The organism is Flavobacterium fluviale, from assembly GCF_003312915.1.
GTDB lineage: Bacteria > Bacteroidota > Bacteroidia > Flavobacteriales > Flavobacteriaceae > Flavobacterium > Flavobacterium fluviale.
The window spans coordinates 4,671,391-4,729,061 of record NZ_CP030261.1; the positions used below are offsets into that span (position 1 = coordinate 4,671,391).

Genomic DNA, 57,671 nt, shown 5'->3' on the forward strand with positions numbered 1-57,671 from the left:
AACTTTTGTAAGAAGTCCAAAATATGGAGAAAAATTAAAAGCAAATCAGGTTGACTGGTGGGGAATTATTTTGTTGAGTACCTTTATTGGTTCTTTACAATTCGTACTAGAACACGGTCAGCAGGACGACTGGTTTAACGATTCACTTATTGTAACTTTAAGTGTTGTGTCTGTTTTAGGATTGGTCCTCTTTATTTGGAGAGAGCTGACTTACAAATATCCAATCGTAAACTTAAGTGTTTTAAAAGATGGAAATTTACGAATCGGAACTATTATGTGTTTCATACTTGGTTTCGGTTTATATGGCTCGACATTAATTATCCCAATTTATACGCAGTCCATTTTAGGATGGACCGCAACTGATGCAGGATTATTATTAATTCCAGGATCTATCACAACGGCGATCATGATGCCATTTGTTGGAAATATGATTCAAAAAGGTGTCCCTCAAGGGTATATGGTTGGAGTAGGATTTTTAGTTTTCTTCTTCTTTACCTTTATGATGTACAGTCGTATGACACCAGATACTGGAGTTGAACATATGTACTGGCCTTTAATCCTAAGAGGAATTGGTTTAGGATTGCTTTTCGTTCCTATTACTACGCTTTCTCTTTCTACTTTAAAAGGAAAACAAATTGGTGAAGGTGCAGCTTTTACAGGAATGATGCGCCAGTTAGGAGGATCATTTGGTATTGCGATTATTACCACTTTCATCACACGTTTCAGCCAGTCACACAGAGTAGATTTAATTAACAATCTTGATCCTGCCAAATTTGAAGTGCAGCAGCGAATTGCAGGAATGCAGCACGCATTTATGGCAAAAGGATATAGTGCAGATGTTGCTTTGAAAAAAGCATATCAGGCAATAGAAGGTTCAGTCATGAAACAAAGTACAGTAATGGCTTACATGGATATTTTCATGTATTTAGGAATTATGTTCTTATGCTGTATACCGATTATTCTCTTTATCAAAAAAGGGAAGAATAAAATTAATCCCGCAGATGCGATGCATTAATGTTAATAATTATTTATAATACGAAAAAGCCGAGTTCACTTTCCTGTAACTCGGCTTTTTATTTTAATATTATTTTCTAAGAGGATAATTTTATTAAATTTTTTAAATAATTCTTTTAAAAACCAAGAACCTCAGCTACTTAGAACCTTAGCACCTTAAAAATTATCTTGTAAAAACCAAATGATTTCCCTTCGAAAGATTGGCATCAAACTGATATCCATCATAATTAAATCCTTTTAAATCATCTACCGTTTCTGCATTGGTATCGATGATATAGCGAACCATCATTCCTCTCGCCTTTTTCGCAAAAAAACTAATCATTTTTAATTTTCCGTCTTTATAATCTTTAAAGTCTGGAGTAATTACAGGAACTTTTAAAGCTTTTACATCAACCGCAGAAAAATATTCGTTACTCGCTAAATTCACAAATAACTCATCTTTTTTCAATTCCTTATTTAATGCTTTTGTAACCGTTGGTTTCCAAAATTCGTGCAGGTTTTTGTATTCCCCAACCGGCATTTTAGTTCCCATTTCTAAACGATATGCCTGCATTAAATCTAATGGTTTTAAAAGACCATACAATCCAGATAAAATTCTCAATTTGTCTTGAAGTGCTCCTAATTTGTCTAACGGAATAGTATAAGCATCTAAACCTGTATAAACATCTCCATCAAAAGTATAAATTGCAGGGCGTGCATTTTCAGGTGTAAATGGTGTTTTCCAATCTTGATTTCGTTTCCAGTTTAAGTCGGCTAGTTTATCTGAGATTGACATTAATTCAGAAAGTTCAGATGGCTTTTTTTGTTTAACCACTTTATGAACCACTCGCGCTTCTTTTAAAAATGAAGGTTCTGTATGTTTTGTAGTTGGTAATTCTTTTTCGAAATTCAATGATTTCGCTGGAGATATAACAATTTTCATGTGTGCTTTTTTCTATGACTCAAAAATACAAATTGCATTTTTAAAAATTATCGTTTGAAATTGATTTGTTCTATTGGTGTATATTTTTTTTTCGCCACGAATTCACGAATTATTTTTTATAATCTTTGAGTTAAATTTCGAATAAATTCGGGTAATTCATTACTCTAGTTTATTCGAAATGATTAAAATTAATTCGTGAATTCGTGGCGGAAAATTTAGACCATAACAAAATTCACGAATTCACTTTTAAAACCTTTGAGCATAATTTCGAATAAATTCGGGTAATTCATTACTCTAATTTTTCCAAATGATTAAAATTAATTCGTGAATTCGTGGCGGAAAATTTAGACCATGACAACATTCAGTAATTCATTTTTAAAACCTTTGACTATAATTTCGAATAAATCCAGGTAATTCACTATCACATTTTTTTTAAATTAATTAAAACAATTCGTGAATTCGTGGCGGAAAATTTGCAATAACTCATATAGTTCGTCACCACTGTTTTTTATTTTACTAAAATTCAATTGAAAAATTGTGAATTTATTCAAAAAAGTGAACGATAGATTATAAAAGGCATTTTCTATATTGTAAATTTGCAACCATAAAATTCCAAAAACATTTTCAATGCAAAAATTGAAAGTTGTATTCTAAATAATAGCCACGAATTCTCGAATTAACTTTTTAAAATTAATTAGAAAAATTTGTGAATTCGTGGCGGAAAAATTTAGATCATGACAAAAATATTGTATCAGCAGGAAAGCTATCAGATAATGGGAATTTTATTTGATGTTCATAGAAATTTAGGTGGGGGTTTTTCTGAAATCGTATATAAAGATGCTTTAGAATATGAGTTCAAGAAAGCCAATATTCCATTTGAAAGAGAAAAAGAATATTTGGTAAATTATAAAGACATAATATTGGATCACAAATTTTATGCTGATTTTGTTTTGTTTGATCAAATTATCCTTGAAATAAAATCAAGTGATTATTTACATCCAAAATACATTTCACAATGCCTTAATTATCTAAAAGTTTCCAAAAATAAATTAGCTATTCTGGCAAACTTTAATTCTTCCTCGCTTGAACATAAACGTATTATTTTATAAAAATTAGTGAATTCGTGGCTATACAGACAAATTATAAAACTGCTTTACAAAACAAAATTTTCGATATTATTTCGAAAGCATCAAAAGAACTTAATGTTGACAGTTACGTTATTGGCGGATTTGTTCGCGATTTGCTTTTAAATCGAGGTTCTAAAAAAGATATCGACGTTGTAGCAGTTGGAAGCGGTATTGAACTGGCTTTGAAAGTTTCTGAATTACTTCCTAAAAACCCAAAAGTTCAGGTTTTTAAAACTTACGGAACAGCAATGCTTCGTTTTGAAGATACGGATATTGAATTTGTTGGAGCGAGGAAAGAGTCTTACAATTTTGACAGCCGAAATCCGATTGTAGAAAACGGAACACTTCAAGACGATCAAAACCGTCGTGATTTTACCATAAATGCTTTGGCTCTATCTTTAAATGAAAATAATTTTGGAGATCTTTTAGATCCATTTGGCGGATTAATAGATCTGGAAAACAAAACAATAAAGACACCTTTGGATCCAGACATTACCTATTCTGATGATCCTTTGCGAATGCTGCGCGCGATTCGTTTTGCGACACAATTAAATTTTGAGATTGAAGAAAACTCGCTAAATGCCATCACCAAAAATGCTGAACGCATTAAAATAATTTCTGGCGAAAGAATAGTAGATGAATTAAATAAAATTCTTTCTACAGATAAGCCTTCAATCGGATTTTTACTTTTATATAAAACTGGACTTTTGGATATTATTTTACCTGAATTAACAGCGTTGAATCAGGTAGAAGAAATTGAAGGTCATACGCATAAAAACAACTTTTACCACACACTCGAAGTTGTCGATAATATTTGTCCAAATACTGATGATGTTTGGTTACGCTGGTCGGCTTTATTGCATGATATTGGAAAAGCACCAACAAAACGTTTCACTAAAAAACAAGGATGGACTTTTCATGGCCATGAATTTCTAGGCGGTAAAATGGCTAAGAAAATATTCGAACGTTTACACATGCCTTTGAACCACAAAATGAAATTTGTGCAAAAAATGGTTATTATGAGTTCGCGCCCTATTGTTTTGGCGCAGGATATTGTGACCGATAGCGCAGTTCGTCGTTTGGTTTTTGATGCTGGCGAAGATGTAGAGAATTTAATGACTTTATGCGAGGCAGATATTACAACCAAAAATCCATCGAAATTTAAAAAATATCACAAGAATTTCGAAATCGTCCGTAAGAAAATTGTTGAAGTAGAAGAACGTGATCATGTTCGTAATTTTCAACCGCCAATTTCCGGCGAAGAAATTATGGAAATGTTTGATTTAAAACCGTCAAGAGAAATCGGAATTTTAAAGGAAGCGGTAAAGGAAGCCATTTTAGAAGGCGACATTCCGAATGAATATCAGGCAGCTTATGATTTTGTGATTAAAAGGGCAGCTAAATTGGGATTAAAAAAAGTAGAGAAATAAGTACTATTAATAAAATGAAAAAAGAGAATAAATCAGTAATCATTTGGTTACTATCGGGCTGTGTTTTATTGTTTTTAATGGTTGTCGTGGGCGGAATCACGCGTTTAACCAATTCAGGTTTATCAATGACCGACTGGCATTTGGTAACAGATACTTTCCCGCCATTGTCAGAAGCAAAATGGAATGAAGCTTTTGAACAATACAAGAAATTTCCGGAGTATCAAAAAATCAATATTCACAACGATTTTCAATTAGCCGATTATAAATTTATTTATTTCTGGGAATGGTTTCACCGTTTTATTGGCCGAATCATTGGTTTGGTATTCTTTGTCCCGTTTGTTTATTTCTTAATCAGAAAAAAACTGGATCGCGCAACCATCAAAAAATGTGTTATTCTTTTGGCGATGGGAGGTTTCCAAGGATTTTTAGGATGGTTTATGGTGAGAAGCGGTTTGATTGATAATCCAGATGTGAGTCACTTTAGACTTTCATTACACTTAACTTTTGCTTTCATTACATTTGCTTATACGCTTTGGGTAGCTTTAGATTTAATCTATCCTGAAAAAAACAGCAGAATCAATATTCCGTTACGAAACATCGGGCGATTTGCTTTAGTGGCTTTACTAATCCAAATTATTTACGGTGGATTCGTAGCTGGATTAAATGCTGGATTAATTCACAATCACTGGCCATTAATGAGCGACGGGCAATTTATTCATGATTCGGTTTACATTGAACAGCCAACATTAATTAAAAATCTTATTGAAGGAAAAAGCGGTGTTCAGTTTGTGCACAGAACTTTTGCTTATGTAGTAGTAGCTTTTATTCTATTTTTATATTACAAAAGCACCAAAATTTCGCTGACAAATACACAATCTAACGGAATTAAAACTCTTGTTGTTTTTGTTTTTATCCAATTTTTATTGGGAGTTTTTACATTATTGTACAGCGTTCCATTGGCTTTAGGATTAATTCACCAGATTATGGCTTTTTTCCTTTTAAGCGCCATGACTTTTACATTGCATAGATTGAGTAAATAATGTATCTTCCATTAAAAAACGGAAGATGAAAAAAGTATATTTTTTATTTTATATTCTATATGCTTGTTTTATATATGGTCAAAACGCATCTAATCCTCTGGTTATTTTTAATGGCAAAAATATAGGTTACAAGAATCCAGAAGATGTTTTGAAAACAATAAAAAAGCAAGACTTAGCTACCCTTGGAATTTTTAAGGGAGATACTGAAGACGCTCTAAAAAAATATGGTTCAAATTCTGGTGTAGTTGTAATTACAACCAAAAAATTTATTTTAGATGCATTTTACAAAAATAATATCGAAAATTCCCCTTTAAAAAAGGAAATTCCAACGACCGATATTTTATCGAAAATTGGTATTATAGGAAGTAAGGCTGAAAATAAAAATCAGCCTTATGAAGAACTTTCGAAATATATAAATATTGATCTTTCTGTAGATAGCGCCCTTAAAATCGCATCAATTACTTTTATAAAACCTGTTGATGCGGTTAAAATGAACAGTGAATGGAAATTTGGAGCTATAGAGATTATGTCAACTCTTGATAGATAACCTATCCAAGCCAAGATTTAAAATCCTGCACTTTTTCTCGGCTTACAATAACCTCATCCTCTCTATAAGTTGGCAGAATAACTTTTAAACGAGAATTGGTATACACCTGAATTTCTTTAATTGCTTTTAACGGCACAATAAATTTTCTGCTTACGCGAAAGAAATCCTTTTTGTCTATTTCCTGCTCCAGAATTTCTAAAGTTGAATCGATCAAGTAATCCCGATTTTCGTAAGTGTGAATGTAAGTTCCCTTATTTTCGCTGAAAAAACATTCTATTTCTTCTGTGGTAATGACTTTTAAATGCTGTCCAATTTTAACTGTAAACCTCTTTTTATAGGTTTTCTCAAAAGGATTGGAAAGCATTTGGCGTATCTGCTCAAAGTCTAATTGCAGGTTTGAAGTTTCTGCTGCTTTTGGCATGCGAGTTTTAAATTTAGAAACAGCAGTTTCTAGATCATCTTCATCAATTGGTTTTAAAAGATAATCGATACTGTTCAATTTAAAAGCCTTAAGTGCATATTCATCATAAGCGGTGGTAAAAATAATAGCACTTTTTATATCTATTTTCTCAAAAATTTCAAATGACAAACCATCTGATAATTGGATATCCAGAAAAATTAAATCGGGATGCGGATTATTCTCAAACCATTTAATAGATTCTTCAACCGAATGAAGCATTGTTTCTACCGTTACATCTAACTTTTCAAGTTTTCTCTGCAATAATCTTGCAGCTGGTTTTTCGTCTTCTATAATTAATGTGATCATTTACTATAATGTCAAATTTGAAAAAATATTAATTCAAAGTTACTCCCATTTATTTTTATTTTCGGATTGTTTATCCATATATTTTTGAATTTTCTTTTCTTCCCAATCTGCACCAAAAAACCAATCTGAACTAAAAACTGATAATGCGTGCACCGCTATTCCTATTCCCCAAAAAAATGCGGTTGAATACGTGTGCCATTCTGAAAGACTGCTGAAATCAAAACCGCCAATTACACTGTTTCTTGTTACACCAGATATTATAATAATTGCATTTACAATAAGATAAGCCTTTAAATGCGAATAAAATCCTTTTATCTTTTTTACTTTTTTGTATGCTTTATTGTAATTCTCTTCTGAACTAAATTCTTTTGAATATTCTGCCGCATATGCTTCGTACATATCTCTTCTAAAACGTCCCATAATCTTTTTATTTTAAATTATTTCCACTTGTTTTTGTTCTGTTTTTCCTTTTCCATAAATTCCTTGATTTTTCTTTCTTCCCATTCTTTTCCTAAAGTTGGGAAAACTTCAAAAACCTTCAATCCATGAAAAACGACTCCTACACCCCACCACAATAAAGGCCAGAAAAACCATAAATATTGGGGTGATGTATATAAATTGATAAAAATCAAAATTGCATTTACTAATACGTAGGCAACAAGGTTTCCATAAAATCCTTTTAAATTTTCAACCTTTTTTCTTGCTTGAATGTATCTTTCTTCTTCGTTATAATTCATTTCCATGACTACTCCCATTTTTGTTTTTTATTTCTTTTTTCTAAAATGCTTTTTACTTTACGTACTTCCCAATCTTCATCAAAAATCTTAAAAGAAGCAAACACATCTATCGCTGAGCCAATGACAACCGCTGCCCATAAAATCATTATTACACCATTTAACAAATTAATAGGGAATACATTTAGCGGCAATTGTGAGTATTCTTTTAAGAGATAAAGTATTAGAACGATTGTGTAAATAAATAACTGTTTGTAAAAGGATTTAAGTTTAATAACTTTCCGACTTGCTAACTTCTGTAATTCAGATTGTTCTTTATCGAAATCATATTTTGTTTCCATATTTACTCCCAGGTTTTTCTAATTTTTTCTTTCTCTAGAATTTCTCTAATTTTTCTTTCTTCCCATTTTTTATTGAAAAAAGGCGGCAGGCTGAAAACTCTCAATCCGTGCAGAATAAGAGCCATTCCCCATCCCATCAAACACCATAAAAACCACATATACCCTGGAGAAGTCATCAGATTTACTACAATCACAATTGGATTAGTTAGAAGATAAACGGTCAAATGTTCGTAAAACTCCTTTATTTCTTTTACTCTTTTCTGAGCATCATAATAACGTTCTGCTTCTGTAAAATCTTTTTCCATGATTATTTCCAGGTTTTTTGTTTGTTTTCTCTTTCTAGAATCTCTCTAATTTTTCTTTCCTCCCAATCTGAACTATAGCCAAACACCTTAAAAGCGTGCATTGTAATTCCAAATCCCCAGCCTAAAGCAGAAAACCAAAACCATTGAAATCCAGGTGAAAATCTTAGATTGATAAAAACTAAAAGCGGAATTACACAACAGTATGAAATTATATTTGCATAAAATCCCTTTAATTCTTCAACTCTTTTTTTGGCTCTATAATAAGCTTTCGCTTCATCGTTATAATCTGCATTTGTATCCATAACACTAACTTGTTTTGTTAAAATTGGAATTTTAACCGTGAAATTTTTCTCGTCCTGCTCCACTTTCACTCTTCTATCGGTTATAATTCCGTATCGATTGACAATATTCTGCAGTCCAACGCCTTGTCTGTCCTGCAGTACTTCTTTTTTCTGAAGATCATTTTGAATGGCTAAATAATCTTTATCAATAAATATTCTAATATGCAGCGGTTTTTGTTCACTTACCACATTATGTTTTACAGTGTTTTCAAGCAAAAGCTGTAAAGACAGCGGCACTACTTTGGCATCTGGATTTATGTTTTCTGCCGGCAGTTCGTAAAACAAACTGTTTTCGAAACGCATTTTTAGCAGATTCATATAGGTTTTTGCAAATGACAATTCATCTTCAACCGAAACCAATTCTTTATCTTTTTGTTCTAAAACATATCTGTAGATTTTAGATAAAGAAGTTGTAAAACGTTGTGCATTATCTGGATTTTCTTCTATCAATGAACTTAAAACATTTAAGCTGTTAAAAAGAAAATGAGGATCGATTTGATTTTTTAAGCTTTCAAATTTCGCATTTGCTGTACCTGCAATAATTTTCTGCTGCGTAATTTCAAATTTTGAAGCCCTTTTCCATTTTACCATAAAACTTCTAGCCTGCATAAAGGTCGAAACTCCTAAAGATAAAATGATGTAAAAAAGGTGCACCCATAACATTCTTGCTCCAAAAAACACCTCTAAGGTCACATTTTGCAAGACTACGAAAATAAAGTAGTTTATCCCTAAGACTACCGGAACAGTATATAAGACGGTTACTAAGATTCCGTAATAAACTCTAAGATTGGTTTGTTCCAGCCAGTCCCATTTTTTATCCAGAAATACATTGATAAATCCGTTGCCGAAACCTAATCCAAAAGAATAGAGACAGCTTATAAAAAAGGTTAAAAGAACGTTTTTAACATTTAGATCATCTCCTAAACAAGCTGAAAATATTATTGCAAATACCATTGCAATCTTGAAACATGCTATAGTTCCATTTTTTAAATCAGAAAATGTAGTTCCATCATCTTTCATATAATCAGCTTAGTTTATTTTTATTATTTACAAGTTTTTTGAACTTCCAAAGCTCTTTCAATTCCCCATTTTGGAGCAAAAGCCGTTTCTGGTTTAAAAGTACCAAAAAGTTCAATAGCTTTATCAACTTGCGCGCATAAAGGTTTTGTATCAACTCCTGTCCATTTGGCACCACCTAATTGAAAGTCTGCTTCACCAAAAACGGCTCTTGGATTGTTTGGATTAAGCGCTTTTGCTTTCGCGTAAGCTTCCATCACTTTTCCGGAATATTTCATTCCGTTTGTCATTGGGTCTGCTACAACATATCCTGTATAAATTAAAGCCTGTAAAACATACAATTCCGAATTGCTTTGATCTTTAATCATTTCAATATCCAGTGCATCCTGCGCTTTCGTTAATAACAAATCTATTTTTGTTCTATCTTTTTCTGTAAAAACAGACAAAGTGTTTACCAGACCTACATAATAATTAGGCAGATAACTGTTTTTTTCTGCGCCTGCGATTCTTTCAAACATTGCAGAAGCTTCTGCATTTTTTCCTTCTTTCCAAAGCCCAAAAGCTTTAGTCATTCCTTGTTCAAATTGTGTTTGTGCAGATAATAAACTGCAGATAAATAATGTAATAATGGTGATAATTTTGGTCATGATTTCTTTGTTTTAATGGTTTAAATGTTTTGATTTACTAGGTTTCTAAGTTTTTTGTACTGATGATTAAAACTCTTTTTTTTAAGGTTCAAAGGTTCACAGCTGCAAAGGGACAAAGGTTTGGTTTTGATATTGTTACTATTCTTAAACTTTGAACCTTTGTCACTTTGCTTCTTTGTTCCTTTCTAATTTATACTTCAAAAGTATTACGGATTTTACTCTTTTAAAATTAAATGATACTGAGTTGTTGATTTTTGATGATGAATTGTTTTTTTTGAGGTTCTGAGGTTCTGAGTGGCTAAGGCTCTAAGTTTTTCTTAGCGACTTAGAACCTCAGAACCTTTTTATCTTTTAAAGATTCTTTAACTGATTCTCATTTTTATTCTGACTAATCGTCCAGAAGAAACCTACGAAGAAAAATCGGTCTGCGGTTGGCAAAACTGCTTGTCTTTGATAAACACCGGCTGCATCTGGGTTTCTGGCGTAATCGTATCCGAAAACATTTTGTGTTCCTAAAATATTCGAAACAGAGAAGTAAAGGATCTTTTGTGTGGTCAATAAGTAAGCCCAGTTAAAACTTAAACTATTGTACGATTTTGTTTTTCCGCTCATAAATTGTGTCTGGTTCGGATCGTTGTACGGGCGCCCTGAACTGTAACTATTGGTAAAACCCACCTGCGATTTCCAGTCTGTAATAAAATATTTGGTTACAACAGACAAACTATGATTGGCAATAAAACTTGGAGTTGCCATGTTTGGAAAGTTTTTATATTGTCTTTCTGAATCGATATAAGAATATGAAATCCAATACTCTAAATTTTTGTACAAATTGCTGTCTCTCCAAAGTAAATCAAATCCTTTTGCGTAACCTGATCCGTTATTATTGAAAACCGAATTGTACTGAATATCTCTTGTATCGTATTGAACTAAATTGTTATAATCTTTATAATACAATTCTGTTCTAAGTAGCTGGCCTGGTTTTGTAAAGGTGTAATTCAAAATAAAATGTCTTGCTTTTTCACTTTCAAACTGATGGAATTTTGAATATTTAATATAATCAACAACAGGAGTCTGCGAAAAATCTCCATAAGCAAATGAAAACTGGCTGCTTTTTGAAACTTTATAACCCAATGAGGCTCTTGGAGCAATGTTGTTTTCGTTTAACAAACTGTTATTTGAATATCTCAAACCTACTTTTAAGGCTAAATTTTTAGAGAAAGAAAGATCTCCTTCAGCGTAAGCTGCAAAAATATTAGAGTCGTAACCATTAGCACCATTAATAGAGACATTATCATCAAAATTTTCGTTGTATTTGGTAATGAAATAATCTGTACCGAAAGACAATCTAAACTGATTTGAAACTTTTTTTGCAAGTTTTAATTTTAACTGTGCAGCATTTTCGTTGCTGTCAATATCGGTAATATCGTATTTTAATTTGTTTTTACTGTAACCGTAACTAATCCCAGAAGTCAACTGCCATCCCGTACCAATAGTTCCTTTGTATGAAGAATTCAAATAAAAATTATTGTTATTCATATCGGTTCTGATTGGATTTTCGAAATTGATATTTTTTTGATTCAAATCGAATTTTTCTGAGTCGAAAGAAGCGTATAATTTAAAAATTCCGTTTGTGAATTTATGGCGATAAACTGTCTCACCACCAAGTGATTGATACGGATTATTCCAATCTACATTTTGTGGAATTACGGCCTGATAAGGCGCCAAATTAATATAAGCCATGTTGACACTTAAAGAACTTTTTTCCCATTTTTGAGTATTTCCTACACTCAAACCAACTGTCATTAATCCGATATCTGTTTTTTCGTGGTCTTCTTCGTCATTAGTATTTAAAAGTAAAACACTTGACAGAGCTTCGCCGTACTCAGCAGAATAACCTCCAGTAGAAAAAGCGATTCCGCTAAACAAGAAAGGAGAAAATCTGCTTCGAGTTGGTAAGTTATTAGTTGTTGCTCCGTAAGGCTGTGCTACTCTAATTCCGTCAATAAAAGTCTGTGTTTCATTGGCTTCACCTCCACGAACAAACAAACGCCCGTCTTCAGCAACAGTTTGTGTTCCTGGCAAAGTTTGTAAAGCTGCCACAATATTTCCGGCAGAACCTGCGGTTGTTACAATATCTAAAGGTTTTAAAACAGAAACCCTTGCCTTGTCTCCAGATTCTAATGTTCCCGCAGTAATTACAACAGCGTCTAGCGAATTAACATTTTCTCTTAATTTTACCGTTTGATTTTTATAGTTGGCAACATCAATTTCAGTTTTAAAAGTTTCAAAAAGTAAAAAACTCACCACTAAAAATTTATTTCCTGTTTCGGTAGTTTCAAAAGAAAATTCTCCCGTCTCAGAGCTTGTTGCTCCGTCGTAAGTTCCGTCAATATAAATATTTGCCCCTGCAACTGGTTTTCCTTTTTGGTCTACTACTTTCCCAGAAATTGTGTTCTGAGCAAAAGAAAAAGCAGTCAGTAATAATAAAATAAAAGTAATTCTGGTTTTCATGGTATTGGTTTTTGATGAAGCAAATGTATTTTAACAATTTCTGTTAAAAAATATATAATAACCCAATTGTAGAATTTCGAGGATGAGTTGTAAATTACTAATTTGTATATTAGCTTTTGTTTCCTTTATTAATAAAAAAGCCAATGAATATTGCAATAGCACAAATAAAACCAGTTAAAGGAGATATTCCAGCTAACATCCAAAAACATATTCTGGTAATTCAACAGGCATCTTTACTAAAAGCTTCTTCCATATTTTTTCCAGAACTTTCTTTAACGGGTTATGAACCGGAATTGGCTAAAGAACTGGCTGTAAATATAAATGATAATCAATTTGATGTTTTTCAAGAAATTAGTGACTTAAAAAAGATTACTATTGGTGTTGGAATTCCAACATTGAGCAATAATGAAATTCTCATCAGTATGTTGATTTTTCAGCCAGATCAATCTCGAATTGTGTATTCAAAACAACAACTTCATGAAGATGAATTCCCTTACTTTAAAAACGGAAACGAACAGATTTTACTTAACGTTGAAAATGAAAGAATTGCACCAGCAATTTGTTACGAAAGTTTACAAATGGACCATGCGGATAAAGCAGTTAAACTTGGAGCACAAATTTATATTGCCAGTGTCGCCAAGTCGAAAAACGGAATCGATAAAGCGTACGCACATTACCCAGATGTTGCTAAAAATTATAAAATTCCCGTTTTAATGTCTAATTGTATTGGAGAATGCGACAATTTTGTTAGTGCGGGTTTTAGCTCTGTTTGGAATAAAGAAGGAAAATTAATGGCTCAATTTGATGATCAACAAGAAGGTGTAATTATTTTTAACACAGAAACGGAAAAAGTTACAACACAAATTATTTAACGACTTTTATTTTTTTTATATCTTTAAGAATCAAACAATTAAAACAAGCATTATAATGTCAGAAAGTAAAAGAATCTCAAATCTATATCAATCCATTTATAATGGAAATCCTTGGCTGGAAGTTAATTTAGCCAGTACCTTAAAAAATGTAACGGCAGAACAGGCTTACAGAAAAGCAAATCCGAATCTTAACACGATTTGGGAAATTGTGAATCATTTGATACAATGGAGAAGAAACATTTTAGAACGCATGCAGGGCGAAGTAATCATAACTCCTGATCATAATTATTTTGTTCCTGTTTTAGATCCTTCAGAAGCAGCTTGGGAACAATCACTACAAACACTGGCCAAATCACAAGATTCTTGGAGTGCTTTTTTTGAAGATTTTAATGATGATGACTTAGCCAAAATATATGTAAATAATGGTCATACTTATTACGAACATATTCACGGAATTATTCAGCATGATGTGTATCATTTGGGTCAGATTGTTATTTTGAAGAAAATATTAAACTCATAGAAAATTGATTGTAACTGATCAAAAAAGAATAGTAAAAATCTAGATTTCACACATAGTTTTATGTGAATATTATGAAAACAGAAAAAGAAAAAATGATCTCTGGCGAATACTACAATGCCTTTGATCCAGAATTATTAAAAGGCCGTCGAACTGCCAAAAATCTTTTGCACACGCTTAACGTAAAAGAATACAGAGTAACTAAAAAAGCAAAAGAAATTTTAAAAGAGCTTATTCCAAATACTGGAGAGGGTTTATATATCGAACCTCCTTTTCACTGTGATTACGGCTATAATATTTTTTGCGGCGACAATGTTTATTTTAATGTGAATTGTGTTGTTTTAGATTGTGCGCCAGTAAATATTGGTTCAAATGTATTTATTGCGCCAAACGTTCAGATTTATACTGCATCTCATCCGCTTGACGCTGAATTGAGAAAAACGCTTGAAAATGCATACCCTGTCACCATTGGAGACGATTGCTGGATTGGCGGTAATTCGGTAATCTGCCCTGGAGTAACTATCGGAAAAGGCTGCGTAATTGGCGCCGGATCGGTTGTTACAAAAGATATTCCAGACAATTCGTTAGCTGTTGGAAACCCCGCGAAAGTGATTAGAAAATTAAACCAAGAAACTGAAACTAAAAAATAATGCTAACCCTTAATAAAATTCATCATATTGCCATTTTGTGCTCTGATTATCAAAAATCTAAAACTTTTTATACTGAAATTTTAGGTTTAACAATTATAAGAGAAATTTACCGCGAAGAACGCCAGTCCTATAAATTAGATTTGGCTTTGAATGGTTCTTATGTTGTGGAACTTTTTTCGTTTCCGAATCCTCCCCAAAGACCTTCAAGACCCGAAGCCGTTGGTTTAAGACATCTGGCTTTTGAAGTAATTAATTTAGAAGAAACCGTTGCTTTTTTAACTTCAAAAAATATAGAATCAGAGCCAATTAGAATAGATGAAACAACTGATAAACGTTTTACTTTTATTGCAGATCCAGATTTATTGCCAATTGAGTTTTATGAGAGATAGATAATGAGAGGTTCAAAGGCTCAAAGCTGCAAGGTTCATAGGTTTCATTTTTTCATTTAATGAATAACAGTTCAATCTGTCATTTCGACGAAGGAGAAATCTCACGCGAAATCCCGCAAGGTATATTACCAATCTTTGTCGATTAACTAGTGTGATTTCTCCTTCGTCGAAGTGACAGAAATGAGAAAAATTTGCCCCTTTGCAACCTTGAACCTTTGAGCCTGATTAAGAGCTAATCAAACAAAAACAGATTGAAAGATTTTTCTTGTTTATACCTATTTTAACATACTAAAATGAATATTTCTTAGAAAAAACCGAATTTGATGCTTAATTTTGTAATCCGCATAAAAAAAGTGCGATTTCAAATTTACTTCTGATGAACAAAACGGCGCAAATCAAAAAAAATCATCAATTCATTAAGTTCCGAAAATTAGTAATTGTTTCTATTTTAATTGGCTTTCTTTCTGCCTTCCTCGGAATTTCACTAAAAAAAATAACGGAATACTACGAAGAAATCTTCTTTCATCAAGTATCGGTTCACCCTTTATTTTACATTGTATTTCCAGTTTTTGGACTTTCAGTAATTTATTTTTTGAGGCAGTATCTTTTTAAGAAAAAAGAAAACAAAGGAATCAAAGAAGTTTTTGAAAGTACAGGTAAAAACTCAAAAAATCTTCCTTCTTACAAAATCCCATCGCATTTCATAAATGGATTATTAACTGTTATTTTTGGAGGTTCAACCGGAATCGAAGTTTCTACGGTAGTTGCCACAGCGACAATTGGTTCTGTTGCGCACGAAAAAGAAAATGTTTTCCGCCAGTATAAAACAGAGTTAATCTGCGCAGGAGTTGCTGCAGGTGTTACAGCACTTTTCAGCAGTCCGATTGCTGGAATCTTATTTGCTTTTGAAGTAATTTCACGAAAAGTCACACGCGCATTTATCATTTCAAATGTAATTGCTGTTTCGATAGCATTTGGTTTACTTACTATTTTAAAAGAAGAACCTTTATTCGCTGTATCTATTACAACCTGGCATTTAAAAGCAATTCCGTATTTTATTCTTTTAGGAATTTTAGCGGGAATGAATTCGGTTTATTTAACCAAATGTGTATTATTTTTCAAATCTCAATTCGGAAAAATAGAGACCCATTATTATAAAATCATTATTGGATCTGCCGTTTTAAGTATATCCCTTTTTATTTTCCCTCAATTGTATGGAGAAGGTTATCATGCTATAAAAGGTATTTTTGGGAATTCAAGCCAGCTTCCATTAACCATAACTCTGGCATTTACTTTTATCGGGTTACTGATTTTAAAACCAATTGTAACTTCAGTTACTCTTGCTTCTGGTGGTGACGGAGGTGTATTTGCTCCAAGTCTTTTTATTGGTGCTTTTTTAGGTTTATTATTAGCCTCAATTTTGAACAGTTTCTTTCACGTAAATGTAATTCCAGTAAATTTCATGATTATCGGAATGGCGGCTGTTTTAAGCGCCAGTATTCATGCTCCGTTTACAGCAATATTCTTAGTATGCGGATTAACAAATGATTATACGCTTTTTTTACCGATTCTTGTAGTGTGTTTAATTTCAAAGTACACTGCAAAAACTATTTACCCGTATACTGTTTATTCTTACACTCCAAGTTTAACGAAATAAATTATTTAGCTACAGATTTCAAAGATTAAAATGATTAAAAAATCTGTTTATCATTGATGATGTGGCAAAAAAAGATTAAAGTTTTACAATAAATACCACATAAATGCCCACTCCGAAAATTAGAAGAAGCTACAGAAAAACACGTTACATTCTTTACAAAGAAACTTTAATTGATTATAAAGAGCATTTTTGGTCCTTTTTAGGTTCATTTGTCGGAATTGGAATTCTGGCTTACGTACAGTCGATGCATTTTTCTGGAAGTGATGCCGTATACTTAATTGGTTCGTTTGGAGCTTCGAGTGTTTTGGTCTATGGAATTATTCAAAGTCCGTTTTCTCAGCCTCGAAATTTAGTCGGAGGTCATGTAATTTCTGCTATTGTGGGCGTAACTGTACACAAACTGGTTCCAGATATTATGTATATCGCAGCTCCATTGGCTGTTTCTTTTGCTATTATTTTAATGCAGATTACCAAAACTCTTCACCCGCCTGGAGGTGCAACAGCTTTAATTGCAGTTATTGGTACAGAAAAAGTAAAAGCTTTAGGCTATATGTATGTGCTTTCTCCTGTTTTCACTGGAGTGCTTATTTTACTTCTCACCGCATTGATTTTTAACAACATGACTTCAAGCAGAAGTTATCCAAGTCATAGTACTTATCACAGACATTATCATAAAATTCGAAAAAGATTGACTGGAAAGTAATTTGCTTTATCTTCTGTTTGTCATCCTGAGCGAAGCCGAAGGCTTTCCTATTGGATTTAGGCTTTGACTTCGCTCAGCCTGACAATCGAGATTAATTAATCAGAAAACCGAAAAAAATCTTTTCAACAAATCGTAATTCGAGATTCGTATTTCATTTTTTATATTTTACCTTTGACCTCTCAATAAAAACAAATGTTATGGTTTATAAATTTAGAGTAATTCTAGACGCCGAAGAAGATATTTTTAGAGACATTGCAATTCTTGAAGACGATACTCTTGAGGATTTACATAATGCAATCTTCAACGCTTTTGGCTTTGACGGATCAGAAGTCGCTTCATTTTATACTTGTGATGAAACTTGGAATCAAGAAGATGAAATTCCGCTTTTTGATACTGGAGATGTTCCTGGCGAAATAAGAACCATGAATGATTATCCTTTGTCTAGTATCTTAGACCGCGAAAACACTAAAATTATCTACGTTTACGATTTCATCAGCATGTGGACTTTCTTAGTTGAGTTAGCCGCAATCGAAGAGGAAGCCGTTGGAGCTGTTTATCCTGAAACTTTGTTCTCTCACGGTGAAATGCCGGACGAGGCTGTAGAAAAAAACTTTGAAGCTGATATGCACGATGATATCTACGGAGAATTTGAAGACGACCTAGACGAAGACGATCTTGACATGTTCGAAGGCGACGACAGCTTCGAAGATTACGGATTTGAGGAGAATTGGAATTAATTTTTTTTCAGGTTCAAAGGTTCATAGTTACAAAGGTTCATAGGTTTCTTTAAAATCTAAAAATTTTAAAATGTAATATTTTTCTTTATTTTTATGTTTTAATTCTTAAAATATAAAATGAAAACTTTTCGTGACCTTTTGATCTGGCAAAAATCTATGTCCCTGGTAACTGAAATTTACCAATTAACAAATTCATTCCCAAAAGAAGAAATTTATGGACTATCTTCACAAATTAGAAGATGTTCCATTTCAATACCGAGTAATATTGCTGAAGGATATGGCAGAGATGGAAATAGTGATTATTTGAGATTTTTAAATGTTTCAATTTCATCATTATTTGAATTACAGACTCAGCTTGAAATTTCATTCAATCTAAAATATATAACCGAGTATCAATTCAATAAAATAAATGGAGAAAGCAGAGAAATAGAACGAATGTTAAGTTCTTTTATTAGAAAAATAAAAGATAGAAAATAACCTTTGTTCCTTTGAACCTCCGCATCTTTGTACCTAAACAAAAAAAATGATCAACCTATTCAACACCCACATCGAGACGCTTGCGATTCACCGCGTAGGAAACAAAAGTCGTAACGAAGCTATTTTTTTATCAGAGCAGCCATTTAATTTAAATGATGAAATTGTGCCTCTTATAAAAGAATTCTTTTTTAAGCCTTTTAGAGAAAAAGAAGAAAACTATTATCAGTTTGCACACGAAGTGGACTTGGACTACAACGATATGTTTAAATATGCAACTGAGATTTTTGCTAATCCGGCAAATGTGCATGAGGTTTCTAAAAACATCACGAAGCATTTGTATGAGCAGTCAAATCATCCGCATATTAAAAACGGAGAGGTTTATGTAACGTATTTGACCAACTTAAGTATCGATAATAATGTTGTTGATGCAATCGGGATTTTTAAAAGCGAATTGCAGGCAGACTTTTTACAGTTTGAAGAAAAAAACAGCAATCTTGAAATGATTTTACAGCAGGGAATCAACTTGAATAAATTGGATAAAGGCTGTTTAATTTTCAATTATAAAAAAGAAGAAGGTTATAAAATCCTAACTGTAGACAGTAACCGTTATGATGCACGTTACTGGTTAGAGCACTTTTTATCGGTTGATGCTTTTGAAGATGAAAATTTCATCACTAAAAAATATTTAAAATTCTGTCAGAACTTCGCAAAAGATGTGGTTTTGCCAGCAGAAGACAAGAAAGAGGAAGTAATGTTTATGAACCGATCTGTGAATTATTTCGCTAAAAATGATCAGTTTGAAGAGCAGAATTTCTTGAATGAAGTATTAGACAATCCAGACTTAATTCCTGAATTCAAAAATTATAAAGTTGATAAGGGAGAAAAATACAGCATCGAAGATGTAACCTCATTCCCAATTGCCAACGCAGCAGTTTCTGACGCGAGAAAATCGATTAAAAACGTTATTAATTTGGATACTCACATTCAGATTAAAATGGATTTTATTAATCCAGAAAGCGCAGAAAAATTCGTTGAAAAAGGCTGGGATGAAGAAAAACAAATGTATTACTACTTAGTTTACTTCAACAAAGAAGAAAAAAGCTAAGAAGTTTTCATTTTCTATTACTTACTGATAAAAAACCTCAAAGCTTTGGCTTTGAGGTTTTTTTGCTTTAAAAATAAATTATACTTCTATAGACGAAACAAATGATAAAATGTCGATCATTCTTAATTTATCATTAATTTTGCATTAAAAATAAACTAAGATGGATATTCAATTTTTTAAAGAAAGTCCCTTCACTACCATTATATCATTTCATAAGCTGATTGAATCTTTTGAAGAAATTGCTTTGTCAAATGTTGATTACAGATCGAATTACGCAAAAGCCATTTTAAAACAAATCGAATCTATCCCAGAATTACGAACTGGAATTCAAGATTATTCGGTTATTAAAGAAAATGAAGCTTTAATCAAAAACATTTTAGCCGATCTATTTCCTACAGCATTAACCCATAACGAGATAAAGGCGGTTACTATTCCATTTCAAAATATCTCCTTTAATTACTCAGAGCGTTTTAAGAAAATTCTAAAAAATGCAGGAGACGAATTTTATATGGAAATTCGTGATTTCGACGAGCATCAATTTTACATTAATAACTGCTGCTTAATTTTGAGCAGTTATTACAAACAGCATATCGATTTCAACAAACCATTTTTTTATGATATTCCAGACGAAAGCGGTGTCGAAAAACATTACCGAATTTTGTACAATGCAGATTTCATGGAAATTATTCCGACTGAAAATGCTGTCTCGCTAACTCAGGAAGATATCGATCAGTTGATTGATAATTATAATGATATTAATTTGTGGAAATCTAAATTCCCAAAAGGAAGCTGGATTTTAAGAGGTTTCGGAATTGTTTCTTTATTTGATGCGACGACAGAAAGCGCTATTTCTACATTGAAAAGTAACCTACTGAAACCTGGAGCCAAAACAGTTACAACAGATCAAGAAATTTCTAATATTTTCCAGTCCATTTTTAATCTTCCCAAATTAAAAGTTGGCTTTATTATTTACAATCCCGAAGAAGAAAAATTTATTAGACCGGCAAAATACGAAAACCAATTAAAAAGTTTTTTACTTTCTGCCGATCAGGAAGTGGATTGTAAAAATGCTTTTTTTGGATGTTCTTTCGAAAATTTATTAGATAAAAAAGAACCTTTCGTTATTTCTAATGTTACTAAATTTACAGAAGAATCAACCAATAAAAGACTTGGAGAGCATCTTTTATCGCAAAATATTCACAGCTGTATTTTTGCTCCTGTTATTAGAAACGGACATTTATTAGGTGTTGTAGAATTGGTTTCCGAAAATCCACGAGATTTAAATAGTGTGAATGCTACAAAACTAGAATTGGTACTTCCTTATTTGACAGACACAATAGATCGCTACAATACAGACATGCAGCATCAAGTTGAAGCGATTATTCAACGTGAGTATACTACGATTCACCCGAGTGTTTACTGGAAATTCAAAAAGGAATCGCAGAACTATTTTCAAAATCTAAATCATACGAAAGATTATATTTTTAAAGAAATTGTTTTTAAAAATGTATTTCCGCTTTATGGGCAAATTGATATAAAAAGTTCTTCAGAACATCGAAATGAAACTGTAAAAACTGATTTAAAAAGCCAGCTTACCGCTCTTTTGGAAATTTTCGATAATCAGGATCCGAATTCTAACTTAGTTCTTTTGGAACAAAGAAAATTTGAATTAGAATCGCTTCGAAATGAATTGGATTTCCCTTTAAAAGCTGATACGGAACAGCACATTCAACGCTATATTGAAGAAGAAATTCACCCGATTCTTAAAAACACAAAAAGTAACGCTAAAAACGAAAAATTAGAAAAACTATACTTTGAAAGTCTGGACGAAAAAACAGGAATGTTTTATCAGGAAAGAAAGAAATTTGACAACGCAATGTCAATCATTAATAAAAGACTGGCAACGGTTTTAGATAAAAAACAAGTTGAAGCACAGCAAATTTATCCGCATTATTACGAGCGTTTTAAAACGGATGGTGTAGAGCATAATTTGTATATCGGTGCTTCAATTTCGCCAACCAAACCATTCGATATCATGTATCTGCACAATCTTCGTTTGTGGCAGTTACAGACTTTGTGCGAAATGGAATTGGAACATCACGAACTTAAGGAATCACTTCCTTATGAATTGGATGTTACGTCTTTGATTTTGGTTTTCAGTTCGCCTCTTTCAATTCGTTTTAGAATGGATGAAAAACGTTTTGATGTGGACGGAACTTATAATGCCAGATATGAAGTCGTTAAAAAACGAATTGACAAATCGAACATTAAAGGAACAAACGAAAGAATTACAGAGAAAGAAAAGATTACAATTGTTTATTCTCAAAACAGCGAAGAAGCAGAGTATTTAAAATATATTAAATACTTACAGCACAAGAAAATTCTTGAACCTTCGATAGAACAATTTGAAGTTGAAGATCTTCAAGGTGTTTCTGGTTTGAGAGCTATTCGTGTAAAAGTGATCAATAACAATTCAAAACCAGGAGTAAAAAAGATTACTTATCAAGATTTATTAGATGAGCTCAACTAAAAGTTGAGCTTTTTTTATGGGACACAAATGAACTTACCCGCTATCGCGAAGATGCAGATGGATGCAGATTGATTTTTTAGTTTAAATTAAAAATCAGTTTACAAGCGTCTTCACAATAGCGAATCCGTAAAATCAGCGTCAAATACTTTTGAATTTTAAATAGATTTAAAAGCAATTACAAACGAGATTACCGTGATAATTAATCCGAACATGAAAAAGTTGTAGGCAATTCGTAGTAAATTATATTTTCGTTGTAAAACCAACCCGAGATAATACAAATCTTTGATCATTGTAGAATACAAGTAATCACGGTCCTTCATCATTTCGTTCATTGCCCAATCGTAATCTTCGAGGGGCATTTTATAGAAATTTCCGAAGAACATTAAATTTACTTTTTTGGCTTCTACGTCACTGCGTGTAAAAAAGCCAGAAGTTACTTTTGGACGTGTTGAAAGAATTGCAAAAATAATTGTAATAACACTAGACATCAGCATTATAAAAGTCGGAATAACCAAATGTGCATTTTTCGGACTATCTAATTTTGGAATTATAGACGATAATGCAATTGAAATTATAATAGCATTTACAGACAATAAAATATTGGCTTTACTATCGGCAATGCCGCTTAAGCGGGTGTGATTTCCAAGTGTAACACGAAATAATGTATCGATGCCACGATCTGGTTTTTCCAGTTTTTCTTTCTTTTTATTTTCTTCCTCAATCGCAGCTGCGGCTTTCAATTCCTGTTTATTTATTTTTTTCTGAATAAGAAGCAGGTTTTTTTCCTTTAAAGGCTGCCATTTTCTCAATGCATAATCAGTGTAAAAACGATGTCTGTTTAATAGAAATTTTAAATTTTCCCGTGTCCATTCAGCGCTGGAAAAGTTTACAACTCCAGTATTTTTAAGTTCTAAGCGCAATAATTCGCAGGTTGTAGCATACTCTTCATCTCTTAAGTGAGCATAATCTGCGTCTTTAATAATTTTTTCTAAATGCGTTTTAGGCTCATAATCTTTGGCTGTAGCCAAAATCAAACTGGTAATAAGTGCTATAAAATCTTCAGACTTTCCTTTTTCTCTTAAAAAATCGGTCGCTATTTTGGCGCTTGCCTTTTCATGGTTTTCATATCCCTCAATATATCCTGTGTCATGAAACCAAGCCGCAACCAAAAGTGCCTCTTTTTCATCACCTTCTACATCTTCTTTTTTGCAAAGTTCTTTTACCGCATTAACCACTGTGAAAGTATGGTTAAAATTATGATAAGAATATAGATTAGAAAGTTTATCTTTGAGTAAATTACTGACGAAATCTTCGGATTGTTCTATTAGATTCATAAAGAATATTTTTATACCACTAAATTATGAAATTGTTTTTGGATAATCATTTTATTGCCAAAATTAAAACTGGAACAGCTGCATTAATAGTGCTTTTCCTAGTTTATTCTTGCGCCACTCACAAACCTCAATACGGAAAAAATGTAAGCGCGAACGAAAATGAAAACGCGACTGATTCTATAAAAATTGCTCACACTTTTTTTCTTGTTGGAGATGCTGGAAATGCCGATGAAGCGCCGGCTCAGCAGACACTTGAGCTATTACATCAAAAATTAAAAAAGGCGAATAAAAAATCTACTTTACTGTTTTTAGGAGATAATATTTATCCTAAAGGTTTTCCGAGTGATAAAAACGCCGCAGACATTGCTTTGGCAGAAACAAAGCTTAACAATCAATTAAAACTGGCTAAAGGTTTTAAAGGAAAAACTGTTTTTATCCCTGGTAACCACGATTGGTACAATGGTATAAAGGGCTTAGAGCTGCAAGCAGATTTTGTAACGAAACAGCTTAACAATAAAAAAGCTTTTTTACCTAGAAATTCCTGTGCGATTGAAGATGTCAAAATTGATAGTACTACTACGTTAGTAACTATTGATAGTGAGTGGTTTCTGGAAGATTGGGACGACCACCCCACTATTAATGACAATTGCGAAATTAAGACTCGAGAAGATTTCTTTGACGAACTGGAAAATATCTTAAATAAAAACCAAGAAAAAACGGTTGTCTTAGCGATTCATCATCCTTTATTAAGCAACGGAACTCACGGAGGCCAATTTTCTTTGGAAAAACAATTATTTCCACTGGAGAAAAAGATTCCACTTCCAATAATCGGATCTTTTATTAATTTACTGCGAAAGACATCTGGAGTGAGTCCGCAGGATATTCAGAATAAACAATATACGATTTATGCCAAAAGAATTAAAACACTTTTGCAAAAGCAGAAAAATGTAATTGTGGTTTCTGGCCATGATCATAATCTGCAATTCATCAGTAAAGAAAATATCCAGCAGATTATCAGCGGTGCGGGTTCAAAATCTGAAGCAGCAAGAGCTGTCAACGAAAATGATTTTTCGTATGGAGGACATGGTTATGCAACCTTAACTTTATTTAAAAGCGGTGACGCAAAAGTTTCTTATTATGGAAATGAAAACAATAAAGAAAAACTACTTTTTGAACGTGAAATTATAAAAGCTAAAGAAATCAACTGGGCAACGGATATTCCGAATAGTTTTCCATCAAAAATTACAACTTCCATCTATTCTCAAAAAATGACTAATAAAAGTTTATTCCATAAATTTTTATTTGGGCAGCATTACAGAAAATATTACAGTATGCCAATTGAGGCTAAAGTAGCGACTATAGATACGATAATGGGTGGTTTGAAACCTATTCGCGAAGGCGGAGGACATCAATCTGTTTCTTTGAGAATGTCTGATCCAAAAGGACGTGAATATGTAATGCGCGGCATGAAAAAAAGTGCTACTGTATTTTTACAATCTGTAGCTTTTAAAGATCAATATGTTGTGAATGAATTTGAAGACACTTATGCCGAAAATTTCTTGTTTGATTTCTACACGACTTCTCATCCCTATGCTCCATTTGTAATTGGAAGCATGTCAGATAAAATAGGTTTGGCACATACCAATCCAGTTTTATATTATATTCCGAGACAAAAAGGTTTAGGGGAATTTAATGCCGGTTTTGGCGACCAATTGTATATGGTTGAAGAAAGACCGGCTGATAATCATTTAGATGGTAAAAATTTTGGAAATCCAACTAATATTATCGGAACAGTTGATATGATGCTGAATCTTCATAAAGACGAAAAATATTCTGTTGATGAAAAAGAATATATTAAAGCCCGCTTGTTTGACATGCTGATTGGCGATTGGGACAGACATAGTGACCAATGGCGCTGGGCAGAATACAAAAAAGATGGAAAGGTTATTTATAAACCAATTCCGAGAGATAGAGATCAGGCTTTTGCAAAATATGATGGGACTTTGCTTTCCATTTTAATGAACATTCCTGCACTTCGCCATATGCGTACATTTAAATACAAAATAGACAACGTAAAATGGTTAAGCAGAGAACCTTACCCAATGGATTTGGCTTTTTTAAGAACTTCAGGCGAAAAAGAATGGATTGAGCAGGCAAAATTCATCCAAGAAAATTTATCTGACAAGGATATTGAAAACGCTTTCAAAAACATGCCAAAAGAAGTTCAGGATGGTACAGTCGAAGAAATTATTGCCAAACTAAAAAACAGAAAAAGAGAGCTTCAAAAATATGCATCCAAATATTCTGATGTGCTGAACAAAACGGTTATGATTGCCGGTACAGATAAAAAAGACAAGTTTGTATTGAACCATAATGCTAAAAAAAGTATTGAAATTCAGGTTTTCAGGGTAAAAAAAGAAGGTGACGAATTACAATATTCAAAAACTGTAACAGATGCCAAAACCAAAAATTTATGGATTTATGGTTTAGACGATAATGATGTTTTTGAAGTAAAAGGAGATCAGAAATCTAAAATTAAAGTTCGCTTAATCGGAGGTCAAAACAATGACACTTACAATATCGAAAACGGAAGAAAAGTTATTGTATATGATTTTAAATCAAAAGAGAACACTTATAATTTAGATTCAAAAACTCAAACACAGTTAACAGACGATTACGATGTGAATCTATATAACTATGAAAAACCGAAATACAATGTCGTATCTGGTCTTCCTAACATTGGTTTTAATCCAGACGACGGTGTAAAAGTGGGTATTAATTTAAATTATACTGTTAACAATTTCAAACAGAATCCTTATACACAAAGACATGTTTTAAATGCTTTTTACTACTTTGCGACAGGCGGTTTGGAATTTAATTATGCTGCACATTTCCCAGGTCTACTAGGAAAATGGGTTATTGATGTGGAATCGCTTTATACAACTCCAAATTTTGCAATGAATTATTTTGGATACGGAAACGAAACTACTTATGACGATGACGAAGTTAGTTTGGATTACAATCGTGTTCGTATTCGTAAATTTAATGCTTCGGGAGCAGTTCGCCATGTTGGTCGTTACGGAAGTGAATTTAGTATACAGCCAATGTATCAAAGAATGACAGTTGAGGAAACTGAAAATAGATACATCGACATTCCGAATATTGTAAATCCAGATGTTTTTGAAACCCAGAATTTTGGTGGTTTAAAAGTTAAATACCTTTTCAAAAACTCTGATTTTGCTGCAAAACCAAATTTGGGCATGGCTTTTATGCTTGCTGCAACCTGGACTGCAAATTTATCTGAAACGAAACAAAATTTTCCAACCTTGGAAAGCTTCTTAGGATTTACACATAAATTAGATAAAAATGGTAAATTGGTTTTAGCGACTTATGTTAAAGGTAAAGCCATTTTAAATAACAATTATGAATTTTACCAAGGTGCTACACTGGGAGGTGATACTGATTTAAGAGGTTTTAGAAATGAACGCTTTTTAGGAAGTTCGTATTTCTCTCAAAGTTCTGATTTACGTTTAAGTTTAGGTAGAATCAGAAAAACGATTGCCCCTTTTACGTATGGAATTTTAGGTGGTTTCGACTACGGAAGAGTTTGGCTTGATGGAGAAGATTCTAAAAAATGGCATCACGATTACGGCGGCGGACTTTGGTTAAACGCCATCAATATTTTAACCGCAAGAATCTCTTATTTTAAATCTCCTGATGAAATAGGAAGAGTTATTTTTGGAGCGGCATATAGTTTTTAAGGGAGGTTCAAAGGTTCAAAGAAGCAAAGGTTCAAAGTTTTTACCTTTGTTACTTTGAACCTTTGCTTCTTTGAACCTTTGCTTCTTTGAACCTTTGCTTCTTTGAACCTAAAAAAATCACTTTAATTTAAACTCATAAACATTCCCTCCTACTTTATTCGTTTTTTCGTCGGCGATAAGTAGAGTGTTATTGTCTTTAAAAACTATGGCTTCTTTTTGAGAAAAATGATTCAGATTAATTTCTGTATGAGTTCCTTTGTGGAATAAATCTCCTTTAAAACCTTTAAACAAAAGAACTTTATCATGACTCAATAAAGCTACTTTTTTTCCGTCTGGACTTATTGTGGCGCTTGTTAAAACACAATGATTGTAATTATTACAAGTTTTAAACTCGCCAATTTTTACTGCTTTTTGAGTTCCTTGTGCATTTTTGATTTTGTAAATAAATGCAGTTCCATCAAAACCTTTACTTCTGTTTTTTGTAAAAAGATAAAAGTAGCCGCCTTGTTCAAAAAAACCTTCCACATCATAAAACATTTCTTTTTTCTTTGGAGGAAATTCGGTTTGTTCTGTATAAGAAAATGAAACTTTATATTCGGCTTTAGCCTGATCTTTGTTTAATTCTCCTTTCGCAATTTTATAAATACATAAATCTCTGCGTTCATTATCATTATTCCCAAAATCACCAATGTAAATATTTCCAGATTTATCTTTTGTAATATCTTCCCAATCAATATTTTCTGCATTAGAGATTGTAATTGTTTTTTCTAATTTTCCTTTAGAATCAATTGCATAAATTGCATTTTTATTACCGCTGTCTTCTAACGTGTAAATTATATTTTTTTCAGGAAAATAAGTAATTCCAGAAACCTCTTTTAATTTTTTTGGAAGCGAATAAAGCGTTTTCAAATCATCTGCCGACTGCTGCTGGCAAGCCAATAAAACTATAGAAGCTGCTGCTAAAAAAGATTTTTTCATAAGATTATATTTTTTTGTCATCCTGTAGAATCAGGAACCACAATATTTCTAAACTAAGTTTGTGTTTTTAAAATTACGGATAATAAATTCAAATGCCGCGTGCATAATATGCCCCATTGATTTGGCATTTTTAAATTTCATATCATTAGTGTATCGGTACAATTCCATTTTTAATTGATTCAGATGTTCTTCGGTCGAAATAGTATCGTGACACATTATATTTAAGAGTTTTTTAATCCTGTTTTCTGCCGAATGAATACGTTTGGCCAAAATCGCTCTTTCTTCATCTTTATATTGAATAATAGAACGTTCCTCTAATTTTTCTTTGATGAGCTGAATCATCGGATAATTTTCTTTGAAAAACTGTGGTCGATAGACCTTGAAATTTCCTTCGTAACATTGCTGGTCAAAATCGATTGGACGAATTTTATACACTACTTGATCAAAATCGTGAATTGGGACAATTACATAATTGTAAGCCCGCATATCGCCCAAAAGCCGGATCATACAGCGTTCGTTAAACTTTACAAACTCTTTTGCAATTTGCGCTTTTTCCATTTCAGAACAGTTCTCTAACAAAGTATCCATAAACACATCACCTGGAATCCCGATAATATGCTCTTCAATCAAAGTGTCTTTATAAACCAAAAAGTTGATTTTATCCGGCGAAAGAATATCTTCCAATTCTAAACCATAAATTCGCGAAGCATCGGCTTTTTTAATATAAAAATGAACATAATTGTCGTTGAGAATATTTCGAACTTTAATTCTAAAGGGTTTCGAATTCCCAAAGGTGCAATAATCAATGGCATCGATATTAAGAAATTGAATTATCTCGCTGTTACCATCTGAGTGCAGTAGAGAATATATTTTTTTTAAGTTTAAATCAATTTCATTACGCTCAAATTCGTTGTAGTAGACGCGAATCCAAAGCGTATCATTATCATATTTATCATAAACATTTACCGAGCCTGAAAAACGAAGCAAGTCATCATAAAACACAGAAACTTTAGAAATACGTTCGTACCGCTCCAAATAGTTTAAAAGCTGCTGCGTTAAAGGATAAGAAGGTTTTTTTAAAACCATTAAAGGCTCGCTCATTTTTAATATCTTTATTACAAATTTACATCAATAGGATTAAAGTTTGAATTTAAAGTAACAAAATTCAATTTGGCTCGTCATACTAAAAACTAAAACCAGAAAAATTTGGAAACCATCTTAACGATTGAAAATCTGAATAAGAGATACGGGCGCATTCAAGCCTTAAAAAATGTATCTTTTAGCATACAAAAAGGCCGCGTTTATGGCATACTTGGCCCAAACGGAAGCGGAAAATCGACAACATTAGGAATTGTACTGAATGTTGTTAATAAATCTTCTGGCAGTTACCGCTGGTTTGACGGTAATGTAGAAACGCATGAAGCTTTGAAAAAAGTTGGTGCAATTATAGAGCGCCCCAACTTTTATCCGTATATGACAGCTGAGCAAAACCTAAAATTGGTCTGCAAAATCAAAAACATTAATTATTCTAAAGTTAATGAAAAGCTCGAATTGGTGGGTTTAAGCGAAAGAAAAGACAGCAAATTCAGTACTTTTTCGTTAGGAATGAAACAGCGTTTAGCGATTGCATCTGCGCTTTTAAATGACCCTGAAATTTTAATTTTGGATGAACCTACAAACGGACTAGATCCACAGGGAATTCATCAGATTCGAGATATTATTAAAAAAATTGCTTCGCAGGGAACTACTATTTTATTGGCATCACATTTATTAGATGAAGTTGAAAAAGTGTGCTCTGAGGTAATTGTTTTAAGAAAAGGAGAAGTTTTATACTCTGGTTCTGTTGACGGAATGTCATCGAATGAAGGTTTCTTTGAAATCTCCTCTGATGACAATACGGCTCTAAAAACTGTTTTAAGCGAACATACTGCCGTGGCTCAAATTAAAGAAGAAGAGGGAAAAGTTTTAGTGTATTTAAAATCTGACTTATCAGCTTCTGAATTGAATCAATTTTTATTCTCTAAAAACGTAATTCTAAATCATTTAGTAAAACGTAAAAATAGTTTAGAAGCACAATTTTTAGAATTAACCAAAAATGCCATTATTCAAAAAAACTAAACCATGAAAAGACTTCTCTCTATAGAACTTCAAAAAATCTGGATGAACAAGGCCAGCCGTATATTAACACTAACTTATTTTATCTTACTTTCATTTATAGCGTTAATTGCTGCTATAAAATTTGACATTGGTGTTTTTAAATTTCACCTCGCGGAAATGGGAATTTTTAATTTTCCTTTTATCTGGCATTTTAATACTTATGTTGCTGCCATCCTTAAATTTTTTCTAGCTATTGTAATTGTCTCCATGATGGCGAATGAATATAGTTACGGAACTTTAAAACAAAACTTGATAGACGGCCTTAGTAAAAAGGAGTTTATTTTATCAAAGTTTTTAACGGTGGTTTTATTTGCATTTGCCTCTACAGTATTTGTTTTTGTAATGAGTTTAATATTAGGGTTATTTTTCTCTTCTTATACCGAATTTGATATTATTTTTAGTGACTTAGATTACCTTTTGGCTTTTTTCGTAAAATTGACAGGATTCTTTTCTTTCTGTTTATTTCTTGGAATTTTAGTTAAAAGATCTGCATTTGCATTAGGTTTTCTTTTAGTTTGGAGCATACTAGAAGGAATAATAAAAGCTACTTTGGCTTTTAGAATTTTCCCAGAAAGCAATACCGATGAGAAAATTACACAATTTCTTCCTTTAGAATCTATGTCAAACTTAATTGTAAATCCAGGACCAAGATTATCAGTAATTAAAAATATTGGTTCACAGATGGGGATAGAAACTGATATTGATTACAGCGTAAACTATCTAGCTGTTTTAATTGTTTTGATCTGGACTTCTTTATTTGTTTGTTTTTCTTACAAATTATTAAAAAATAGAGATTTGTAGTATATTTGTTATACTATGAAATATTTAAGAATTTTATTGATTCTATTCCTGTTGCTCTGTGCCTTTCCTAAGGCCAGAGCTCAAAATATTTCTGTTAATCCAAATATAACAGCTGCAGATTTAGCTCAGAATATTTTAATAAATAGTTCTTGTATTAATCTTGAAAATATAAATGCCTCAGGAAATCCGACGCCAAATGACCAAAGCTATGCTTCATTTACAGCTGGTGCAAATTTCCCTTTTTCGAGCGGACTAGTTTTAAGTACTTCTCCCAGTAAAAATGCTGAAGGCCCGTACATTCAAGCAGATTCCAAAGGAACACAAGTCCAGTCATGGAATGGAGATAATGATTTGGATAACGCATTAGGTATCAACGACAGTAAACAAGCCACAGTACTGGAATTTGATTTTACAGCTTTAACAAATTCAATTAGTTTTAATTATCTGTTTGCTTCAAATGAATATCAATCTTACTACCCTTGCCGATTTTCAGATGGTTTTGCTTTTTTAATTAAAGAAGCAGGCAGTTCTGAAGATTATAAAAATTTAGCTGTTTTACCCAACTCAACTACACCAGTTTCTGCAACTACTGTGCATCCTAGAATAAATTCAGTTACTACTGCTCAGGGAGTAATACAAGGATGTGACCCCCAAAATGAAACTTATTTTAACGGCTACAACTCTGCTTCCAGTCCCATTAACTATGCGGGACAAACAACAGTCATGAATGCGTACACTGATGTTATTCCTGGTAAAAAATACCATTTGAAATTAGTAATTGCGGATGATGCCACAAGACAGTATAATTCGGCTGTTTTTATTGAGGGCGGAAGTTTTGTATCGAAAATAAATTTTGGGGAAGACAGAACAGCGGCCAATAATAATCCTATTTGTTATGGGGAAAATTTTGTTTTAGATACTAAATTAAACCCCGCTGATTACAATTTTAAATGGTTTAAAAAAGATTCATCCAATAATTACAATCAAATTGCTGGCGAATCTGATCCTGACTATACCGTAACTTCTGCAGGAATATACAAAGTTGAAGCTGCTATAAAGGGTACAACCTGCATATCAGTTGGTGAAATTACAGTTGAATTTACCCCTGAAATTGCTTCAACAAACACTTCTTTGTTACAATGTGATGACAACACAGATGGAATTTCTATTTTTAATTTGACAAAAGCTGCAAATATTGTAAAAAACAATAATACGCAGATTACCAATCAAGGATACTATGAAACCTTAGTCGACGCACAAACCAAAACAAATCCAATAATAAATCCGCAGAGTTACACTAACAAAACACCTAATCAACTCGTTTTTGCTAGAATTGAAAACTCTTACGGCTGTTATACCGTCCCACAAATTACTTTAAATATCTCTAGTACCATAATTCCTGATCAATCTCCAATAGCAACATGTGACGGAGATGAAATTCAAGATGGTTTGTATCAATTTAATTTAAGTTCTGAAGTTACACCACAAATCTTAACAGGACTTCCGACGGGATTAGTTATTAATTATTATTTGACGGCAGATAACGCTATAACAGAAACAAATGCACTTCCAAACATTTTCAAAAATACGATCCCAAATAGTCAAACTATTTATGCTCGGGCAGCTAATGGATCCGACTGTTATGACATCGTGCCTATTGAGTTAGTTGTACATACTTTTGATCCAGCAAATTTTGAAGATGAAATACTCTATCTATGCAAAGGAGATGAAATAACATTATCAGTTGCAACTGGCTTTAAAAGCTACACTTGGTCAAATGGAGAAACGACAAATTCAACAAGAGTAACTAGTGCAGGAAATTATTCTGTTCAAGTTACCAACTCAAATGATTGTCAAAAAACTAAGACTTTTAAAGTAATTTTATCCGAACCTGCCGTAATTACTGGAGTTGAAGTAAAAGATTTTTCTGGAGTAGATAATACTGTATCAATTCAATATACGGGAGCTGGGAATTATGAATTTTCTCTTGAAGGATCAGTTTTTCAAGATAATCCCACATTTACACAAGTAAATCCTGGAATCTACAATGTTGCAGCTCGAGACAAAAATGGCTGTGGTATATCCAACTCATTTTTAGTTTATGTTTTAGATTATCCACGATTTTTCACTCCAAACGAAGATGGTTTCAATGATTTATGGACAATTAAAAATATAGATCAAATGCCGGATTATACTATTTCAATTTTTGATCGTTACGGAAAACTGTTAAAGCAAATGAATCAAAACAATACAGGCTGGAATGGGATTTTTAATGGACAGCAATTACCTGCAGATGATTATTGGTTTACTCTTCAATTCATTAATGGAAAAAATGTAAAAGGCCATTTTTCTCTGAAAAGATAGCGTTTTAAATTCCAAAATTTGAAATTTGAAATTCCAATTTTAAAAAGCAATTTCAATCAAAGCATAAAAATAAAAATCCCAAATTCTTTAATGGAATTTGGGATTTTTTATATTGAAAATTAAATCGAATTAGATTTTATATCTTTTTCTATCAGTTTCACTTAAATAAATCTTTCTTAAACGAAGAGATTTTGGAGTAACTTCAACATACTCATCTTTTTGAATATATTCTAAAGCTTCTTCTAGTGAAAATTTAACAGCTGGAATAATTCTAGCTTTATCATCAGCTCCAGAAGAACGTACGTTAGAAAGTTTTTTCGTTTTAGTAACGTTAACAGTCATATCGTCGCTACGAGTATTTTCTCCAATAACCTGACCTTCATAAATATCTTCGTTAGGATCAACAAAGAATTTACCACGATCTTGTAATTTATCGATAGAGTAAGGAATTGCTTTTCCGTTTTCCATAGAGATTAATGAACCATTGTTACGTCCAGGAATTTCTCCTTTGTAAGGCTCATATCCAATGAATCGGTGTGCCATGATAGCTTCACCAGCAGTAGCAGTAAGCAATTGATTTCTTAAACCAATAATTCCACGAGATGGGATGTTAAATTTAATAATCATACGCTCTCCTTTACCTTCCATAGAAAGCATTTCACCTTTACGGATAGTAACGAATTCAACAGCTCTACCTGAAAGGTTTTCTGGTAAATCAATAGTTAACTCCTCAATTGGCTCACATTTAACACCATCAACTTCTTTAATGATTACCTGTGGCTGCCCAATTTGAAGCTCATATCCTTCTCTTCTCATTGTTTCAATAAGAACAGATAAGTGTAATACACCACGACCAAAAACCATGAATTTATCAGCAGAATCAGTTTCTCCAACTTTCATTGCTAAGTTTTTCTCAAGCTCTTTTGTTAATCTTTCACGAATATGTCTAGAAGTAACAAATTTACCTTCTTTACCAAAGAAAGGAGAATCGTTAATTGTAAACAACATACTCATTGTTGGCTCATCGATAGCAATAGTTTGTAAAGCTTCTGGATTTTCAAAGTCAGCGATAGTATCACCAATTTCAAAACCTTCAATACCAACTACAGCACAAATATCTCCAGCAATAACTTGTTCTACTTTTCTACGGCCTAAACCTTCAAAAGTGTGTAATTCTTTAATTCTAGATTTAATTACTTTACCGTCTCTTTTTACCAAAGAGATTGGCATACCTTCTTTCAAAACACCTCTTTCAAGACGACCAATTGCGATACGACCTGTAAAAGAAGAGAAATCTAAAGATGTAATTAACATTTGAGGAGTACCTTCAGAAACTTTTGGAGCAGGAACATTAGCAATAACCATATCTAATAATGGTTCAATGTTTTCTGTTTGATTTCTCCAATCATCAGACATCCAGTTGTTCTTAGCAGAACCGTAAACCGCTGGGAAATCTAATTGCTCTTCAGTTGCGCCTAATTCAAACATTAGATCAAAAACTTTCTCGTGAACTTCTTCTGGAGTACAGTTTTCTTTATCAACTTTATTGATAACTACGCAAGGTTTCAATCCTAAATCAATCGCTTTCTGCAAAACGAAACGAGTTTGTGGCATTGGTCCCTCGAAAGCATCAACTAGCAAACATACACCATCGGCCATGTTCAATACACGTTCAACTTCACCACCAAAATCGGCGTGGCCTGGAGTGTCAATAATATTGATTTTTGTTCCTTTATATTGAACCGATACGTTTTTAGAAGTAATTGTAATACCTCTCTCACGCTCTAAATCGTTATTATCTAGGATTAAATCACCTGTGTTTTCGTTTTCACGAAATAATTGACAGTGATACATAATTTTATCAACCAAAGTGGTTTTACCGTGATCGACGTGGGCAATAATTGCAATGTTTCTAATAGATTCCATCTGTGATTTTTAATGGCTGCAAAGGTACACTTTATTTTTTAATAAAAAACGTTTCTAAACATAGTTTACGTATATACAATCAATTAGTTAATATAAAACGCCAAAATATAGCTTCCAAAATAATATTAACATATGTTTAGTTATAGTTAATTTAACTATATTTGAAGTAATGAAAAGTAAAACTCTCCAAATTACTCTTATTTACTCAATCATCTCGATAATTATGGCGGTCTTATGTCATAAATTACTCATAACTTACTTTTCTTCAACAGAATACTTTTACTTATCACTAATAAAGGACATTGTATTTATTTTAATAACTGCATTAGTTTTTAGATTTATACTTGCAAAAAAAGAAAAAAGAAGCATTACCATTTTTCAAAAGCTAAACAAAACCAACGAAGAAATAAAAGAATCTAATGAGAAATATGACATTGTAGCAAAGGCAACAAGCGATACTATCTGGGATTGGAAAATTCAAGAGGACAGGATAAACTGGAATAAAGGTATTGAAAGTGTTTTTGGTTATAACCCCGAAGAAGTAGGCAAAACTTCTAAATGGTGGTTTGACAAAATTCACCCGGAAGACAGTATCCGAATGTCAATAAAATTATATTCATTTATTGAACAAAAAACCGAAAAATGGCAGGATCAATACCGTTTTAGATGCGCAGACGGAACCTATAAATATGTTTTAGACAGAGGTTTTTTGCTAAAAGATGAAAACGGAAGGGCCATTAGAATGATTGGTGCTATCCAAGACATTACTAAACAAAAAGAAGAAGAACAAAGATTAAAACTTTTAGAGACTGTAATTACCCAGTCGAGAGATTCTATTTTAATAACTGAGGCCAATTCCCCGGAAGGAAAAATTCCAAAAATAGTATATGTAAATCCCGCATTTTCTCAAATGTCGGGATACCAGTCGAATGAAATAATCGGAAAATCGCCTAATATCTTCAAAGGCCCAAAATCGGATTCTGATGAGTTAAAGAAACTTTTAAGAGCGATAAAAAATGAAGAAGAATGTCTGATAGAAACTATTACTTACACCAAAAATAAAGAAGAGTATTGGGTAAGATTTTCTATGATACCCATTTTCAGCAACGAAGGAGCTATTTCACACTGGATTTCTATACAAAGAGATATTACCGATGAGAAAAAATTAGAAACAGAAAAAGAGCATCTCATCCGAGAACTAACTCAAAACAATAAAGACTTAAAACAGTTTTCTTACATAACATCGCACAATCTTAGAGCGCCATTATCTAATTTAATCGGACTTTTAAACTTAATAGAAGACATCCCCGTAGAGAGCGAGGAACTCCAGGAAATCCTTACAGGATTTACTAAGTCAACACATTTATTAAACGAAACGATTAATGACTTAGTAAAAGTTATCATTATTAAAGACAATCCATCGATGCAGAAAGAGGAAACCTCATTAAAAGAAGTTTTTGAAAATGTATTCAGCCAGCTTTCGTTTCAAATAGAATTACACAAACCTATTATAAAACTTAAGTTTGATAAAGTACCAGAACTCATCACTAACAAAGCCTACATTGAAAGCATTTTATTAAACCTACTAACCAATTCTATAAAATACAAATCGGAAAATAGAAAACTAAAAATCTCTATAACCGCAGAAAAAATAGAAAACAAAACAATATTAACCTTTAAAGACAACGGCATTGGAATTGACCTAGAAAGAAACCGCGATAAAGTATTTGGACTATATCAAAGATTTCACAACTACCCCGACAGCAAAGGATTAGGTCTCTACCTTGTAAAATCTCAAGTCGAAACAATGGGAGGAACAATTTCAGTAGACAGCGAAGTCAATAAAGGAACTACATTTACAATAACATTTAAAAATTAATTATTATGCTTGAGCAGATTTTATGCATTGACGACGACCCCATCACATTAATGTTATGCAAAAAAGTAATCTCTAAATCTTCATTTTCACATGAAGTCATTACAGCTCAAAACGGTGAAGAAGCCCTCCATCATTTTAACACCTTAAAATACACCAATGACAAAAACAAAAGAAAACCAGAATTGATTTTTCTAGATTTAAATATGCCAATAATGGGCGGCTGGGAATTTTTAGATCACTTTACTTCTTCAGATTATAATGAATTTAATTCTGCTCCTGTAATTGTTCTATCGTCTACAATTGATCCAGAAGATTTAGCTAAAGCAAAACAATATCCAATTATCATCGATTTTCTTTCCAAACCCATTACACAACCAATGCTGGAGTATCTTAAGAAAAAAATTGGAATTTAAATTCAAATTTCCAAAAGTACCAGGTCGAATCAGTAGAGAACATTTACTATAAAAATCCAAATTCCAACTTCATAGAAGTGTTGGAATTTGGATTTTATTTTTTCTGAATCTACAGTAATTCCAGATTTAGATTTTGGATTCCCCACTTAGATAAAAACAAAAAAAGTCCTCTAAAAGAGGACTTTTTATATCTATCAAATTGTAATTAATTACAATTTAGCAACATGTTTAGTTAATTTAGACTTCAAGTTAGAAGCTTTATTATCATGAATGATGTTCTTTTTAGCTAATTTATCAATCATAGAGATTACAGTTGATAATTTTGCAGTAGCATCACTTTTATCAGTAGCTAATCTCAATGCTTTAATAGCATTACGAGTAGTTTTATGTTGGTATCTGTTAAGAACTCTTCTTTTCTCGTTACTTCTGATTCTTTTTAATGCTGACTTATGATTTGCCATTTCTTTTAATTTTAGATGTAATAATTATTATAAATACTAGTTAAAAAAGAAAAACCTCCCACAATTGCCAGGCAATCACTTTGGTTTTAACTAATAAAACAAAAACCGAGACACCAATTCTTGTTTTACAAAACTTATTTACAACTAATTTGTAGTCCGTAGGGGAATCGAACCCCTGTTACCAGGATGAAAACCTGGCGTCCTAACCCCTAGACGAACGGACCTCAATTCTCCTAAGTTGGAAACTTTTCAATATGTAATATAACTTGTAGTCCGTGGGGGAATCGAACCCCCCTTACCAGGATGAAAACCTGGCGTCCTAACCGATAGACGAACGGACCGTGCTTCTCTAATGCGGATGCAAAGATACATCTATTTTTTAGTTGCACAATAGCTAAGCTAAAAAAAATATTTTTTTTTTAATATGCCTTCGCAAAAAGCACTCTTTTAGAAGAAGGTTTACCAGTAAACACACAGGTTCCCGCCTCTTCAACAGCATCCAAAGGAATACATCTAATTGTAGCTTTTGTCAATTCTTTTATCTTTTCTTCTGTCTCAGGAGTTCCATCCCAGTGAGCAGACAAAAAGCCAGTTTTACCTTCTAAAACTTCCTTAAACTCTTCAAAATTATTTACTTCCGTAATATGACTATTTCTGTAATCTAAAGCTCTCTTAAATAAGTCATTTTGAATCTGCTCCAATAAATCATTTACATAGTCCACAATATTACCAGCCTCGACTACTTCTTTTGTTAAGTTATCACGTCTAGCAACCTCGAAAGTTCCATTTTCTAAATCCTTTGGACCAACAGCAATTCGTACCGGAACTCCTTTTAACTCCCATTCAGCAAATTTGAACCCTGGCTTTTGTGTCGTTCTGTCATCAAATTTAACCGTAATTTTCAATTTTCTCAATTTGGCTGTCAACTCATTAACTGCTTCTGTAATTTGAGACAGTTGTTCATCTGTCTTATATATAGGAACAATAACAACTTGTATTGGAGCTAAATTTGGAGGAAGTACTAATCCCTGATCATCAGAATGCGTCATGATTAGAGCACCCATTAAACGAGTAGAAACTCCCCATGACGTTCCCCAAACATGTTCTTGCTTTCCTTCTGCATTAGCAAATTTAACATCAAAAGCTTTAGCAAAGTTCTGACCCAAAAAGTGTGATGTACCAGCCTGCAACGCTTTCCCATCCTGCATTAACGCTTCAATACAATAGGTTTCATCTGCACCAGCAAAACGCTCTGTTTCGGTTTTAAAACCTTTCACAACTGGAATCGCCATAAAATTTTCAGCAAACTCCGCATAGACATTCATCATTTTTTCAGACTCTTCAATAGCTTCCGCTTTTGTAGCATGAGCTGTGTGTCCTTCCTGCCATAAAAACTCTGCAGTTCTTAAAAACAAACGCGTACGCATTTCCCAACGAACAACATTTGCCCATTGGTTAATTAACAAAGGTAAATCTCTATATGATTGAACCCATCCCTTATATGTAGACCAAATTATAGCCTCACTTGTTGGACGAACAATAAGCTCCTCCTCTAGTTTAGCATTTGGATCAACCATTAATTTCCCTGGTTTTTCTGGATCGTTTTTTAATCTATAATGTGTTACAACAGCACATTCTTTTGCAAATCCTTCTGCATTTTTCTCCTCAGCCTCAAACATGCTTTTCGGCACGAACAAAGGAAAATACGCATTTTGATGTCCAGTTTCTTTGAACATGCGATCTAATTCAGCCTGCATTTTTTCCCAAATAGCATACCCGTACGGTTTAATTACCATACAGCCTCTAACTCCTGAATTTTCAGCTAGATCTGCTTTTACAACCAGCTCGTTATACCATTTCGAATAATCTTCTGATCTTGTAGTGAGGTTCTTACTCATATTATATAGTTTGGCACAAATTTTGTTTTAATAATTTTAACTAAATAGTTTGACAAAACTAACTATTTTTGTAATGTGCAACAATAAAAAACACCACAGATATGAAAACTAACATTTCTATTCGCCAAAACTCTAATCATTTTTACTTACTTGGATTATTGAGTTTATTACTTGCGTCGTGTGGTTCTTACCAAAATTCATCCTATCATGATAATGATGGCGTGTATGGTAATTCTTCATCAAACAGATATGTGCAGCAGTCTAGCGGCACAAACAATCAATACAAAGATTATTTCAGATCACTGCAAGATGACAACCAACCGACAGAAATTTTTACCGACGTTGACAACTATACCAATTATGCAGAAAACGACAGTACTCAAACAGCTTCTGTAGGCTATCCTGCATGGGGAAGCAGTAATTCTGAAGTTTCAGTAAATGTTTACTCTGATCCAACATGGTCATTCGGATTCGGAATGGGATATCCTTATTACGGATGGGGATATGGCGGTTACTGGGGCTGGGGCTATCCTGGCTACTGGGGAGGAGGCTGGGGCTACCCAAGTTATTGGGACCAGGCTGGGGTTATCCAGGATATTGGGGAGGCGGCTATTACGGCTACAACAATTACAACTACAGCTACGGAAGAAGAGGTTCTGCTGCATATTATGGAAACAGAAATTATGCTTCTAACAGAAATTACACTTCGAACAGAGGGTATACATCAAACAGAAACTACACTACAAATAGAAATACGTACAACAGCAATAGAAACTACACAACAAATAGATCTTCTAACAGCTATAGCGATTTCAGAAGAAGCTCAACTGTAAACAGAGGAACATCAAGCCCAACATTTACTAATAGAAGAGCTAACACTAACAGCGTAGATTACAACTCCGGCAGAAGATCATATAACAATAGTAACACTACAACAAATAGAAGTTATACTCCTAGCAACAACAGCAACTCATCTAGAAGTTACACTCCTAGCAGTCCATCGCGTTCTATGAATAGTGGCGGAGGAAGTATGAGATCGTCTGGCGGCGGCGGAGGCGGTGGAATGAGATCTGGCGGAGGCGGCGGTGGAAGAAGATAATCTTCCGGCAAACTAAATTCAAAACTAAAATTTATCTAGATGAAAAAACTATTTTTCCTATTTATAACAGGACTAACTGTCAGCGCGTCATACTCTCAAGATGTTTCAGATGCTTTGCGTTATTCTCAAGACAATATAACTGGTACTGCAAGATTTAGAGCCATGAGTGGAGCTTTTGGAGCAGTTGGAGGCGATTTATCTTCTTTAAGCGTTAACCCAGCGGGATCTGCAGTTTTCAATACCAACCAAGTTGGAATTTCTTTCAGCAATCAGAATATTAAAAACAACTCGAATTATTTTGGTACTGAAACGTCCGATAAAGAAAATTCTTTCACTTTAAACCAAGCGGGAGGTGTTTTTGTATTCAAAAATAATAACCCAAACGCTGGATGGAATAAAATAACAATTGGAGCAACATACGAGAACACAAATAATTTCAACAATAGTACTTTCTCTGCTGGAACCAACCCTACTAATTCTATTGACGGTTATTTCTTGGCTTTTGCAAATGGAATCCCATTGGGAAACATTTCAAATGCAGATTATAGAGATTTAGAATACAGAGAACAACAGGCTTTTTTTGGACTTGAAGGATACGTCATTGATCCTTTAACAAATAACCCAGAAAACAGCCAATACATTAGTAATGTTCCTGAAGGAGGAAATTACTTCCAAGAAAACGAAATCTATACTAGAGGATATAATAGTAAGGTAGGTTTTAATATTGCAACCTCATATAAAGACAGATTATATTTCGGAGCAAACCTAAATGTTCACGTCACAGACTACAGAAGATCATCAAGTTTTTATGAGTACAACAAAAACCCTTTACAGACGTACGAAACAATTTCGAATGTACGTTTTAACAACGAACTATACACGTACGGAAACGGTTTCTCTTTCCAACTTGGAGCAATTGGTAAAGTTACTGATTCTTTTAGACTTGGAGTAGCATACGAATCAAATACATGGTATGAGCTTTATGATGAACTATCACAAAGTCTATATTCTACGACAGAAACTAGCGCCGGTGAGATTTTTAACAATTCTGTAAATCCAAACATAGTAAACGTCTACGAATCTTACACTTTACAAACTCCAGACAAATGGACTTTTAGTGCTGCTTATGTTTTTGGGAAATCAGGTTTATTAAGTGTTGATTATGCCGTAAAAAACTATGGAAATGCAAAATTCAAACCTACAAATGATGTTGGTTTTAGAGATTTAAACACTGACATCAGCAATACTTTGACAAGCACTGGAGAACTTCGTATTGGTGGTGAATATAAAATTAATCAGTTAAGCCTGCGAGCTGGATATCGTTTTGAAGGAAGTCCATATAAAAACGGAAGTACAATTGGAGATTTAAACAGTTACTCTGGTGGTTTAGGATATAATTTCGGCGGCACTAAATTAGATTTAGCTTACTCTTATTTAGAGAGAAAATCGAACCAAGGATTTTTTGCTACAGGTTTTACAGACGGAGCGAACATTAACTCCAAACTGAACAATGTAACACTTACTTTATTATTTGAATTGTAATTAAGAATAAATAGATGAATGAAAATTTCCGTCAAAAATAATTTTGACGGATTTTTTTTATCTATAAAAAAAACGTTTTTGTCCCCAGAAACGTTCGAAAAAAACATCTAAATAAAACCGAAACAAGCGGTGTTTGAATAAAAAAGTGTAATTTTGCACTCCAATTTATAAAAGTATGAGAACCAAGTCTTTAAAAAAGAACAAAATTAACGTAATCACTCTTGGGTGTTCAAAAAATGTTTATGACAGTGAAGTCCTTATGGGACAGCTGCGTGCAAATGGAAAAGAAGTTGAACATGAAGCTCCAGCGGAAAAAGAAGGAAACATTATTGTAATTAACACTTGTGGTTTTATTGATAATGCCAAAGCAGAATCAGTAAACATGATTTTGGAATATGCTGATAAAAAAGACAGAGGTCTTGTTGACAAAGTATTCGTGACAGGTTGCTTATCTGAACGTTACAGACCAGATTTAGAAAAGGAAATTCCGAATGTTGATCAATATTTTGGAACTACAGAGCTTCCTCAACTATTAAAAGCTTTAGGAGCAGATTACAAACATGAATTGCTTGGAGAACGTTTAACCACAACTCCAAAAAATTATGCTTATTTAAAAATTGCAGAAGGATGCGACAGACCTTGCAGTTTTTGTGCAATTCCTTTAATGAGAGGTTCTCACGTTTCTCAGCCAATTGAAAAATTAGTAAAAGAAGCACAAGGCTTAGCCAAAAACGGAGTAAAAGAGTTGATCTTGATTGCTCAAGACCTAACATATTACGGACTTGATCTTTATAAGAAAAGAAATCTTGCAGAACTTTTGGAAGAATTAGCAAAAGTTGAAGGTATAGAATGGATTCGCCTTCATTACGCTTATCCTACTGGTTTCCCAATGGATGTTTTGGAATTAATGAAACGCGAACCAAAAATCTGTAATTATATTGATATTCCTTTACAACATATTTCAGATTCGATTTTGAAGTCTATGCGTCGTGGCACAACACAAGCTAAGACCACTCAGTTATTGAAAGATTTTCGTGCTGCAGTTCCAGGAATGGCAATTAGAACTACATTAATTGTTGGATATCCGGGTGAAACTCAAGAAGATTTTGAGATTTTGAAAGATTTCGTTCAGGAAATGAAATTTGACAGAATGGGATGTTTTGCTTATTCTCACGAAGAAAACACTCATGCTTACTTACTAGAGGACAATGTTCCTGATGATGTAAAACAAGCGAGAGCAAATGAAATCATGGAATTACAGTCTCAAATTTCATGGGATTTAAATCAAGAAAAAGTAGGCAAAACATTCAAATGTATTATTGATAGAAAAGAAGGCGCGCATTTTGTTGGGCGTACAGAATTTGATAGTCCTGATGTTGACAATGAAGTACTGATTGACGCTTCTAAACATTACGTAAAAACTGGCGAATTTGTTAATATCAAGATAATTGAGGCGACAGAATTTGATTTATACGGGGAACCTGCTTAAATTTACGCTGAACAATAGTTAACATTAGATAAAATACTTTTATGAAACCAATTCAAACTTTATTTATTTTAGGTTTAAGCTTATTCTGTTTCTCGACTGCATCTGCACAATATGGAAACGGATACAATAACGGCTATGGAAATGGATACAACAGAGGCGGCGGAATGGGAATGGACAGAAGTATGATGGCTGGACAGCAGCAAGGCACTCCAAGCAAACCTAAAGAAGTACCTGTAGAAGAAACTGCGGCCAAAATTGTTGAATCTATGCGACCAGAAGTAAAACTAGACGACCTGCAGGCAATTGCAATTACAAATGTTTTAGCAGACAGTTTAAGAGAACAAGGTATTTTATTGAAAAACGAAAGCAGCAGCCAAGAACAAAAAATCGAACAAATAAAAGCTTTAAGAGAAAGTACTGATAAAAAAATTGGAGCCTTTTTAAATCCAGATCAAGTTGATAAATACAAAACTTTTATGGAATCTTTTAAAGAGGTCAAAAAAGGGAAATCAAAAAAGAAAAAAGATAAAGATAAAGAAGATTCTAAGGAATTAAAGGAAGAAACAGATACGAAAATTAAAGAATAATCGTTTAAAACTATAAACAACGAATTATGACAAAAAAACATTTTTGTTATCTGATCTTAGCTGTTATAATCAGTTCATGCTCTACTAATCCGTACAAGAATACGGAAAAAGCTTACGATCAGCAGCTTAAAACATTAGAAAACCAAATTACGAATAAAGAAGCAAAGCCAATTCCTGCAACTTCTGTTATTATTGATACATCTTACGCACAGCAATTGGGAATCGTGAAAGATACTTTATCTAAAACGGGTTCTACTTATTTAGTAAATGGAATTAATACAGAATGGATTGGTACAGTTAATTTTAATTTAAGAAAACCAAGCTTTGTAATTATTCATCATACTGCTCAGGATTCACTTCAGCAGACCATTAGTACATTTACAAAAACTAAAACTCAAGTTAGCGCTCACTATGTTATTTCTGAAAATGGAAAAGTAGTGCAAATGCTTAATGATTACCTGAGAGCTTGGCATGCTGGAAATTCTACTTGGGGAAAAACAACAGATTTAAACTCTTGCTCTATTGGAATTGAGCTGGACAATAATGGTTTTAAACCTTTTACAGAAGCACAAATCAGCAGTTTAGTTGCTCTGCTTACGAAACTGAAAAAAGATTATAACATTCCGACTCAGAACTTTTTAGGTCATGCGGATATTGCTCCAGGAAGAAAACAAGACCCAAGCGCATTATTTCCCTGGAAGACACTTGCTGAGAAAGGATTCGGAATCTGGCCGGACGAAGTTTTAGAACCTGCACCATTTGATTTTAAAATTGAACCTGCACTGCGAATAATTGGATATAATACCAAAAATTTATCCTCTGCAATTCAGGCTTTCAAGTTACATTATATTCAAACTGATGCAACCTCAACTTTAGACAGAAAAACAATTGACACTATTTATTCGATTTATAAAAAACAAATTCAGTAAATAAATTCAAATTCTAAAATAATTAACGCATTTCTAAGATTTTAGAAATGCGTTTTTTTTTGTTTTAATAGCAGGAATAATAATGAACAATTAATTTTCTCCTATCCAAAGTTAGACGCACTGCAGTGCGTCTCTACAAGCTACGATATATAAACACAATAATTAAAGATCTAAGACAAACATCATAACTCAGAACTTACAAATAACCGACACAATAATTCATAATTCATAACTTATAATTCATAACTAATCAAAAAACTTCTTCCCAATAAAAAAGCTGCCAAAACATTAGTATGTTTCGACAGCTCCAAAAAAAAAAAAAAAATATCAATCTTTATCTCTAGAAAGAGTATGTTGTTGCAATTAAACCATAGAAGCTTCCTCCTGTTGGCAATGCATCTTTATCTAAGAATATATCTTCAGAAGCAGCATCGTATCTTAGCTCCGGAATAATTGTAAGTTTTCCAACTTTATAATTTAACGAAACTGTGTTTGCAAATACACTAGATCCTGTTAATGTTCCCATACTTGGCGCCGCGTCTTTAGCATCAAAATATTCTATTCTGTAAGCCAAAAGCAATGATGGGCTGAATGAATAATTAGCATATCCCACTACCGAAAACCATTCACCATCTAAAGCACTATCAAAATCATTTGTAGTTTTAGCATAAGTTGCATTTAACCCAAGACCAAAACTATCACTGATTGTTTTAGATGCAGTCAAGTCAAACTGAGTTTTATTTTCGTCTGATACTGGAATTATACTTCCAGGTATTGGATTAGTACTTCCTGTTGTAAAATTCAAGTAAGCACTTCCTGTATCGCCGATGTAACCCAGCTGTCCAATGAACGTTTTTTGATAAGATCCCGCATCCATTGCCGATTTAAAATCAGTTGGATTTGTTACCCCTAACATAGCTGTAAATTTACCCGTAGTGTATTGCGCTTTAACTCCGGTATTGAAAAATGGACCATAAGAAAAAGCGTAAGACATACTATAGTTTTTATTATCTACAGCATCTAATACTTCATATCCAATATGAGTTCCAAAACTACCTGCCACTACTTTAAATTCATCTGTCAAATTGTATGTAAAGAACAATTGTTTAATTAAAAATTTTGCACTTGCATCTTTATCTGGTGTTTCATTATATGAAAACTCTGCTGCTCTTTTTCCGAAACCTAAGTCTACGAAAACAGAAGCCTTTCCAAAAGTATGACCTGCCTCGATCGACGCCATTCCTAATTCGAATGAATTTTGTGAGTTGGTAAAGCTCGTTAATCCATTCATCTGTTTTGAAAAATCATATTTATAGTACGCATCTGCAGAGCCTCCCCAGGTGGTTGCTGGTGAAGCCGCTGCTTCATCTTCTTGGGCAAAAGCAAAAGAACTTGTTAACATCGCGGCTAAAATGTGAAATACTTTTTTCATGTTTTAAATTGGTTTTTAGTTATTAATTGATTCTGGTTAGTTAATCTTTTATATATCTATTTAATAGTATAAGTCATTTCTAAAACCCTATTTTACGCCCCTAAAACATCATCATTTTCATTAGCGAATTTATTAACTTTTGTATGAGTAGAATAATTCAGAACTGCTTTTTTGACGTTTTAGGCGAAGAATTACGGATTACAAAAATTAAATTGCCAATAATCGTTATTTGACATTTATAATTATTTGTTTTTGAAAATTCAATAACAAAATTTTAAGACAAACAATTAAAATTAAAGGGCAGAACATAAAAATAAAGCGAAAAACTGACATATAAAAGCCAAACTATAACACTAAAAACCAAACACCCCTAAAATTTTAGGGGTATAGTTTAAAAATAAATAATTTTAAATCAGAACTTGAAATTGCAAAAATTAAAAACACAATAAATAAACAACAAACAAAATTCTTACAAAACATTATCTACAAAACCTACATTTCTCATATTAATAAAAAGCATAGAAGTCAAAAAAAACATAATAGATAGAGAAAAAAAAGAGCCTGCTCAAATTATGAACAGGCTCCTTCTAAAATTCCAATAAATTATTTAGTCTTGCTTATTATACTTCTTCAAATACTCCCTTACTTTAATTCCGGAATCTTTTAAATCCTCGTCTTTCCATTTCCCTTCAGATTTAGCTGTCTTTTTTAACATCGAACACGTTTCATCTTTATCTGATATTGACCACGTAATCCAGCTTATTTTTCTAGATTCCATCCAATCAATATAATCCTGCCAAGCTTTATAATCCAGCGGTCCATCTCCTGAAGCTTCCATCCCAGCCGATTCAGAAACAAACACTGGAAGGCCTTTAGCAATCGCAGCATCTGTTCTGTCTCGTAATTCTTTACCGTGGGTTGCTGCATAAAAATGCATCGTATACATTATATTCTTGTAGCCTGTTATGGGATCTTCGGCAGGAAGATCAATATCTTGATCCCAACGCGGACAGCCAACCAAAATGATATTATCAGGATCGTTTTCTCGTATCACTTGAATTACTTCTTCGGCATAATTTTTTACTTCCCACCAGGTTTCATAATCAGGTTCATTAAAGATCTCATATATAATATTAGGATATTTGGCATATTTTTTTGACATCTCGGCAAAGAATTCTTTTGCTTCTTTCAAGTTTATATTATGACTATGCCAATCTATGATCACGTAGATATCTGATTTTATAGCTCCGTTTACAACGGCATCAACTTTTTCTTTAGAAAACTGCGGATTATTAATATATGAAAGATCTCCGAGTTCGACACCCATTGCTGCACGAACTACATTAGAATCGAAATCTTTCTTTAACCAATCTACTGCTTTTTCGTTATAAAATCTCGGCCATAAACTATGCCACCCAAAACTCAGTCCGCGGAGAACAATGGGATTATTATTTTTATCCACAAGCTGGGTTCCCTGCACACTTAATTTTCCATGTTTTTTTACGAATTGAGCGTTTGAAACTGCAGTTAACATTACTAGTAAAAAACCTAAACACCAAATATTCAATTTCATAGGATGATTTTTTTAAGGAATTAGTTTTAATGTAATAACATCATGCGATGCAATTGACGCACTGAATACTTTTGTAGTGTTTCCAGTTTCTTTATTCTTCCACAGATCTTTTATTTTAAATGTTGTTTTACTAAAATCGGCTTCATATCCAAAATCAATATCTTTGAAATTGTTTTTACTCCAATCAAAAGCAACTTTTTTTGCAGTCTCTGTTCTATTAACAAAACTAACTGCCCAAGCACCATCTGAAAGCGGTTTTACCCATACTTCCACCCCATCTAAAATGATATATTTAAAACCTTGAATTCCAAGTTTATCTTGATTTACAGAAAGCAATTCTTTATTGGTTAAAATTGCCAAAGTTTCTTTAGACATTTTACGATAATCGTTTCCTGTAAATAAAGGAGAAGAAAGCATACACCACATTGCAAAATGTGTTTTATCTTCTGTATCATTCATCTCGTTTCCAACTTCCATCATATCAAAATCATTCCAATGATCTGGTCCAGAATATTTACGAATATCTTTTCGCATATCGGCAATTTTCATGAATCCCCAAGAGGACCAATTTTCTGGGTGTTTGAATTCGCAGTCGAAACAAGGATAAATATCTCCAGAAATTCTCCAAAGATTCCCAACCGGTTTTCCCCATTCCCAAGGCTGGTTATCTCCCCATTCGCAGAGACTAAAAACAATTGGTCTTCCAGCAGTCTTCAAAGCGTTACTCATAGTTGCATAAGCTTCTTTAGCTGTAATTCCTTCTGTGTTACACCAATCGTATTTTAGAAAATCAATTCCTAGTTTAGCATAAAACCTTGCGTCTTGATATTCATAACCTCTTGTTCCTGGATAACCTGCACAGGTTTTTGTTCCTGCACAATTATACAATCCGAATTTTAAGCCTTTACTATGCACATAATCAATAAGCGACTTCATTCCGTTTGGAAATTTTTCAGGGTCAGGCACCAAATCACCATTTGCATCACGTTCGTGTGTCATCCAGCCATCGTCTAAAACAATATAATTATAACCCGCTGCTGCCAAACCAGAAGAAACCATAATGTCTGCAGTTTCTTTTACTAACTTTTCGTCAATATTAGTTGCAAACGTATTCCAGGAATTCCATCCCATAGGCGGTGTCATTGCCAGCCCTTCAAATTTCCCAGCTTGTTGTTTGTGCGTATTGCCTTGACTGAAACTCATATTGGTAAGACATAAGGCAAGTAGTAAAGCGATTTTTTTCATTTTTTTAAATTTAAATTTTAAAAAAATGTTCCCTAATTTTCAATCAGGGAACATTTTTAGACTAACTCAAAACAAATCATTTTTATAAAAATCCTATATCGTCTATATAGAGAATACTAGACGGAGTAATTGTGCCTCCAGAAAATTCTTGTATAAACACACTATCAAAAGTTCCTCCTGTTAAAAGACCAGGATGCAGATCTGAGATCGGAATTGAAATATTATTCCATTGCCCAGCTTTTAGGGTAACCGTGGTACCTTTACTTGAATCGCCGGTATCGCTATTTATAGTAACCATGATTTTAGTACTTTCGGTTGGGAATATAGACATTTTAAGAAATTGATAATCCGCTGCATTTAGAACTACATCAGAATGCATGAAAAGTCCGCTCCAAGCTTCAGCCACTTTTTTGATTGCGTTTGTTCCTCTACTGACTTTTTCGGTGCTTTCCCAGGTAATATCGCCTCCCCAGCCCCAGCCCCATCCTTTCAATGAGTCTTCGTAAAGTAAATATTTAAGTCCTATACTGCTTGGTGCAGAAATTCCAAAGTCAGTCTCCACAACAATAAGCGCGTATGAATCAAAATCTGCCGGAACAGTTGCTTTTATTTCTGTTTTGGAAACTACTGTAATTGCAGCTCCAGTACTACCAAATTTAACACTTTTAACTTTTACAAAATTTTGACCTGTAATTGTAATAATGTCTCCTGGAGAAGCTAATACTTGTGACAGAGTGGTAATTGCCGGCGCCGGAGGAGTCAATTCAATTACATTGCTTAAAACATTTACAAAACCATTGGTACCATAATAATCTAATCCCGTTGCCTCTTTGTCAGATCCGTTTACTTTTAAAACGTTATTGGTAACATTAATACTAAGTAAATATAAATCAGGATTTACCGCATTTGCCATTGTCGAATAATCGCCTGATTCCAAATAATCAGCTTGGACACCTTCAAGTTTAGCAACTCTTTTTTTAACACCTTTGATGACATGACTTAATACAAGCTGCTTTAAATCTTCTACTGGAACCAAATTAATATCTGGATATCCTAAATCGTTTACATAACCGCTTGCTGTCAAGTAAGCATCAAGAGTAGCATTGTTAGGAACAAAATAAGTATAGTCATCAGTTGTATTTAAGGTCGCTTCTAAACCAGCCAGCTGTATTGCTTTTGCAAACGTAGTTAAATTACTATTTGCCTGAAGCAAACCGTAGGCTGTGTTGTAATTTTGCTCTGCTCCGCCAATATCTTCAATTTCGTTATCACAGGAAGAAACTGCAGCAACCAGAAATGCACATAGTGCAAGCTGCTTTACTTTATTATATATATTTTTCATAAATTCTCTTTTAGTTTTTAATTATGGATTCAGATTAATAGACTGAACTTTTATCGAAATCTTTATTTGAATCCTAACAATTATTTTAACACCAATCCAATATCATCTAGATAGATCACATTTCCTCCAAAACCGCCAAATTCTTGGTAGCCAATTTGAGATAATTCATTTGGATTACCCAACACACTATATGGCACCTCAATATAAGTCCACGAAGTTCTGACATCAACGATCACGATATTTTTCTCAGTATCTCCATTTGCAAAAAACTTCACTTTTCCAGCTTTTTCACCCTTAACCCAAAATCTTACCGCTTTGAATTTACCTGTATCATGATAAGACCAGTTGTTAATTCCAATAACATACCCATCCCATTCACCAGCTTTCCATTGAACACACTTAGTCCCTTGATAAACATCTTTGGCGTAGGCTGCATCAAACTCATTAGTTCCATCCCAAAGAGACTGCCAGCCCCAAATATTAGTAAAAGCGTCATCATAAATTTCTGAACCTATTACTTGCGGAGCCACTGTTGTTCCAGATACATTCGTTACTGATAAATTTTTCAAATAACTTCCTTCAGGAACTTTAACTACAATTTCTGTTAATGTAGAAGATATTGGTTCAACTTGGATATCGCCAAAATTAACTACAGGGCGCAAGAAATATTCACCTGTAATAGTAATAATATCTCCTGGATTTGAATTGACCGGAAACCCTTTAATATTAGGACTTGGAGGCCTGATAGCCACTTTATAGTTCAAGGTGCCTAAATTGGTGACGATCTTCATTTCGTCCATTTCATTATAGTATGGCGTTTTTGAATCTACTAACACAACAATTGCGTTATCTGTTACCATTGTAGGGTTAAAATAGGACTCTAAACCATTAAATGAAATTGATTTTAACGTAGCAAAACCAGATCCTCTAATGATATAATAATTTCCTGCATTAATAATATCTGTAGGAACATCAACTTTTCTATCTCCCTCAACCAAAGGATCATCTACAACAGATCTGCTAATTCCTGTTACTTCAAGTTTTCCAGATGAACCTGCTGAATCATCGTTTGAACAAGAAGTAAACAGTAAAATTGAAATCGAAGCTAGAAAATACAACTTCAATAACATTCTATTTTTTATATTTTTCATAGTAATTTACTTTTAAGAAATTAGTTAAAATTGTAAGGAACCGGCGCCTCTTTTAATTTTGGATTTTTTCTAACTTCGATATCTGGTTTTGGATAAATAAAATCAGTTGGAGTTGGTGTATAATGCAGTACTCCTTGAGAATCAAAACCTCTATCTTGCTGAGAAATAATATTGATCGCTTCCTGACGCGGCAGTCTGCCTAAATCAAACCAAAATTCTCCTTCAAAAGCAAATTCAACTCTTCTCTCGCGAAATAATGCCGTTTTAGTTAAAGGCACATTAGCACCCAAAGTACTAAGACCTGCTCTAAACCTTACTTTATTGTATGATTCTTTTGCAGCAGCATTAGTAGTTTCATCAGCTCCAGCCATTGTTGCTTCGGCATGAATTAACAAAAGATCAGCATAACGCATAATATAATTGCAGTTATTCATACCTCCCCAAGAATCAGCCGGACCTGTTTCACTAGTTGCCTGACCTACTACATATTTCTTAACCGCAGCACCAGTATTGGCCAATAGATCGCCATATTTATCCTTATCCATTACAAATCCAACTTCTCCGTTAGCTTTTAAATTTGGATAAGAATCGCCGTAAACCATAAAAGATTCTTTTCTTCTTAAATCTCCAATTTCAAAAGCATCCTGAACATCATTACTTGGCATATAAGTAGCACCATATGAAGCATTATCATTCAAAATATCCAAACCATATTGAATATTAGAGAAATTTCCTCCTCCATAAGTATTTATTGCACCAGACCATTGCCAAGAATAAATAGACTCTTCATTATTATTTTTACTTGTCAAAAACAAATCTGCAAAATTTGGCAGCAAACCAAACTCACCAGAATTAATCACTTTTTCAGCCATTAATTTAGAATCAGCATATTTCTTTTCATACAAATATACTTTTGCTAAAAATGCTTCTGCAGAACCTTGAGTTACAAAAACATTATCTCCACCTGGAGTTCTGGATCTAATTTTTGTTTTTAGATTAGCTGCAGCAAATTTTAAGTCATTTTCAATGAATGTATAAACATCTTCAATTCTATTTGTATTAACTAAAGGATCTTTTGCTAAAGCCAAATTATCTTCAATAATCGGCACCGGCCCATACAAACGAACTAAATAAAAGTATGCTATCGCTCGAAAAAAATGTGCTTCTGCAATCGTGTTTTTAATTACAGCCTTACTCACATCTGCTGTTGCATTTTTTTCAATATTGTTAATTAAATTGTTTGATTGCGCTACAATTGCAAAACAAGCTCTCCAAGGATCCAGCAATATAGGACTATCAGAAGTAAGTTTAAATTGAATCAACTCTGGTCCATCAGCATACGCCAGACAGTTTCCTGATGATAACTCAGACAAGGCGTAAAAATTCTTAGTATAATAAGGAGCCCACATTGCACCATACATTCCATAAGTGGTTCTGGCTACTTGCTCGTCAGTATTATAAAACTGATCACTGCTGTAACTATCTTCTGAAGGACGATCCAAGAAATCTTCGCTGCAAGAAGCAGCAGTCAAACCTAATACTAGTGATAGAACTAAGGTTTTTATATTGATATATTTTTTCATAAGAGTGGCAATTAAAATTCTAAATTCATTCCAAAAGTGAAACTACGATTCGTTGGGTAACGTCCTGAATCAATACCTGATAATAACGGATCTTGATTGTATGAGCCAACCTCTGGATCGTATCCTGTATATTTAGTAAATGTGTAAAGATTTTGAATACCAAAGTAGAATCTTAATTTACTAATACTTGCTTTTGAAATCACATCCGAAGGCATATTATAACCTAACGTTACCTGCTGAATTCTTAAAAATGATCCATCTTCCACATAACGATCAGAGATTGCTATATTTGGGTGTCCATCTCCACCGTCGGGTCTTGGATATTTTGCATCCGTATTTTCTGGTGTCCAGAAATCTGCAGCTTCCGCCAATTGATTTTCATACAAACGTTGGTTTTTAGTTCCAGCACGTCTTGTTAAGTTCATCACTTTGTTCCCATAAGAACCTTGTAAAAACACTCCCAAATCAATGTTTTTATATGTAAAAGTATTATTGAAACCATAAGTGAATTTCGGCTGAGGATTACCAATGTAAGTCAAATCCTTTTCGTCTATCAGACCATCTTTATTTTGGTCAACATATTCAACATCTCCCAATTGACTTTTTACTGCTTTGTTTCCAGTAAAAGGAATTGGCGCGTTGGCTAATTGTTCATTATTTCTGATAATACCAACCGCTTGGTAACCATAAAACTGACCAACTGGCTGACCAACCACCGTTTTAGTAACTGCTTTGGTAGTATAATCATTAAGCAATACATCTTTTGTTAAATCAAAATTATCTTGTAAGCTTAATAGTTTATTTTTATTGGTAGTAAAAATTACTTTTGAATTCCAAGAAAAATCTTTACCAAACTTATTATTGTAATCCAAAGTCATTTCAAAACCTTGATTTCTTAAGCTTCCTAAGTTTACACTTGGCGCCCCTAAACCTCCTTGATAAGCATCTGTTCCTGTAACATAATAAGGCAATGGCAAGACAAATAAAAATCCTGCTGATTGTTTTCTGTACACTTCAAATGATGCCTGAAGTTTTGATTTAAAAAGTGTAAAATCTAAACCTATGTTTGTCTGCTCAGAAGTTTCCCAAGTTAAGTCAGGGTTTGCAATATTATTAACCGTAAAGAAATTACCCAATGCTGATTTAATGGCACGAACCGTACTCATGTAACCGCCGCCGCCAATATTCTGGTTTCCAGTTTCACCATAACCAGCTCTAATTTTGATATTATCAATATATTCTCGAGTTCCTTCCATAAAACTTTCGTTTGAAAGTTTCCAAGATCCTGAAATTGAAGGAAAGTACCCCCATTTTTGACCAGGTCCAAAATTAGAACTTCCATCTGCTCTCATCGTTGCCTGCAGCGCATATCTATTATCAAAATCATAATTAAAAGTTCCAAAGAAAGAATAAAAAGCAGAACTTCCTTTGTATTCTGAACCCACAAGTGTATCAGGATCACCCAAACTAATAGAATGAATATCATTACTCAACAACCCAGAAATTGTTTGTGAGTTCCCGAACCAGTGACTGTCATTAGCTTCTTGAGCAGCTAAAATGTTAAAATGATGATTACCAGCATCAATTTTATAAGTTAAAACGTTTTTAATATTTAAGCTATACACATTGCTCGCCCTTTCTGTCAGCTGATTGGTTTCTCTAACCGCAGCACCCCATTTATAAGTAGGCAGAAAGCCCTCAAAATTATCCACATTTGTAGATCCTCCGAAATCAAATCTATACTCAAGTCCTTTTGCAAGTCTAAAACTAGCGTAAAAATTTCCTATGAAACTCTTCTTAATCAACTTGTTGGTATTCATCAAAGCCGAAGCAACCGGATTAATCCAAACTCCTATAGAACCATCAGCCGGCGGACCAGCATAATTACCATTAGTATCCTTTACTGCAACGTCTGGAGTAGATAATATAGAAGTACTAATAATACCGTTGCTGGCACCATTAATTGTTATATCTTCATTTGTAATTCCAGTTCCGAGAGAAACTCCAACAGTAAGCCAATCTTTTAGTTTGCTGTCTACATTCGTTTTAAAACTATATCTTTTAAAAGCTGATCCAATAACAATACCTTCTTGATTTGTATATCCTCCAGAAATATAGTAGTTAGTACCTTCTTTAGCGCCTGAAAATGAAATCTGATGATTATTCATTATCGCCGTTTTATAAATCTCGTCCTGCCAATTCGTTCCTTTACCCAAAACTGACGGAACAGCAAATTCGTCTCTTGGTGTTACACCATAAACAGCTGCTAATGCATTTTGCTGTTCTGCATATTGACTTAAAGTCATCGTGTCTAATAAACGAGTTACATTTTGAACAGACAAATATGAATCATACGCAATTTTTCCTACTCCTTTTTTTCCTCTTTTTGTCGTAATAATTACAACCCCATTCGACGCTCTAGAACCATAGATAGCAGTTGCAGAGGCATCTTTCAAAATATCCAATGTTTCGATATCGTTCGGATTTAAAAAAGCAATCGGGCTAGAAGTTACGTTTCCTGTGTTTGCTCCTAAATAACCCGTAACGATTGAACCGCCGGTGGCAGTATTAGCAGCATCTCCGGAAATCGGAATACCATCTACAATATACAATGGTTCATTAGTACCAGAAATAGAAGTAGTTCCACGTATCTTAACTGACACACTACCTCCTGGCTGCCCAGAATTGTTTGTAACGGTCACCCCTGCAGCACGCCCTTGTAACAACTGATCTACAGACACTTGTGGAGAATCTGCAAAATCTTTTGAAGTAACTGTAGAAACTGCTCCTGTTAAATCTTTTCGCTTAACACTTCGATATCCTACATTTACTAACACTTCACGTAAATCTTCGGCACTAAGCTTTAAGACTACATTAATTGTCCCTCCGTTTTTCACATTAACGGCCTGCGTAACATATCCAATAAATGAAACAGAAATTGTAGAGTTTGCGGGTGCATCGATAGAATATTTCCCATCAAAATCTGTCGAAGCTGTCTTTTTAGTTCCCGTAACCATTATGTTTGCCCCCGGAATAGATAATCCCTTTTCGTCAGATACCGTTCCCGAAACCTTCACCTGAGCCGTAATAAAATTACTAGTCAGTAACAAAAATAATATCAAAGGAACAGCCGTGTGGTCAGCCTTCCAATGAATGAAGCTAGTCATTAGTTTTTTCATAATAAGTGTTTGGTTAGTTTAAATTTGTTTTATTGCCAATCTAAGAGTTTAAAAAGCCAGGGTATATTAAAACTCTTAAATTATTTAACAAATCTATAACAGAGAGAATTATCAAATCGATAATATTATATCATTTAATGATAATATTTTTACTTTAAGCGGATAAAAA

48 protein-coding genes and 2 tRNA genes (1 of these 50 running past the window's edge) are annotated in these 57,671 nt (G+C 33.3%); 26 read left to right on the forward strand and 24 right to left on the reverse strand.

Going from position 1 to position 57,671, the window contains the following annotated elements; genetic code table 11:
• Nucleotides 1-1,015, forward strand: the 3' portion of a protein-coding gene (locus HYN86_RS20175; protein ID WP_113679680.1) for an MDR family MFS transporter. 575 nt of this gene lie to the left of the window's left edge; only the last 1,015 of its 1,590 coding nucleotides appear in the window; the start codon falls outside the window, past its left edge; it ends in the stop codon at nucleotides 1,013-1,015.
• 162 nt (nucleotides 1,016-1,177) lie between these two features.
• Here HYN86_RS20175 and yaaA read toward each other — a convergent pair whose 3' ends face one another.
• On the reverse strand, nucleotides 1,178-1,936 hold the full coding sequence (yaaA, locus tag HYN86_RS20180) for a peroxide stress protein YaaA (protein ID WP_113679681.1): 759 nt from the start codon (nucleotides 1,934-1,936) through the stop codon (nucleotides 1,178-1,180).
• Between the two features lie 734 nt (nucleotides 1,937-2,670).
• On the opposite strand from yaaA, the gene HYN86_RS20185 reads away from it, so the two are divergent.
• The 4 genes from HYN86_RS20185 to HYN86_RS20200 are packed head-to-tail and all read left to right on the forward strand — an operon-like array spanning nucleotide 2,671 to nucleotide 6,080.
• Nucleotides 2,671-3,045, forward strand: coding sequence for a GxxExxY protein (locus HYN86_RS20185; protein WP_113679682.1), 375 nt, complete (start codon nucleotides 2,671-2,673; stop codon nucleotides 3,043-3,045).
• Nucleotides 3,046-3,059: 14 nt separating this feature from the next.
• On the forward strand, nucleotides 3,060-4,493 hold the full coding sequence (locus HYN86_RS20190; RefSeq protein WP_162789412.1) for a CCA tRNA nucleotidyltransferase: 1,434 nt from the start codon (nucleotides 3,060-3,062) through the stop codon (nucleotides 4,491-4,493).
• 14 nt (nucleotides 4,494-4,507) lie between these two features.
• Entirely contained in the window at nucleotides 4,508-5,533 is a 1,026-nt protein-coding gene (locus tag HYN86_RS20195) for a COX15/CtaA family protein (RefSeq protein ID WP_113679683.1), read from the forward strand.
• Between the two features lie 25 nt (nucleotides 5,534-5,558).
• Nucleotides 5,559-6,080 (forward strand): hypothetical protein, encoded by a 522-nt coding sequence (locus tag HYN86_RS20200; RefSeq protein WP_113679684.1) that lies wholly within the window; start codon nucleotides 5,559-5,561, stop codon nucleotides 6,078-6,080.
• Nucleotide 6,081: 1 nt separating this feature from the next.
• On the opposite strand, the gene HYN86_RS20205 is transcribed toward HYN86_RS20200, so the two are convergent.
• From HYN86_RS20205 to HYN86_RS20240, 8 genes are all read right to left on the reverse strand, one after another.
• Entirely contained in the window at nucleotides 6,082-6,846 is a 765-nt protein-coding gene (locus HYN86_RS20205) for a LytR/AlgR family response regulator transcription factor (protein ID WP_113679685.1), read from the reverse strand.
• Nucleotides 6,847-6,885: 39 nt separating this feature from the next.
• Nucleotides 6,886-7,266, reverse strand: a complete 381-nt coding sequence (locus tag HYN86_RS20210; RefSeq protein ID WP_113679686.1) for a 2TM domain-containing protein — start codon at nucleotides 7,264-7,266, stop codon at nucleotides 6,886-6,888.
• A 17-nt stretch (nucleotides 7,267-7,283) separates the two neighbouring features.
• Nucleotides 7,284-7,601: a 2TM domain-containing protein gene (locus HYN86_RS20215; RefSeq protein WP_113679687.1), complete on the reverse strand. Its 318-nt coding sequence runs from the start codon at nucleotides 7,599-7,601 to the stop codon at nucleotides 7,284-7,286.
• Nucleotides 7,592-7,921: a 2TM domain-containing protein gene (locus HYN86_RS20220; protein ID WP_113679688.1), complete on the reverse strand. Its 330-nt coding sequence runs from the start codon at nucleotides 7,919-7,921 to the stop codon at nucleotides 7,592-7,594. Before HYN86_RS20220 ends, HYN86_RS20215 begins: the two co-directional genes overlap by 10 nt.
• Before the next feature lie 2 nt (nucleotides 7,922-7,923).
• Nucleotides 7,924-8,226 (reverse strand): 2TM domain-containing protein, encoded by a 303-nt coding sequence (locus HYN86_RS20225; RefSeq protein ID WP_113679689.1) that lies wholly within the window; start codon nucleotides 8,224-8,226, stop codon nucleotides 7,924-7,926.
• Nucleotides 8,227-8,228: 2 nt separating this feature from the next.
• Nucleotides 8,229-9,587, reverse strand: coding sequence for a histidine kinase (locus tag HYN86_RS20230; protein ID WP_113679690.1), 1,359 nt, complete (start codon nucleotides 9,585-9,587; stop codon nucleotides 8,229-8,231).
• A 23-nt stretch (nucleotides 9,588-9,610) separates the two neighbouring features.
• Nucleotides 9,611-10,231 (reverse strand): hypothetical protein, encoded by a 621-nt coding sequence (locus HYN86_RS20235; protein ID WP_113679691.1) that lies wholly within the window; start codon nucleotides 10,229-10,231, stop codon nucleotides 9,611-9,613.
• A 351-nt stretch (nucleotides 10,232-10,582) separates the two neighbouring features.
• Nucleotides 10,583-12,742, reverse strand: a complete 2,160-nt coding sequence (locus HYN86_RS20240) for a TonB-dependent receptor (RefSeq protein ID WP_113679692.1) — start codon at nucleotides 12,740-12,742, stop codon at nucleotides 10,583-10,585.
• Between the two features lie 143 nt (nucleotides 12,743-12,885).
• Here HYN86_RS20240 and HYN86_RS20245 point away from each other — a divergent pair, with 143 nt between their 5' ends.
• The 10 genes from HYN86_RS20245 to HYN86_RS20290 all read left to right on the forward strand — a co-directional run bounded on the left by HYN86_RS20245 (nucleotide 12,886) and on the right by HYN86_RS20290 (nucleotide 22,379).
• Entirely contained in the window at nucleotides 12,886-13,614 is a 729-nt protein-coding gene (locus HYN86_RS20245) for a carbon-nitrogen hydrolase family protein (protein WP_113679693.1), read from the forward strand.
• A gap of 55 nt (nucleotides 13,615-13,669) precedes the next feature.
• Nucleotides 13,670-14,134: a DinB family protein gene (locus HYN86_RS20250; RefSeq protein WP_113679694.1), complete on the forward strand. Its 465-nt coding sequence runs from the start codon at nucleotides 13,670-13,672 to the stop codon at nucleotides 14,132-14,134.
• A gap of 71 nt (nucleotides 14,135-14,205) precedes the next feature.
• Complete coding sequence (locus HYN86_RS20255; RefSeq protein ID WP_113679695.1) at nucleotides 14,206-14,781, forward strand: sugar O-acetyltransferase; 576 nt, start codon at nucleotides 14,206-14,208, stop codon at nucleotides 14,779-14,781.
• Entirely contained in the window at nucleotides 14,781-15,170 is a 390-nt protein-coding gene (gene gloA2 / locus HYN86_RS20260) for an SMU1112c/YaeR family gloxylase I-like metalloprotein (protein WP_113679696.1), read from the forward strand. Before HYN86_RS20255 ends, gloA2 begins: the two co-directional genes overlap by 1 nt.
• A 376-nt stretch (nucleotides 15,171-15,546) precedes the next feature.
• Complete coding sequence (locus HYN86_RS20265; RefSeq protein WP_113679697.1) at nucleotides 15,547-16,827, forward strand: chloride channel protein; 1,281 nt, start codon at nucleotides 15,547-15,549, stop codon at nucleotides 16,825-16,827.
• Between the two features lie 103 nt (nucleotides 16,828-16,930).
• Nucleotides 16,931-17,530, forward strand: a complete 600-nt coding sequence (locus HYN86_RS20270) for an HPP family protein (RefSeq protein ID WP_113679698.1) — start codon at nucleotides 16,931-16,933, stop codon at nucleotides 17,528-17,530.
• 197 nt (nucleotides 17,531-17,727) lie between these two features.
• On the forward strand, nucleotides 17,728-18,267 hold the full coding sequence (locus tag HYN86_RS20275) for an IS1096 element passenger TnpR family protein (RefSeq protein WP_113679699.1): 540 nt from the start codon (nucleotides 17,728-17,730) through the stop codon (nucleotides 18,265-18,267).
• 117 nt (nucleotides 18,268-18,384) lie between these two features.
• Complete coding sequence (locus tag HYN86_RS20280) at nucleotides 18,385-18,744, forward strand: four helix bundle protein (RefSeq protein WP_113679700.1); 360 nt, start codon at nucleotides 18,385-18,387, stop codon at nucleotides 18,742-18,744.
• A gap of 46 nt (nucleotides 18,745-18,790) precedes the next feature.
• On the forward strand, nucleotides 18,791-19,849 hold the full coding sequence (locus HYN86_RS20285) for a nucleoid-associated protein (protein WP_113679701.1): 1,059 nt from the start codon (nucleotides 18,791-18,793) through the stop codon (nucleotides 19,847-19,849).
• Nucleotides 19,850-20,009: 160 nt separating this feature from the next.
• Nucleotides 20,010-22,379 carry a GAF domain-containing protein gene (locus tag HYN86_RS20290; RefSeq protein ID WP_113679702.1) on the forward strand — a complete coding sequence of 790 codons (2,370 nt, stop codon included), beginning with the start codon at nucleotides 20,010-20,012 and terminating at the stop codon, nucleotides 22,377-22,379.
• Nucleotides 22,380-22,534: 155 nt separating this feature from the next.
• Here HYN86_RS20290 and HYN86_RS20295 read toward each other — a convergent pair whose 3' ends face one another.
• The gene (locus HYN86_RS20295; protein ID WP_113679703.1) at nucleotides 22,535-23,713 is read right to left on the reverse strand and encodes a Pycsar system effector family protein; all 1,179 of its coding nucleotides are present in this window, start codon (nucleotides 23,711-23,713) and stop codon (nucleotides 22,535-22,537) included.
• A gap of 26 nt (nucleotides 23,714-23,739) precedes the next feature.
• On the opposite strand from HYN86_RS20295, the gene HYN86_RS20300 reads away from it, so the two are divergent.
• Nucleotides 23,740-27,474, forward strand: a complete 3,735-nt coding sequence (locus HYN86_RS20300; protein ID WP_113679704.1) for a metallophosphoesterase — start codon at nucleotides 23,740-23,742, stop codon at nucleotides 27,472-27,474.
• 117 nt (nucleotides 27,475-27,591) lie between these two features.
• On the opposite strand, the gene HYN86_RS20305 is transcribed toward HYN86_RS20300, so the two are convergent.
• Together HYN86_RS20305 and HYN86_RS20310 are read right to left on the reverse strand one after the other, a co-directional pair.
• Complete coding sequence (locus HYN86_RS20305) at nucleotides 27,592-28,452, reverse strand: NHL repeat-containing protein (RefSeq protein WP_113680018.1); 861 nt, start codon at nucleotides 28,450-28,452, stop codon at nucleotides 27,592-27,594.
• Between the two features lie 48 nt (nucleotides 28,453-28,500).
• Nucleotides 28,501-29,553 carry a hypothetical protein gene (locus HYN86_RS20310; RefSeq protein ID WP_113679705.1) on the reverse strand — a complete coding sequence of 351 codons (1,053 nt, stop codon included), beginning with the start codon at nucleotides 29,551-29,553 and terminating at the stop codon, nucleotides 28,501-28,503.
• Between the two features lie 105 nt (nucleotides 29,554-29,658).
• Between HYN86_RS20310 and HYN86_RS20315 the strand changes: the two genes are divergently transcribed.
• The 3 genes from HYN86_RS20315 to HYN86_RS20325 are packed head-to-tail and all read left to right on the forward strand — an operon-like array spanning nucleotide 29,659 to nucleotide 33,774.
• The gene (locus tag HYN86_RS20315; RefSeq protein WP_113679706.1) at nucleotides 29,659-30,570 is read left to right on the forward strand and encodes an ABC transporter ATP-binding protein; all 912 of its coding nucleotides are present in this window, start codon (nucleotides 29,659-29,661) and stop codon (nucleotides 30,568-30,570) included.
• A gap of 3 nt (nucleotides 30,571-30,573) precedes the next feature.
• Nucleotides 30,574-31,410: an ABC transporter permease gene (locus HYN86_RS20320; protein ID WP_113679707.1), complete on the forward strand. Its 837-nt coding sequence runs from the start codon at nucleotides 30,574-30,576 to the stop codon at nucleotides 31,408-31,410.
• A 15-nt stretch (nucleotides 31,411-31,425) separates the two neighbouring features.
• Complete coding sequence (locus HYN86_RS20325; RefSeq protein ID WP_113679708.1) at nucleotides 31,426-33,774, forward strand: T9SS type B sorting domain-containing protein; 2,349 nt, start codon at nucleotides 31,426-31,428, stop codon at nucleotides 33,772-33,774.
• A 129-nt stretch (nucleotides 33,775-33,903) separates the two neighbouring features.
• Here the strand turns inward: HYN86_RS20325 and typA are convergent, their stop codons facing one another.
• Nucleotides 33,904-35,700 carry a translational GTPase TypA gene (typA, locus tag HYN86_RS20330; protein WP_113679709.1) on the reverse strand — a complete coding sequence of 599 codons (1,797 nt, stop codon included), beginning with the start codon at nucleotides 35,698-35,700 and terminating at the stop codon, nucleotides 33,904-33,906.
• A 169-nt stretch (nucleotides 35,701-35,869) separates the two neighbouring features.
• Between typA and HYN86_RS20335 the strand changes: the two genes are divergently transcribed.
• Nucleotides 35,870-37,579 (forward strand): PAS domain-containing sensor histidine kinase, encoded by a 1,710-nt coding sequence (locus HYN86_RS20335; protein WP_113679710.1) that lies wholly within the window; start codon nucleotides 35,870-35,872, stop codon nucleotides 37,577-37,579.
• A gap of 5 nt (nucleotides 37,580-37,584) precedes the next feature.
• On the forward strand, nucleotides 37,585-37,992 hold the full coding sequence (locus HYN86_RS20340; protein WP_113679711.1) for a response regulator: 408 nt from the start codon (nucleotides 37,585-37,587) through the stop codon (nucleotides 37,990-37,992).
• A gap of 209 nt (nucleotides 37,993-38,201) precedes the next feature.
• Here HYN86_RS20340 and rpsT read toward each other — a convergent pair whose 3' ends face one another.
• From rpsT to proS, 4 genes are all read right to left on the reverse strand, one after another.
• On the reverse strand, nucleotides 38,202-38,453 hold the full coding sequence (gene rpsT / locus HYN86_RS20345) for a 30S ribosomal protein S20 (RefSeq protein WP_089052957.1): 252 nt from the start codon (nucleotides 38,451-38,453) through the stop codon (nucleotides 38,202-38,204).
• Between the two features lie 152 nt (nucleotides 38,454-38,605).
• A tRNA-Glu gene (locus HYN86_RS20350) sits at nucleotides 38,606-38,677 on the reverse strand.
• A 45-nt stretch (nucleotides 38,678-38,722) separates the two neighbouring features.
• Nucleotides 38,723-38,794 (reverse strand) — tRNA-Glu (locus HYN86_RS20355).
• Nucleotides 38,795-38,872: 78 nt separating this feature from the next.
• Nucleotides 38,873-40,351 (reverse strand): proline--tRNA ligase, encoded by a 1,479-nt coding sequence (proS, locus tag HYN86_RS20360; protein WP_113679712.1) that lies wholly within the window; start codon nucleotides 40,349-40,351, stop codon nucleotides 38,873-38,875.
• A gap of 101 nt (nucleotides 40,352-40,452) precedes the next feature.
• Between proS and HYN86_RS20365 the strand changes: the two genes are divergently transcribed.
• From HYN86_RS20365 to HYN86_RS20385, 5 genes are all read left to right on the forward strand, one after another.
• Nucleotides 40,453-41,184 carry a hypothetical protein gene (locus tag HYN86_RS20365; protein WP_230406399.1) on the forward strand — a complete coding sequence of 244 codons (732 nt, stop codon included), beginning with the start codon at nucleotides 40,453-40,455 and terminating at the stop codon, nucleotides 41,182-41,184.
• A gap of 305 nt (nucleotides 41,185-41,489) precedes the next feature.
• The gene (locus HYN86_RS20370) at nucleotides 41,490-42,992 is read left to right on the forward strand and encodes an OmpP1/FadL family transporter (protein WP_113679713.1); all 1,503 of its coding nucleotides are present in this window, start codon (nucleotides 41,490-41,492) and stop codon (nucleotides 42,990-42,992) included.
• 175 nt (nucleotides 42,993-43,167) lie between these two features.
• Nucleotides 43,168-44,481, forward strand: a complete 1,314-nt coding sequence (gene rimO / locus HYN86_RS20375) for a 30S ribosomal protein S12 methylthiotransferase RimO (protein ID WP_057116837.1) — start codon at nucleotides 43,168-43,170, stop codon at nucleotides 44,479-44,481.
• Nucleotides 44,482-44,522: 41 nt separating this feature from the next.
• Nucleotides 44,523-45,068, forward strand: coding sequence for a hypothetical protein (locus tag HYN86_RS20380; protein WP_113679714.1), 546 nt, complete (start codon nucleotides 44,523-44,525; stop codon nucleotides 45,066-45,068).
• Between the two features lie 26 nt (nucleotides 45,069-45,094).
• Nucleotides 45,095-45,997 (forward strand): N-acetylmuramoyl-L-alanine amidase, encoded by a 903-nt coding sequence (locus tag HYN86_RS20385; protein WP_113679715.1) that lies wholly within the window; start codon nucleotides 45,095-45,097, stop codon nucleotides 45,995-45,997.
• 340 nt (nucleotides 45,998-46,337) lie between these two features.
• On the opposite strand, the gene HYN86_RS20390 is transcribed toward HYN86_RS20385, so the two are convergent.
• The 7 genes from HYN86_RS20390 to HYN86_RS20420 all read right to left on the reverse strand — a co-directional run bounded on the left by HYN86_RS20390 (nucleotide 46,338) and on the right by HYN86_RS20420 (nucleotide 57,502).
• Nucleotides 46,338-47,429 carry an outer membrane beta-barrel protein gene (locus HYN86_RS20390; protein ID WP_113679716.1) on the reverse strand — a complete coding sequence of 364 codons (1,092 nt, stop codon included), beginning with the start codon at nucleotides 47,427-47,429 and terminating at the stop codon, nucleotides 46,338-46,340.
• 607 nt (nucleotides 47,430-48,036) lie between these two features.
• Nucleotides 48,037-49,002: a glycoside hydrolase family 5 protein gene (locus tag HYN86_RS20395; protein WP_113679717.1), complete on the reverse strand. Its 966-nt coding sequence runs from the start codon at nucleotides 49,000-49,002 to the stop codon at nucleotides 48,037-48,039.
• 12 nt (nucleotides 49,003-49,014) lie between these two features.
• A complete protein-coding gene (locus tag HYN86_RS20400) occupies nucleotides 49,015-50,247 on the reverse strand; it encodes a glycoside hydrolase family 27 protein (protein WP_113679718.1) in 1,233 nt (410 codons plus the stop codon).
• 82 nt (nucleotides 50,248-50,329) lie between these two features.
• On the reverse strand, nucleotides 50,330-51,589 hold the full coding sequence (locus HYN86_RS20405) for a fasciclin domain-containing protein (protein ID WP_113679719.1): 1,260 nt from the start codon (nucleotides 51,587-51,589) through the stop codon (nucleotides 50,330-50,332).
• An 80-nt stretch (nucleotides 51,590-51,669) separates the two neighbouring features.
• Nucleotides 51,670-52,740, reverse strand: coding sequence for an IPT/TIG domain-containing protein (locus HYN86_RS20410; RefSeq protein WP_113679720.1), 1,071 nt, complete (start codon nucleotides 52,738-52,740; stop codon nucleotides 51,670-51,672).
• 20 nt (nucleotides 52,741-52,760) lie between these two features.
• On the reverse strand, nucleotides 52,761-54,323 hold the full coding sequence (locus HYN86_RS20415) for a RagB/SusD family nutrient uptake outer membrane protein (protein WP_113679721.1): 1,563 nt from the start codon (nucleotides 54,321-54,323) through the stop codon (nucleotides 52,761-52,763).
• 11 nt (nucleotides 54,324-54,334) lie between these two features.
• The gene (locus HYN86_RS20420; protein ID WP_113679722.1) at nucleotides 54,335-57,502 is read right to left on the reverse strand and encodes a SusC/RagA family TonB-linked outer membrane protein; all 3,168 of its coding nucleotides are present in this window, start codon (nucleotides 57,500-57,502) and stop codon (nucleotides 54,335-54,337) included.
• Between the last annotated feature and the right edge of the window lie 169 nt (nucleotides 57,503-57,671).

Bases quoted from the DNA above. Each gene is read 5' to 3' on its own strand.
- yaaA (WP_113679681.1), bottom strand. From the start codon at position 1,936: ATGAAAATTGTTATATCTCCAGCGAAATCATTGAATTTCGAAAAAGAA.
- HYN86_RS20185 (WP_113679682.1), top strand. From the start codon at position 2,671: ATGACAAAAATATTGTATCAGCAGGAAAGCTATCAGATAATGGGAATT.
- HYN86_RS20195 (WP_113679683.1), top strand. From the start codon at position 4,508: ATGAAAAAAGAGAATAAATCAGTAATCATTTGGTTACTATCGGGCTGT.
- HYN86_RS20200 (WP_113679684.1), top strand. From the start codon at position 5,559: ATGAAAAAAGTATATTTTTTATTTTATATTCTATATGCTTGTTTTATA.
- HYN86_RS20205 (WP_113679685.1), bottom strand. From the start codon at position 6,846: ATGATCACATTAATTATAGAAGACGAAAAACCAGCTGCAAGATTATTG.
- HYN86_RS20210 (WP_113679686.1), bottom strand. From the start codon at position 7,266: ATGGGACGTTTTAGAAGAGATATGTACGAAGCATATGCGGCAGAATAT.
- HYN86_RS20215 (WP_113679687.1), bottom strand. From the start codon at position 7,601: ATGGGAGTAGTCATGGAAATGAATTATAACGAAGAAGAAAGATACATT.
- HYN86_RS20220 (WP_113679688.1), bottom strand. From the start codon at position 7,921: ATGGAAACAAAATATGATTTCGATAAAGAACAATCTGAATTACAGAAG.
- HYN86_RS20225 (WP_113679689.1), bottom strand. From the start codon at position 8,226: ATGGAAAAAGATTTTACAGAAGCAGAACGTTATTATGATGCTCAGAAA.
- HYN86_RS20230 (WP_113679690.1), bottom strand. From the start codon at position 9,587: ATGAAAGATGATGGAACTACATTTTCTGATTTAAAAAATGGAACTATA.
- HYN86_RS20235 (WP_113679691.1), bottom strand. From the start codon at position 10,231: ATGACCAAAATTATCACCATTATTACATTATTTATCTGCAGTTTATTA.
- HYN86_RS20240 (WP_113679692.1), bottom strand. From the start codon at position 12,742: ATGAAAACCAGAATTACTTTTATTTTATTATTACTGACTGCTTTTTCT.
- HYN86_RS20245 (WP_113679693.1), top strand. From the start codon at position 12,886: ATGAATATTGCAATAGCACAAATAAAACCAGTTAAAGGAGATATTCCA.
- HYN86_RS20250 (WP_113679694.1), top strand. From the start codon at position 13,670: ATGTCAGAAAGTAAAAGAATCTCAAATCTATATCAATCCATTTATAAT.
- HYN86_RS20255 (WP_113679695.1), top strand. From the start codon at position 14,206: ATGAAAACAGAAAAAGAAAAAATGATCTCTGGCGAATACTACAATGCC.
- gloA2 (WP_113679696.1), top strand. From the start codon at position 14,781: ATGCTAACCCTTAATAAAATTCATCATATTGCCATTTTGTGCTCTGAT.
- HYN86_RS20265 (WP_113679697.1), top strand. From the start codon at position 15,547: ATGAACAAAACGGCGCAAATCAAAAAAAATCATCAATTCATTAAGTTC.
- HYN86_RS20270 (WP_113679698.1), top strand. From the start codon at position 16,931: ATGCCCACTCCGAAAATTAGAAGAAGCTACAGAAAAACACGTTACATT.
- HYN86_RS20275 (WP_113679699.1), top strand. From the start codon at position 17,728: ATGGTTTATAAATTTAGAGTAATTCTAGACGCCGAAGAAGATATTTTT.
- HYN86_RS20280 (WP_113679700.1), top strand. From the start codon at position 18,385: ATGAAAACTTTTCGTGACCTTTTGATCTGGCAAAAATCTATGTCCCTG.
- HYN86_RS20285 (WP_113679701.1), top strand. From the start codon at position 18,791: ATGATCAACCTATTCAACACCCACATCGAGACGCTTGCGATTCACCGC.
- HYN86_RS20290 (WP_113679702.1), top strand. From the start codon at position 20,010: ATGGATATTCAATTTTTTAAAGAAAGTCCCTTCACTACCATTATATCA.
- HYN86_RS20295 (WP_113679703.1), bottom strand. From the start codon at position 23,713: ATGAATCTAATAGAACAATCCGAAGATTTCGTCAGTAATTTACTCAAA.
- HYN86_RS20300 (WP_113679704.1), top strand. From the start codon at position 23,740: ATGAAATTGTTTTTGGATAATCATTTTATTGCCAAAATTAAAACTGGA.
- HYN86_RS20305 (WP_113680018.1), bottom strand. From the start codon at position 28,452: ATGAAAAAATCTTTTTTAGCAGCAGCTTCTATAGTTTTATTGGCTTGC.
- HYN86_RS20310 (WP_113679705.1), bottom strand. From the start codon at position 29,553: ATGAGCGAGCCTTTAATGGTTTTAAAAAAACCTTCTTATCCTTTAACG.
- HYN86_RS20320 (WP_113679707.1), top strand. From the start codon at position 30,574: ATGAAAAGACTTCTCTCTATAGAACTTCAAAAAATCTGGATGAACAAG.
- HYN86_RS20325 (WP_113679708.1), top strand. From the start codon at position 31,426: ATGAAATATTTAAGAATTTTATTGATTCTATTCCTGTTGCTCTGTGCC.
- typA (WP_113679709.1), bottom strand. From the start codon at position 35,700: ATGGAATCTATTAGAAACATTGCAATTATTGCCCACGTCGATCACGGT.
- HYN86_RS20335 (WP_113679710.1), top strand. From the start codon at position 35,870: ATGAAAAGTAAAACTCTCCAAATTACTCTTATTTACTCAATCATCTCG.
- HYN86_RS20340 (WP_113679711.1), top strand. From the start codon at position 37,585: ATGCTTGAGCAGATTTTATGCATTGACGACGACCCCATCACATTAATG.
- rpsT (WP_089052957.1), bottom strand. From the start codon at position 38,453: ATGGCAAATCATAAGTCAGCATTAAAAAGAATCAGAAGTAACGAGAAA.
- proS (WP_113679712.1), bottom strand. From the start codon at position 40,351: ATGAGTAAGAACCTCACTACAAGATCAGAAGATTATTCGAAATGGTAT.
- HYN86_RS20365 (WP_230406399.1), top strand. From the start codon at position 40,453: ATGAAAACTAACATTTCTATTCGCCAAAACTCTAATCATTTTTACTTA.
- HYN86_RS20370 (WP_113679713.1), top strand. From the start codon at position 41,490: ATGAAAAAACTATTTTTCCTATTTATAACAGGACTAACTGTCAGCGCG.
- rimO (WP_057116837.1), top strand. From the start codon at position 43,168: ATGAGAACCAAGTCTTTAAAAAAGAACAAAATTAACGTAATCACTCTT.
- HYN86_RS20380 (WP_113679714.1), top strand. From the start codon at position 44,523: ATGAAACCAATTCAAACTTTATTTATTTTAGGTTTAAGCTTATTCTGT.
- HYN86_RS20385 (WP_113679715.1), top strand. From the start codon at position 45,095: ATGACAAAAAAACATTTTTGTTATCTGATCTTAGCTGTTATAATCAGT.
- HYN86_RS20390 (WP_113679716.1), bottom strand. From the start codon at position 47,429: ATGAAAAAAGTATTTCACATTTTAGCCGCGATGTTAACAAGTTCTTTT.
- HYN86_RS20395 (WP_113679717.1), bottom strand. From the start codon at position 49,002: ATGAAATTGAATATTTGGTGTTTAGGTTTTTTACTAGTAATGTTAACT.
- HYN86_RS20400 (WP_113679718.1), bottom strand. From the start codon at position 50,247: ATGAAAAAAATCGCTTTACTACTTGCCTTATGTCTTACCAATATGAGT.
- HYN86_RS20405 (WP_113679719.1), bottom strand. From the start codon at position 51,589: ATGAAAAATATATATAATAAAGTAAAGCAGCTTGCACTATGTGCATTT.
- HYN86_RS20410 (WP_113679720.1), bottom strand. From the start codon at position 52,740: ATGAAAAATATAAAAAATAGAATGTTATTGAAGTTGTATTTTCTAGCT.
- HYN86_RS20415 (WP_113679721.1), bottom strand. From the start codon at position 54,323: ATGAAAAAATATATCAATATAAAAACCTTAGTTCTATCACTAGTATTA.
- HYN86_RS20420 (WP_113679722.1), bottom strand. From the start codon at position 57,502: ATGAAAAAACTAATGACTAGCTTCATTCATTGGAAGGCTGACCACACG.